General features: G+C 71.2%; 42 protein-coding genes and 1 pseudogene. 17 read left to right on the top strand and 26 right to left on the bottom strand.

The features are described from left to right. Positions 1-208: 208 nt before the first annotated feature. Together ACFXJ8_RS39590 and ACFXJ8_RS39585 are read left to right on the top strand one after the other, a co-directional pair. Entirely contained in the window at positions 209-1150 is a 942-nt protein-coding gene (locus ACFXJ8_RS39590) for an NADP-dependent oxidoreductase (RefSeq protein WP_379650024.1), read from the top strand. A 99-nt stretch (positions 1151-1249) separates the two neighbouring features. Then, positions 1250-1885 (top strand): TetR/AcrR family transcriptional regulator, encoded by a 636-nt coding sequence (locus ACFXJ8_RS39585; protein WP_379650022.1) that lies wholly within the window; start codon positions 1250-1252, stop codon positions 1883-1885. Here the strand turns inward: ACFXJ8_RS39585 and ACFXJ8_RS39580 are convergent. After that, positions 1878-2816 carry a TIGR03885 family FMN-dependent LLM class oxidoreductase gene (locus tag ACFXJ8_RS39580; protein ID WP_379650020.1) on the bottom strand — a complete coding sequence of 313 codons (939 nt, stop codon included), beginning with the start codon at positions 2814-2816 and terminating at the stop codon, positions 1878-1880. The genes ACFXJ8_RS39585 and ACFXJ8_RS39580 overlap by 8 nt on opposite strands. Positions 2817-2953: 137 nt before the next feature. On the opposite strand from ACFXJ8_RS39580, the gene ACFXJ8_RS39575 reads away from it, so the two are divergent. Continuing rightward, positions 2954-3220: a DUF1876 domain-containing protein gene (locus ACFXJ8_RS39575; protein ID WP_379650018.1), complete on the top strand. Its 267-nt coding sequence runs from the start codon at positions 2954-2956 to the stop codon at positions 3218-3220. Between the two features lie 68 nt (positions 3221-3288). Here ACFXJ8_RS39575 and ACFXJ8_RS39570 read toward each other — a convergent pair whose 3' ends face one another. From ACFXJ8_RS39570 to ACFXJ8_RS39550, 5 genes are all read right to left on the bottom strand, one after another. Next, positions 3289-4308 (bottom strand): fatty acid desaturase family protein, encoded by a 1020-nt coding sequence (locus ACFXJ8_RS39570; protein ID WP_379650016.1) that lies wholly within the window; start codon positions 4306-4308, stop codon positions 3289-3291. Between the two features lie 70 nt (positions 4309-4378). Further along, positions 4379-4771, bottom strand: coding sequence for a hypothetical protein (locus ACFXJ8_RS39565; protein ID WP_379650014.1), 393 nt, complete (start codon positions 4769-4771; stop codon positions 4379-4381). Continuing rightward, a complete protein-coding gene (locus tag ACFXJ8_RS39560; RefSeq protein WP_379650013.1) occupies positions 4768-5838 on the bottom strand; it encodes a molybdopterin-dependent oxidoreductase in 1071 nt (356 codons plus the stop codon). Before ACFXJ8_RS39560 ends, ACFXJ8_RS39565 begins: the two co-directional genes overlap by 4 nt. Beyond that, positions 5835-6473: a TIGR04282 family arsenosugar biosynthesis glycosyltransferase gene (locus tag ACFXJ8_RS39555; RefSeq protein WP_379650011.1), complete on the bottom strand. Its 639-nt coding sequence runs from the start codon at positions 6471-6473 to the stop codon at positions 5835-5837. Before ACFXJ8_RS39555 ends, ACFXJ8_RS39560 begins: the two co-directional genes overlap by 4 nt. Further along, positions 6470-7135 (bottom strand): glycosyltransferase family 2 protein, encoded by a 666-nt coding sequence (locus ACFXJ8_RS39550; RefSeq protein ID WP_379650009.1) that lies wholly within the window; start codon positions 7133-7135, stop codon positions 6470-6472. Before ACFXJ8_RS39550 ends, ACFXJ8_RS39555 begins: the two co-directional genes overlap by 4 nt. A gap of 77 nt (positions 7136-7212) precedes the next feature. On the opposite strand from ACFXJ8_RS39550, the gene ACFXJ8_RS39545 reads away from it, so the two are divergent. Further along, complete coding sequence (locus ACFXJ8_RS39545; protein ID WP_379650007.1) at positions 7213-8457, top strand: hypothetical protein; 1245 nt, start codon at positions 7213-7215, stop codon at positions 8455-8457. Between the two features lie 66 nt (positions 8458-8523). Here ACFXJ8_RS39545 and ACFXJ8_RS39540 read toward each other — a convergent pair whose 3' ends face one another. From ACFXJ8_RS39540 to ACFXJ8_RS39530, 3 genes are all read right to left on the bottom strand, one after another. Beyond that, positions 8524-9525 (bottom strand): NAD-dependent epimerase/dehydratase family protein, encoded by a 1002-nt coding sequence (locus tag ACFXJ8_RS39540; RefSeq protein ID WP_379650006.1) that lies wholly within the window; start codon positions 9523-9525, stop codon positions 8524-8526. A 45-nt stretch (positions 9526-9570) separates the two neighbouring features. Then, positions 9571-11010 (bottom strand): N-acetylmuramoyl-L-alanine amidase, encoded by a 1440-nt coding sequence (locus ACFXJ8_RS39535; protein WP_379650004.1) that lies wholly within the window; start codon positions 11008-11010, stop codon positions 9571-9573. A 71-nt stretch (positions 11011-11081) separates the two neighbouring features. Then, positions 11082-12143: a M23 family metallopeptidase gene (locus tag ACFXJ8_RS39530; RefSeq protein WP_379650002.1), complete on the bottom strand. Its 1062-nt coding sequence runs from the start codon at positions 12141-12143 to the stop codon at positions 11082-11084. A gap of 832 nt (positions 12144-12975) precedes the next feature. Between ACFXJ8_RS39530 and ACFXJ8_RS39525 the strand changes: the two genes are divergently transcribed. Next, a complete protein-coding gene (locus tag ACFXJ8_RS39525; RefSeq protein ID WP_379650000.1) occupies positions 12976-13566 on the top strand; it encodes an RNA polymerase sigma factor in 591 nt (196 codons plus the stop codon). Next, positions 13563-14525, top strand: coding sequence for a CU044_5270 family protein (locus tag ACFXJ8_RS39520; protein WP_379649998.1), 963 nt, complete (start codon positions 13563-13565; stop codon positions 14523-14525). The genes ACFXJ8_RS39525 and ACFXJ8_RS39520 overlap by 4 nt, the downstream gene beginning before the upstream one ends. Before the next feature lie 75 nt (positions 14526-14600). Here the strand turns inward: ACFXJ8_RS39520 and ACFXJ8_RS39515 are convergent, their stop codons facing one another. The 6 genes and pseudogenes from ACFXJ8_RS39515 to ACFXJ8_RS39490 form a co-directional block, all read right to left on the bottom strand. Further along, positions 14601-15149: a GNAT family N-acetyltransferase gene (locus ACFXJ8_RS39515; protein WP_379649996.1), complete on the bottom strand. Its 549-nt coding sequence runs from the start codon at positions 15147-15149 to the stop codon at positions 14601-14603. A 118-nt stretch (positions 15150-15267) separates the two neighbouring features. Beyond that, entirely contained in the window at positions 15268-19221 is a 3954-nt protein-coding gene (locus tag ACFXJ8_RS39510) for a S8 family serine peptidase (RefSeq protein ID WP_379649995.1), read from the bottom strand. 62 nt (positions 19222-19283) lie between these two features. Continuing rightward, a complete protein-coding gene (locus ACFXJ8_RS39505) occupies positions 19284-19406 on the bottom strand; it encodes a hypothetical protein (RefSeq protein WP_379649993.1) in 123 nt (40 codons plus the stop codon). A 71-nt stretch (positions 19407-19477) separates the two neighbouring features. Beyond that, entirely contained in the window at positions 19478-20005 is a 528-nt protein-coding gene (locus ACFXJ8_RS39500) for a LuxR C-terminal-related transcriptional regulator (protein WP_379650029.1), read from the bottom strand. Between the two features lie 1830 nt (positions 20006-21835). Further along, positions 21836-22330: pseudogene (locus tag ACFXJ8_RS39495) on the bottom strand (AAA family ATPase); the annotation flags it as partial. A 149-nt stretch (positions 22331-22479) separates the two neighbouring features. Continuing rightward, positions 22480-23034, bottom strand: coding sequence for a TetR/AcrR family transcriptional regulator (locus ACFXJ8_RS39490; RefSeq protein WP_379649991.1), 555 nt, complete (start codon positions 23032-23034; stop codon positions 22480-22482). A gap of 52 nt (positions 23035-23086) precedes the next feature. On the opposite strand from ACFXJ8_RS39490, the gene ACFXJ8_RS39485 reads away from it, so the two are divergent. Continuing rightward, positions 23087-26197 (top strand): bifunctional cytochrome P450/NADPH--P450 reductase, encoded by a 3111-nt coding sequence (locus ACFXJ8_RS39485; protein ID WP_379649989.1) that lies wholly within the window; start codon positions 23087-23089, stop codon positions 26195-26197. 13 nt (positions 26198-26210) lie between these two features. Here the strand turns inward: ACFXJ8_RS39485 and ACFXJ8_RS39480 are convergent, their stop codons facing one another. After that, positions 26211-27512: an MFS transporter gene (locus tag ACFXJ8_RS39480; protein ID WP_379649987.1), complete on the bottom strand. Its 1302-nt coding sequence runs from the start codon at positions 27510-27512 to the stop codon at positions 26211-26213. Here ACFXJ8_RS39480 and ACFXJ8_RS39475 point away from each other — a divergent pair. Further along, complete coding sequence (locus ACFXJ8_RS39475; RefSeq protein ID WP_379649985.1) at positions 27511-28917, top strand: PLP-dependent aminotransferase family protein; 1407 nt, start codon at positions 27511-27513, stop codon at positions 28915-28917. The two genes, ACFXJ8_RS39480 and ACFXJ8_RS39475, sit on opposite strands and share 2 nt — an antisense overlap. A gap of 105 nt (positions 28918-29022) precedes the next feature. On the opposite strand, the gene vanY-N is transcribed toward ACFXJ8_RS39475, so the two are convergent. Then, entirely contained in the window at positions 29023-29571 is a 549-nt protein-coding gene (gene vanY-N / locus ACFXJ8_RS39470; protein ID WP_379649983.1) for a D,D-peptidase/D,D-carboxypeptidase VanY-N, read from the bottom strand. 188 nt (positions 29572-29759) lie between these two features. Here vanY-N and ACFXJ8_RS39465 point away from each other — a divergent pair, with 188 nt between their 5' ends. Genes ACFXJ8_RS39465 through ACFXJ8_RS39455 form a run of 3 tightly spaced genes read left to right on the top strand, consistent with a single transcriptional unit; the run spans position 29760 to position 32414 of the window. After that, a complete protein-coding gene (locus ACFXJ8_RS39465; RefSeq protein ID WP_379650028.1) occupies positions 29760-30434 on the top strand; it encodes a response regulator in 675 nt (224 codons plus the stop codon). Between the two features lie 7 nt (positions 30435-30441). After that, positions 30442-31926, top strand: coding sequence for an ATP-binding protein (locus ACFXJ8_RS39460; RefSeq protein WP_379649981.1), 1485 nt, complete (start codon positions 30442-30444; stop codon positions 31924-31926). Continuing rightward, positions 31923-32414, top strand: a complete 492-nt coding sequence (locus ACFXJ8_RS39455; protein WP_379649979.1) for a GerMN domain-containing protein — start codon at positions 31923-31925, stop codon at positions 32412-32414. The genes ACFXJ8_RS39460 and ACFXJ8_RS39455 overlap by 4 nt, the downstream gene beginning before the upstream one ends. A 216-nt stretch (positions 32415-32630) precedes the next feature. Here ACFXJ8_RS39455 and ACFXJ8_RS39450 read toward each other — a convergent pair whose 3' ends face one another. Together ACFXJ8_RS39450 and ACFXJ8_RS39445 are read right to left on the bottom strand one after the other, a co-directional pair. After that, on the bottom strand, positions 32631-34145 hold the full coding sequence (locus ACFXJ8_RS39450; RefSeq protein WP_379649977.1) for a hypothetical protein: 1515 nt from the start codon (positions 34143-34145) through the stop codon (positions 32631-32633). Positions 34146-34225: 80 nt separating this feature from the next. After that, positions 34226-35251 (bottom strand): DUF4328 domain-containing protein, encoded by a 1026-nt coding sequence (locus tag ACFXJ8_RS39445; RefSeq protein WP_379649976.1) that lies wholly within the window; start codon positions 35249-35251, stop codon positions 34226-34228. A 399-nt stretch (positions 35252-35650) separates the two neighbouring features. Here ACFXJ8_RS39445 and ACFXJ8_RS39440 point away from each other — a divergent pair, with 399 nt between their 5' ends. The 3 genes from ACFXJ8_RS39440 (at position 35651) to ACFXJ8_RS39430 (ending at position 37353) form a co-directional block, all read left to right on the top strand. Beyond that, on the top strand, positions 35651-35992 hold the full coding sequence (locus ACFXJ8_RS39440; protein ID WP_379649974.1) for an ArsR/SmtB family transcription factor: 342 nt from the start codon (positions 35651-35653) through the stop codon (positions 35990-35992). Between the two features lie 3 nt (positions 35993-35995). Then, positions 35996-36502, top strand: coding sequence for an SRPBCC family protein (locus tag ACFXJ8_RS39435; RefSeq protein WP_379649973.1), 507 nt, complete (start codon positions 35996-35998; stop codon positions 36500-36502). A 236-nt stretch (positions 36503-36738) separates the two neighbouring features. Then, positions 36739-37353 (top strand): dihydrofolate reductase family protein, encoded by a 615-nt coding sequence (locus ACFXJ8_RS39430; RefSeq protein WP_379649971.1) that lies wholly within the window; start codon positions 36739-36741, stop codon positions 37351-37353. A gap of 251 nt (positions 37354-37604) precedes the next feature. Here ACFXJ8_RS39430 and ACFXJ8_RS39425 read toward each other — a convergent pair whose 3' ends face one another. Together ACFXJ8_RS39425 and ACFXJ8_RS39420 are read right to left on the bottom strand one after the other, a co-directional pair. Then, positions 37605-37874 carry a hypothetical protein gene (locus ACFXJ8_RS39425; protein ID WP_379649969.1) on the bottom strand — a complete coding sequence of 90 codons (270 nt, stop codon included), beginning with the start codon at positions 37872-37874 and terminating at the stop codon, positions 37605-37607. Further along, positions 37871-38536: a recombinase family protein gene (locus ACFXJ8_RS39420; protein ID WP_379649968.1), complete on the bottom strand. Its 666-nt coding sequence runs from the start codon at positions 38534-38536 to the stop codon at positions 37871-37873. The genes ACFXJ8_RS39425 and ACFXJ8_RS39420 overlap by 4 nt, the downstream gene beginning before the upstream one ends. A 127-nt stretch (positions 38537-38663) precedes the next feature. Here ACFXJ8_RS39420 and ACFXJ8_RS39415 point away from each other — a divergent pair, with 127 nt between their 5' ends. The 3 genes from ACFXJ8_RS39415 (at position 38664) to ACFXJ8_RS39405 (ending at position 40852) form a co-directional block, all read left to right on the top strand. Next, a complete protein-coding gene (locus tag ACFXJ8_RS39415; RefSeq protein ID WP_379649966.1) occupies positions 38664-39059 on the top strand; it encodes a LuxR C-terminal-related transcriptional regulator in 396 nt (131 codons plus the stop codon). After that, positions 39052-40278 carry a sensor histidine kinase gene (locus ACFXJ8_RS39410; protein ID WP_379649964.1) on the top strand — a complete coding sequence of 409 codons (1227 nt, stop codon included), beginning with the start codon at positions 39052-39054 and terminating at the stop codon, positions 40276-40278. The genes ACFXJ8_RS39415 and ACFXJ8_RS39410 overlap by 8 nt, the downstream gene beginning before the upstream one ends. Before the next feature lie 313 nt (positions 40279-40591). Then, the gene (locus tag ACFXJ8_RS39405; RefSeq protein ID WP_379649963.1) at positions 40592-40852 is read left to right on the top strand and encodes a hypothetical protein; all 261 of its coding nucleotides are present in this window, start codon (positions 40592-40594) and stop codon (positions 40850-40852) included. A gap of 340 nt (positions 40853-41192) precedes the next feature. Here ACFXJ8_RS39405 and ACFXJ8_RS39400 read toward each other — a convergent pair whose 3' ends face one another. From ACFXJ8_RS39400 to ACFXJ8_RS39380, 5 genes are all read right to left on the bottom strand, one after another. After that, complete coding sequence (locus ACFXJ8_RS39400; protein WP_379649961.1) at positions 41193-41591, bottom strand: hypothetical protein; 399 nt, start codon at positions 41589-41591, stop codon at positions 41193-41195. Continuing rightward, a complete protein-coding gene (locus ACFXJ8_RS39395) occupies positions 41588-41863 on the bottom strand; it encodes a hypothetical protein (protein WP_379649960.1) in 276 nt (91 codons plus the stop codon). The genes ACFXJ8_RS39400 and ACFXJ8_RS39395 overlap by 4 nt, the downstream gene beginning before the upstream one ends. Before the next feature lie 141 nt (positions 41864-42004). Next, positions 42005-42736 carry a class I SAM-dependent methyltransferase gene (locus ACFXJ8_RS39390; protein ID WP_379649958.1) on the bottom strand — a complete coding sequence of 244 codons (732 nt, stop codon included), beginning with the start codon at positions 42734-42736 and terminating at the stop codon, positions 42005-42007. Between the two features lie 337 nt (positions 42737-43073). Beyond that, positions 43074-43415, bottom strand: coding sequence for a helix-turn-helix domain-containing protein (locus ACFXJ8_RS39385; RefSeq protein WP_379649956.1), 342 nt, complete (start codon positions 43413-43415; stop codon positions 43074-43076). Further along, the coding region (locus tag ACFXJ8_RS39380; RefSeq protein WP_379650026.1) for a type II toxin-antitoxin system RelE/ParE family toxin at positions 43412-43589 on the bottom strand (178 nt) is incomplete at its 5' end. The genes ACFXJ8_RS39385 and ACFXJ8_RS39380, both read right to left, overlap by 4 nt.

Below are 43589 nucleotides of genomic sequence, written 5' to 3'. Positions count from 1 at the left end.
GGCACCACTTTAGGCAGCGCCTGCGCCTTCAACTCATCCCGATCTAGCTATGTAGTACTAGGCACAGCGGGCAGGCCGGGCACAGCGGGCAGGCCGGGCACATCGGTGTGCGTTGGGCGGGGCAATGTGCCGTCTTCCGTCATCCCGGCATTGTGCAACACACTCTTGGCACGCACAAGAAGTAACCAACGCACAGAAAGTAAGTGATATGCGAGCAGTAGCGTTCCACGACTTCGGCGCCGACCTCCTGACCGTCGAGCTGCCCGTGCCCGAGCCCGCGGCGGGCGAGGTGCTCGTGCGCGTCACGGCCTCGTCCGTCAACGGGTTCGACCTGGCCGCGCTGGGCGGCTATCTCAAGGGCGTCTACGAGTACGAGTTCCCCGTGGTGATCGGCAAGGACTTCGCCGGCACGGTGGCCGCCACGGGCGAAGGGGTGACGGGGCTGGCCGAAGGCGACGAGGTGTTCGGCGTCGTGTTGCGGCCCACGCTCGGGCAGGGCGGTTTCGCCGAGTACGTGGCGGTGAGCGCGGACCACGGCATCGCCCCCATCCCCGAGGGTCTCGACCACGCACGGGCGGGCGTCCTCGGCCTGGCGGGCACCGCCGCGCTGAACGCGGTCGACTCGGTCGCGCCGCTGGCCGGGGAGACGGTGCTCATCTCGGGCGCGACCGGCGGCGTCGGCGCGTTCGCGATCCAGCTCGCCGTCGCGCGCGGCGCCACCGTCATCGCCACCGCCGCCCCTGGCGTCCAGACGGCGTTCGTCACCGGTCTCGGCGCCCGCCACGCCGTCGACCCGGCCGGCCTGGCCGCGGGGGTGCGCGCGCTCGCCCCCGGCGGCGTGGCCGCCGCCCTGCACCTGGCGGGAGACGGCGATGCCGTGGCGGCGCTGCTGGCCCCCGGCGGGCGGTTCGTCTCCACCATGCACCATGTCCCCGATACCGCGGGCGTCCCCGGTACGGCCGAGCGCGGCATCACGGCGAGCACGGTCATGGCCGACCCGAGCCGGGCGACGCTCACCAGGCTCGCCGCCGACGTGGTCGCGGGCCGGTTGCGCGTTCCCGTCGCCAAGGTCTACCCGCTGGAGGAGAGCGGACAGGCTCTGGCCGATTTCACCGGCGGGACGACGGGCAAGCTTGCCATAGCGATCTGAGAGGGGATCAAGGCGGAAACGCCGCCCGAGGGGCGATTTGACCGGTATTTGTCGATCACGTGATTCGCCGATCAGATCCAGGATTCTAATGTCTCGTGTATGACGTCAGGAAAAGGGGGTGAACGGGAGCGCATCCTCCAGGCGGCGATCAGACTGTTCGCCGCCCTCGGCTACGACGCGACCGAGATCGGGCAGATCGCGGAGGCGGCGGGGCTGAGCACGAAGGCGGTGAGCTCCCAGTTCGGCGCCAAGCGGGACCTGTATCTCGCGGTCATGGAGCGCGCCCACACGACGCACGCGGCCGTCGTGGAGGCGAAGGTCAGGGACCTGCAGGCCGCCCCGCCCGCCGAGAAGGTGGCGGCGGTGCACCGGTTCATCGACGCCTACATCGACTTCGCCGCCGAGCATCCCGAGGTGCCCGCCCTGTGGATGCACCGCTGGCTGTCGGACGCCCGTGACGTCAGCAACCTCGAGGCGGAGTACGTGCAGCCGCTGGCCGAGTTCGCCATCGAGAACATCATCCCCGCGACGGAGGCGGAGGACGCCGACGTCCACTACACGATCAACACGCTGGTGTGGTGCGTGCACGGGTTCGTCCTCAGCGGGGTGTTCGACGCGGCGGGGCGGCGGCGCGGGCCCGACGACCCGCGCGCCCTGCGGCGCTTCCGCGCCCACATGCACCAGATGATCCACCGCACTCTGGGCCTGCCGGGGTCCCCGCCGGAGGTCACTTGACGACTTCGGCGAAGGCCTCGATGAACGGGCCCTGCTCCTTCCCGACGTGGTGCAGGTAGATCTCGTCGAAGCCCTGCTCGCCGTACGAGTGCAGCAGTTCGGCGTGCCGGCCCACGTCGGCCGAGACGTGCACGACCTCGGCCACCTTCTCGGGCGGCACGTCCGCGGAGATGCTGTCGAACAGCTCCACGCTGTCGAGGTCCCAGCACACCGGCGGCTCGAAGACGTTGGAGCGCCACTGGTCGTGGGCCAGCCGTAGCGCCTCCTCCTCGGTGGGCGCCCAGCTCAGGTGCACCTGCACGCGCAGCGGGCCGCGCCCGCCCGCCTCCCGGTAGGCCCGCGCCATGCTCGCCGCCCGCGGCCCGCCCACGGTGATCAGCCCGTCGGCCCACTCGGCGCACCAGCGCGCGGTCTCCTGGCTCACCGCCGCGCCGACGAGCGCGGGCGGCTCGGCGGGCAGCGTCCACAGCCTGGCCCTGTCCACGGTGACGAGCCCCTCGTGGGTGACCTCCTCCCCCGCCAGCAGCGCCCTGATCACCTCCACGCACTCGCGAAGCCGCGCGTTGCGCACCTGCTTGCGCGGCCACGGGTCGCCGGTGATGTGCTCGTTGGACGCCTCGCCGCTGCCGAGGGCGGCCCAGAACCTGCCGGGATACATGGCGGCCAGGGTGGCGACGGCCTGCGCGATGATCGCCGGGTGGTAGCGCTGACCCGGCGCGTTGACGACGCCGAACGGCAGCGACGTGCGCTCCAGCGCGGCGCCGAGCCAGGACCAGGCGAAGCCCGACTCGCCCTGCCGCACGCTCCACGGCGAGAAGTGGTCCGACGACATGGCCGCGCCGAAGCCGGCCTGCTCCGCCGCGGCGACCGCGTCGAGGAGCGCCCGGGGTGACACCTGCTCGTGAGAGGCGTGGAATCCGTACATAGGCATGGCGCCGCAGCTACCCGATCACGACCTCGACGAACCTGGGCCGAACCTGGATGGCCTGTTGGCCTCGCGCTCGCCGCCCTTCAAGGGGGATGCTGGGTGTATGACCGCATCGTCCCGTTCGTGACATGGGAGGCGTCATGAATACCAAGGAATGGACCGTCAAGATCGTCATCACCGAGGACGACGAGGACAAGCGCACCTCCGCCACCGCCACACTGTTCGCGCTCGACAACCGGCGGCACGAGAGCGTCGGCTACGCCCGACGTAACCCCGACGACCGTCCCGTCCCCGAGATCGGCGACGAACTGGCGGCGGGGCGCGCGCTGATGGACCTTGCCGACAAGCTGCTCGGCGACGGCGCCGAGGACATCGCCGAGCTGTCCGGTCCCGCCCGCGCCGTCTGAGTTTCGCGGCCCGGCCGCGACGGCGGGCGGCGCCTGGCGCCGCCCGCCCTGATCGGCCTGCGCCTGCGTCATGCCCGGATGGGCGCGCCCACCGCGTGCAGGTGCCTGAGCATCTCCCTGTACGACTCGATCAGCCCCGTCTCGTAGTACGGCACGCCGATCTCGGCGCAGTGCCGCCGCACGATCGACTGCGCCAGACGCAGGTGCGGAGTCGGCATGTTCGGGAACAGGTGGTGCTCGATCTGGTAGTTCAGCCCGCCCATCGCGACGTCGACGAACCGGCCGCCGCGCACCCCGCGGGTGGTCAGCACCTGGCGGCGCAGGTAGTCGAGCTTCTCGCCCGGCTTCAGCGTCGGCATGCCCTTGTGCCCAGGCGCGAAGACCGAGCCCATGTAGACGCCCCACAACCCCTGGTGCACGGCGAGGAAGACCAGCGCCTTGACCGGTGAGAGCACCAGGAACAGCGCGCCGAGATAGCCCACGGCATGCAGGCCGAGCAGCGCGCCCTCGACGAGCCGGTGCTTGGTTCTCGGCCTGAACAGCGCGCGGAAGCCGGAGACGTGCAGGTTCAGGCCTTCGAGCAGGAGCAGCGGGTAGAACAGGAACGCCTGGCGGCGGCCGACGAACCTGGCGACCCCCTTGCTCACCCTGGCCTGGTCGGTGGACCAGACCAGGATGTCGGGAGCGACGTCGGGGTCCAGTTCCTCGTGGTTGGGGTTGGCGTGGTGGCGGGTGTGCTTGTCCATCCACCAGCCGTAGCCCATGCCCACGAGGAGGTTGCCGGCGATCCACCCGGCCAGGCGGCTCGGGCGTTCGGTGCGGAAGATCTGGCGGTGGGCGATGTCGTGCCCGAGCAGCGCCACCTGGGCGAACATGATCGCGAAGAACGCGGCCACGAGGAGCTGCCACCAGGAGTCGCCGAGGGCGAAGAAGGCGGCCAGTCCCCCGGCGTACAGGCCGCCGACCGTGACCATCCTGGCCGTGTAGTACCCGGGCCGCCGCCGCAGCAGCCCCGCCGCCGTCACGCGCTGGAGGAGCCGGGCGTAGTCGCTGCCGGTCGCGGGCCTGGCGGTCTGGTCGATCGTCATGAGCCGAGTCTGTAGAAGATCTTTCCCTCGGGTAATGCCGCTGTCCCCCACGTCGGCAGGGGTGCCAGCCCTACCTCCGGGGAACATCGCGCGGGCGTGAGCACACGTCGGCGACGAGCGCCAGGACGACGAGGGTGAGCAGCACGACAGCGAGGTTGACCGGGTAGTCCAGCGGCAGCTGCGACGGGTTGTCGGCCCTGCGCCCGAATCCCAGCACCATCGGCAGCGCGACGATCGTGACCAGCCCGCCGACCAGCGCCGCCACCCGGTACGGCAGGCGCAGGCGGCGCAGGGCCAGCCCGGCGGCCAGGACCAGCGGCACGATCACCAGGTCGTGCGCGACGACCACGCCGCCGAACCACAACGCCCAGCTCAGCAGGTCGCTCCGGTCGGCGTCGAGGATCAGGCCGCCGAAGCCGAGGAGGATGAGCGCGCCCCCGAGGGCGTATCCCGCCGTCTTCATGCGATCACGATCCTGCGCACCCACTTGGTCTGGTGGACGCCGGGCCGGTTGGGTGCGATCAGGCGGACCGGGTAGCCGTGGTCCAGATGCAGCCGTTCCCCGTTGACGCGCAGGGCCAGCAGCGTGAGCGGGTCGTTCCAGTGCGGCGGCCTGATCTCGCTGGTGCGGTAGCCGCCCCTCTTCTCCATCGATTCGACGGTGAGGACGGCGTCCGGAGCGGCGCCCGCGTCACGCGCCAGGTCGGCGAGTCTGACGCCGGTCCAGCGGGCGGAGGCGCTCCAGCCTTCGACGCACGCGATCGGCAGTTCGACGGTGTGCTGCGGCAGCCGTTCCAGGTCGGCGTAGGTCAGCGAGAGATCGCCGATGTCCAGCCGGTAGTCCGCGCCCGCCGCGCTCACGCCCGCGGCGAGGGCGCTCCTGTTGACGGGCAGGCCCTGCGGCCCGATCGAGGGAGCGCGCGGGGCCAGCACGGCCACCTGTCGCAGCGGGGTGAAGCTCTCGCCCACGGTGAGCAGCGCGGTGACCCCTGAGGCGGCGGCCACGGTGAGCAGGAAGCCGCGCCGGTCGCGGTCGAGCGGCTCCGGGATCGAGCGTCTGACCTTGGCCCACTCGTTGATCGCGTGGATCACCAGCGCGCCGTACACGATGAAGGCCGTCCAGTAGTGCGCGACGGGGAAGAAGAACGACCACGGGTAGGTGTAGGCGATGTTGAGCAGGCCGGACACGAGCTGGAACAGCGAACCGGCGACCAGCAGCAGGACCAGCCCGCGCTCGACGGCGTGCGCCGCCGAGCGGAACGGCGGCCACTGCCACAGTTTCGGGTAGACCGTCCAGAGCTTGGCCAGCAGCAGCGGGATCGTGGCCAGCCCCGCGATGACGTGCACGCCCTGGGTCAGCTGATACAGCCAGACAGGTCGCGAGGGCCAGTCCAGCCACGCGGGCGGCTGCTGCAGGAAGTGGCTGAACAGACCGGTCGCGAAGGCGACCGTGAAGCTGACACCGAGGGCGAGGCCGAGCCTGGCGGCCACCCCCTCGGAGCGCAGCGCGCTGGTGAAACCGATTATCATCGCGGTGCTCCCATCGACGTCAGGGCGGCGGCGAACCTGGAGCCGGGCGCCTGCGCGGCCACCGTGAACGCGTCCCGCGCCGTGTCCACGTCGGTCAGCTCGGGGACGGTGGCCACGCTCAGCCCGGCCCCGCGCAGGCGGCGCAGCTGGGCGGCTCCCGTCGTGGGCCGCGACATCGGCACGCCGAGCAGCAGCGCGGGGTCGGGGCGGCGCAGGCCGAGCAGCCAGAAGCCGCCGTCGGCGGCCGGGCCGTAGACCGCGTCGTGCTCGCCCAGCGCCCGGCAGGCCAGCCCCATCAGGTACGGCGTGGCCTGCGGCGTGTCCATGCCGATGAGCACGACCGGCGCCCCGTGCAGCAGGTAGGCGTCGCAGAAGGCGGCGGCCAGCCGCTCGTCGAGCCCCCGCCCCCGCTGCGGGATGACGGTGAACCCCGAGGGCAGCCAGGCGCCCGGCAGCCCGTCGAGCGCCAGGACGCGGTGCGCCACCCGCGCGGCGGCCACCGCGTGCAGGGTGTCCTCCAGCGCCGCCGCGGCCAGCCGGGCGGCCTCCTCGGCGGTGAACGGCGGCGTCAGCCTGGTCTTCACCCGTCCCGCCACCGGTTCCTTGGCGATGACGACGATCTGCGCGCACATCATCGGCGCTCACCCTGCTCGGCCCAGACCCGCCGCATGTCGGCGATCGCGCGCAACGTGCCGCGTACGGTCCCCGTCACCTTGGACCGCCCCTGTCTGGGCAGGTAGGAGATCTCGACCTCGACGATGTGCCAGCCGGCCGCCGCGGCGCGCAGCACCGTCTCCAGCGGATAGCCGAACCGCCGGTCGGCGACCCGGAGGGCGAGCAGACCGGCACGCGGGGCCGCGCGCATGGGGCCGAGATCGCGCAGCCGTACCCCGGTCCGGCCGCGCAGCGCCCTGGCGAGCACGGCGTTGCCGAGCCTGGCGTGCGCAGGCCACGCGCCGCCCTGCCTGACGACGCGCCGTCCCAGCACCAGATCCCTCGACCCCGGCCGCACCCTGCCGGTGACGTGCGGCAGCTCCATCGGGTCGAGGGAGGCGTCGGCGTCCATGAAGCAGACGATGTCGGCGGTGGCGGCCAGCAGCCCCGCGTGGCAGGCCGCGCCGAATCCGCGCCTGGGCTCGCTGACCACCTGCGCGCCGAGCTCGGCGGCCACCGCGGCCGACCGGTCGGTGGAGCCGTTGTCCACGACGATGGGGTGGTAGCCGGCCGGCATCCGCCCGAGCACCCACGGCAGGGCCGCCGCCTCGTCCAGGCACGGCAGGACGACGTCGATCTTCATAGTTCCGACGCTAGACCCGGGCTGACCAGGCAACTCTTACGAAGTGGTGACGTACGGTGGGCGGTGTGGTGACCCGGATGCGGCCACAGGTCATGACCGGCGCTCCGGTGATCGTCTGGGTGACGCTGATCGCCGTGGCTTTCGCCGTGGGGGCGGACCTGCGCGAGCTCGGCGCGCTGCCCATCGACCGCTTCCCTCCGCTGCACGGGCGGCTCAGGGTGCTGACGGTCACGCTGCTGCCCGCCGTGCTGGTGGCGGTCGTCGCGGTGTGGGTGCTGCCCGGCCTCGTGCTGCGCGCGGGGTTCCGGCGGGCCCTGTGGGCCGCCTTCGCGTTCGCGCTGGCCTGGACGGTGGCGCTGGCGATCTCGGATGACGGGCTGGCGGCGCCGTTCACCCACAAGGAGGAGTACCTGGCGGTGCTGCCCGTGGTGGGCGACGATCCGCTCGGCTGGCTGCGCTCCTTCACCGAGGAACTGCCCGCCTACCCGACCCATGTGCGCGGCCATCCACCGCTGCCCGTGCTCGTGGTGTGGCTGCTGGCCGCCGTGGGGCTGCCGGGGCCGCTGCCCGCCGCCGTGCTGGCCGTCGCGGTGGGCTGCTCGGCGTCGGTGGCGATCGCGCTGACCGTGCGGCGGGTGTCGGGTGAGGAGGCGGCCAGGCGGGCGCTGCCGTACCTGGCCCTGACGCCCGCCTCGGTCTGGCTGGCCACGACCATGGACGCGCTGTTCGCGGGGGTGGCTGCCTGGGGGGTGGCGATGCTGGTGCTCGGGCGCTCCCCCGTGGTCCGTACGGCGTGCGCCGTCACGGCCGGCGTGCTGCTGGGGGCGCTGCCGTACCTGAGCTACGGGCTGGTCCCCTTCCTGCTCGTGCCGGTGGCGGTCGGTTTCGTCGTACGGCTGCCGCGGCAGGTCGTGCTGCCCGCGCTCGGCGGGGCGGCGGGGGTGAGCGCGGCGTTCGCGATGGGCGGGTTCTGGTGGCCGGCCGGCGTGCTGGCCACGTACGCCGAATGGGCCGCCGACCCGGGGGCGGCCAGGCCCTACCTGTACTTCCTCGTCGCCAATCTCGCCGTGCTGGCGCTGCTGACCGGGCCCGCCACCGCCGTCGGCCTGGCCAGGGGACCGGGGCCGATCGTGGGCGCGGCCCTGGTGGCGGTGCTCGCGCTGGACGTCAGCGGCGTGACGCGCGGCGAGGTCGAACGCATCTGGCTGCCCTACGCGCTGTGGATCGGCGCGGCGGCGGGCCTGGCGCCCGGCCGCGGCTGGCTCGCCGCCCAGGCGGTCACCGGCCTGCTGCTCCAGGGCCTGGTGGCCTCACCCTGGTGAGCGGGTTCCGACGCGGCCGGAATCCCAGAGACTCCGGCCAGCTGGGCTCCAGACGACGGGCTTCGATCAGCCGGGCTCCGGTGCGCCCAGCGGCGCCCAGGCGAACTCGCGCATGCCCTCGGCGAACCCGATCGCGGCGATGAACCCCAGTTCCCTGCGCGCCCGGGACGAAGAGGCCACGATGTGGCGCACGTCACCGAGCCGGTACTCCCTCGTCGTGACCGGCGCGGGGCCGCCCCGCTCGGCGGCCAGCGCGGCGGCCAGCTCGCCCACGGTGTGCGGCTCGCCGCTGGCGACGTTGTAGGCGGCCAGCATGCCGGGGCTGCCCGCCACCAGGGCGGCCAGGTTCGCCCGCGCCACGTCGCGCACGTGCACGAAGTCGCGGCGCTGCCCGCCGTCCTCGAAGACCCTCGGCGGCCGGCCCGCCTCCAGGGCGGAGCGGAACACGGCCGCCACCCCCGAGTACGGTGTGTCCCTGGGCATGCGCGGGCCGTACACGTTGTGGTAGCGCAGCGCGACCGCCACGCCACCGGTCTCCCTGGCCCAGTTGGCGGCCAGGTGCTCCTGGGCGAGCTTGGTCGTGGCGTAGGCGTTGCGCGGGTCCATCGGCGCGTCCTCGCCGATCGGCGCGGGGCTCAGCCTGGCGCCGCATCGGGGGCAGCGCGGCTCGAATCGGCCCCGCGCGAGATCCTCCTCGGCACGGGCGGCGGGACGGACCGGGCCGTGCTCGGCGCAGTCGTAGGCGCCCTCGCCGTACACCACCATCGACGAGGCCAGCACCAGCCTGCCGACGCCGTGCCTGGCCATCGCGGCCAGGAGGACGGCGGTGCCGTACACGTTGACGGAGGCGTAGGCGGGCAGGTCGGCCACGTCGACGCCCAGCCCGACCTTGGCCGCCTGGTGCACGACGGCCGCCACGCCTGGCAGCAGCCGGTCCACGGCGGCGCCGTCCCTGACGTCGGCGCCCGACCGCAGATCGAGGCCCACCACCTCGTGTCCGGCCTCGGCCAGGACCTCGGCGACGTGACTTCCGATGAACCCGGCCGAGCCGGTGAGCAGCACCTTCACGCCGCCGAGCCTAGGCCGACGCCCTCGCCAGTGGCACGTAAGCAGCTATCCGCAGTGCTCGAACGGACTGTTGTAGACGGCCGAGCCGGCCTTGCCGCCCCACTTGACGCACTTGTCGGCCGCGCTCGCGCGCACGGGACCCGCGTAGTAGGCGAAACTGCCCGAGTCGGTCGCGCGGGGCTTGCCCTGCACCTCCAGGTAGGCGGTGGTGGCCGTGGGCGTGCCCAGCGAGGTCTTCTTGAGCGTGGCCACGCAGTTGTTGCCGTTGGCCGTGTTGTACAGCAGGTACACCGTGCCGGCCGTGCCGAGCGCCGCCGAGTCGATCACCTTGTAGCCGCTGCCGCACACCGACTCGGGGGTGTGCGGGTTGCCGCCGCTGCCGCCGGTGACGTAGCTCATGTACCTGGCCCAGTCCCAGTGCGGTCCTGGGTCGGTGTGGTCGGCCTGGGGCACCTGGTTGTGCCCGACGATGTGGGTGCGGTCCTTGGGGATGCCGTACCGGTCGGCGATGTTGCGGGTCAGCGCCGCCGAGGCCCGGTACATCGCGTCGGTGAACCAGGAGGCGTTGTCGACGAAGCCCTCGTGTTCGATGCCGACCGAACGCCGGTTGTAGGTGCCCGCGTGGAAGGCCCTGTCCTTCTCCCTGACCATCTGGGTGATATCACCGTCGGAGGAGCGCACCACGTAGTGCGCCGAGCTGGGGTTCGGCCTCGGCCCGGTCTGGAACCAGGAGATCGTCCCGGCGTAGGAGCCCTGCGCCACGTGGATGACGATCCGGTCGATCACGTCACCGGTGGGCCGGTTGGAGACGGCGTAGTTGCTGCTGTGGGCGGGCACCCAATGGGCCGACGGGTAGTCCACGGCCGCGGCCGCGAGGCTCCTGTTCAGGTCCCGTGCCTTGCCGTACGCGCCGCGGTCGGGCTGGATGGAGCGCGCCTGCACGGTGACGTTCTCGCCGTCGGGGGTGGCGGCCTCGACGCCGTCGGCCAGCAGCTCGTAGACGGTGTCGGCGTACAGCCTGGCCACCTCGGGCGAGGCGGCGTTGCCGTACCTGGCCACCGCCGGATACCACTTCGCCGGGTCCCTACGGGCCGCCGCGTCCAGGCCGAGCTCGTCGGCGTAGCCGCGCAGGACGGCCGCGCCGCCCGCGATGTTGGCCGCGTCGTCGGTCTTCAGCGTGGCGACGGGCTGGTCGGTGAGCGTGGCCGCGCGCTCCAGCGTGTCCGCGGTGGGGTTGCTGACCAGGTGCATCACGCCGTAGCCGCCGCTGGCGCTGGGCCGGCCGTCGTGCCCGTCCAGGTGCGTCTCGGCGTAGGCGAGGGTGACCAGCAGGTCGCGCGGGACCTCGTAGGTGGTGGCCGCGCGGGCGAACGCGTCGGTCATGGGATCGGCGGCGACGGCGTTCGCCGGCTGTCCCAGCAGGAGGGAGAGGGGGATGAGGGAGCCGGTCAGCAGGGCGGCCGAGCGGCGGAGTCGAGCCTTCACAGGTTCTCCTCGGAGGAAGGGGGGGTTGATCGAAGAAACCGCCTCCCGCGCGGGGAGGCGGTGCTCACGCGTCAGCCGCAGTGCTCGAAGGGGCTGTTGTAGACGGCCGAGCCGGCCCTGCCGCCCCACTTGACGCACTTGCCCGGCGCGCTGCCGCGCACGGGGCCGGCGAAGTAGGCGAAGTTGCCGTCGTCGGTGACACGGGCCTTGCCCTGCACTTCCAGGTACGCGCCGGTGGCGCTTGCCTTGCCCAGCGAGGTCTTCTTGATCGTGGCGACGCAGTTGTTACCGTTGCCGGCGTTGTAGAGCAGGTAGACGGTGCCGGCGGTGCCCAGGGCCGCCGAGTCGACCACCTTGTAACCGCTGCCGCAGACGGACTGCGCGGTGTGCGGGTTGGTGCCGCCGCCGCCACCTCCGCCGCCGCACGTGTTCTTCGACGTGAGGGTCTGCACTCCGCTCCTGTAGTCGAAGGTGACCCCGTTGAAGACGGCCTGGCGGATGTTGTCCGGGTAGCCGGAGCCCTGGCGCACCTCGTAGTGCAGGTGCGGCGAGATGTTGTTGCCGGGCCTGCTGGTGTTGCCGACGGTGCCGATCTTCTGGCCCTGGGCGACGCGGGCGCCCGCGCTGACGGAGCGGTTGGTCAGGTGCGCGTAGAAGGTTTGCCAGCCGCCCCCGTGGTCGATCTTGACCAGGTTGCCGAAACCGTTGAGCGAACCCTGGTGGGAGGAGATGACGACGGTGCCCGCGGCGGCGGCGGCGACGGTGTCACCGCGGTCGGCGTCGGCCGTGCCACCCCTGTTGAAGTCGATCTCGTAGGCCCTGTGGGCGCTGCTGCCGATGTTCTTGCCGGTCCAGGACTGGCCGCAGGGGAAGGGGAGCTGGAAGTTGGTCGACGCCATGAGAGTCGCCGACCGCTCGGCCACGCCGGCCTCGTTCGGCGGGTCGTTGTTCTCGCCGGGCGTGGCGGTCGGGACGGGCGCGGGGGTCTGCGTGGACCCGGGGGCCGGAGTCGACGTGCGGGTCGGCGTGGGGATGACCGGTGGGTTCGCGGCGGCCGCGGCCGTCGCGCCGGTGAGTCCGAGGACCCCGGGTAACAGGACACATCCAGCAGTGATCATCAGCTTGAGTCTCACGTTGATCCTTTCTGGATGCCGGTGGGCGTGCGGCCCCGCCGGCATGGAAGAGGTTGGCCGTCGCACCGTGCATGAGGTGCGGATTCGCGGCCATTCACCCGCCGATGCACGTGGCACATCGTGCGGAGGAGCCCGTCACGGGTGTCTACCGTTCAGGGTGCGTTGGCTCCGGAGCTGAAGTGGTGATCAGCTTGCCACGCGATCACCTGAAAAGTGGAGATATCAGGCCAACTTGCGTACCAAACACCCGAATACGAGCATTCAGACCCGCTTCTACCTGCGAAAACGCAAGATTTTTCGTCCGAAGGGCAGCCCCTGTCCGCGGGCATGCCGACTCGGGCCTCCGCGCCGGTCGTGAGCGCGCGGCGCGAAGGCCCGGATACGGCGGGCCTCAGCCCGCGAGCAGCCTGCCCGCCGGGATGATCTGGCGCGGAATGCCGCAGAAATTCATCGTGATGTCGTGCACCGCCGCGCTTAATGTGCGCCGAGCCAGTGCGCTCCTCCTTCTCCTGCCAGAAATGTCCACAAGATGCCGAGGAGAATGACATAGGAGGATGATCAGGGAGCTACATGTGAAAGATTTCCTTTCCGCCGTGAACCGTTCCACGCCCCGGAGCGTCGGCATGGAGGCCGTCATCCCCGCGCCTCGACTGGAAGCTGGACTGGCCGGAGGACGAGCACGGCCGTACCGAGACCCCGTGGATCCGCCACCGCTCCTCGCGCGCCGACGCCGCGGAGCACCTCACGAGCGTTTCCTCCCGCCCTGATGGACGGTCCTCCAGCTGTAGGTGTTCGGTGAGAACCCGATCCGATCCATCGGGAGACAGCAGGCATGACACGAACACAACCGGCGGAGATGGTCGAGGCGGACGACGCCGAACTCATCCGCCGGTCTCATGACGATCCCGAACAGTTCGCGGTGCTGTTCGACCGCTACATCAAACAGATTCACCGCTACGTCGCCAGGCGGCTCGGCGCACAGGCCGCCGACGACATAGCGGCGGAGACGTTTTTGACCGCCTTCCGCCGGCGCGCGTCCTACGACATCACGCAGCCGCTGGCCAGGCCATGGCTGTACGGCATCGCGACCACCCTCATGGCCAGGCACCGGCGGGACGAGGAGCGCTACCTTCGCGCGCTGAGCCGTACAGGGGTGGACCCGTTACCCGAGCCGATGGCAGACACGGTCGTCGGCCGGGTCGCCGCGCAGGTAGAGGACCGTCGGCTAGCGGGGGCGCTGGCGAGCCTGTCCCAAGGCGACCGTGACGTGCTGCTGCTAGTGGCCTGGGAGGACCTGGCCTACGAGGAGGTGTCGCAGGCGCTGGGCGTGCCGATCGGCACCGTTCGCTCCCGCCTGCACCGGGCGCGCAAGAAGACCAGGGTCGCCCTCGGCGGCGACGATCCGACGAGAGAGGTCGCATGATGGACGAGATCAGGCAGTTCCGAGGATCGACCCCGGTGATCACCCGTGAGGCCGAGGAGGCGGCCCGCGCCCGGCTGCTCCGGGCGATGCGGGAGCCGGCCATGGCTCCGGCTCCTGTCAAGCGGCGGCGCGTGCCCCGCCTGGCGTGGCGACTCGCGATCGCCGCGACGGCCGCGGTCGCGATCGGCGGCGGCATGGTCGTCGTGCGGGGGGCCGACCAGCCCGCCACGGTCGCCGTCGCGAGCGTCGAGGAGCTCGGCGAACGGGCCGCCGAGTCCGTCCTCGGCGAGGTCGTCCCTTCGCCAGGCCAATGGCTGTATGTGAAGACGGTGCTGGGAGCGCAGATCTCGCCACCCAGGCCCGAGGTGGATCCCGTCAAGCGCGAGACCATCGACCGCTGGTTCAGCCTGGACGGCAAGCAGGTGGCCGAGACGACCGAGACAGGCAAGCTCGTGTTCGCGGATCTCACCAGCGAGTTCGAGGAGCCCGGCCCCGTCATCACCGGCCGCGACCTGGCTCAGGCCCCCGTTACTCCTGAGGGAGTGCTCGCGAAGGTGACGGAGGTCGTCGAGAAGACCCCCGCGTCGCCGTTCGACGACGGCGCGTCCAAGCAGCAGCTGGTGTTCGTGAGGATCCTGGAGCTGATGGCAGGCGAGCCGCTCACGCCCGAGGTGCGGGCCGCGCTGTTCCGCGCGCTGCCCATGATCGAGGGCGTGACGCTCAAGCAGGACGCCGTCGACGCGGCCGGCCGCAAGGGGGTCGCCTTCGCCTTCCCCGGGCGATGGGAGCTCCTTGAGATCATCCTGAACGCGGAGGACTTCGCATTCCTCGGCACGTACGTCGAGGCGATCGCCGACCGGACCTTCCCCGGTGGCGGGCTGGTCAAGGCCGGCTCCGTCACGGGCTGGTCGGCCCAGCTCGAGACCGTGGTCGTCGACGAGCCGGGCAAGCGCCAGTAGGGAGAGCGCCGGGGCCTCCGGCGAGTCAGCGCTCGGGGAGGCCCCCACATGTTCACGAAGTCCCGGACGCGAAGATCAGAGGTTGTCCTTCGAGGTCGGCTTCCAGTCCTGGGCGAGGAGCCCGAGCAGCACATCGTCCAGGAACTCGCCCATCACCCAGGCCGAGGAGCGCAGCACGCCCTCGCGGACGAAACCGTTGCGCTCGGCGGAGCGCAACATCGCGGCGTTGTCCGACAGCGTCTCGATCTGCAGTCGCTGCAGGCCGCGCACGACGAAACCGTAGTGGCACAGCACCGCGACCACGTCGGTGCCGTAGCCCTTGCCGCGGGCCGACGGCAGCAGCCCCAGCCCGATGTGCGCGGACCGGTTGTGGTTGTCGATGCCCCACAGCGTCGCGGTGCCGACCAGCGTGCCGCCGTCCAGCTCCACGACCGAGAACGGGACGTGCCCTTGCTCGTTGTCGTCCACCACGAGCCGCGGATCCTTCGAGCCGGGTGTGATCGGCCGCCACGGCCGGCTTTCGGCCCGCGAGGCGCCGACCACGTCGTCGTAGAGCTCGGCCAGCAGGATCGGAATGTCGTCCTCGTGCCGGGCCCTGAGCCCGACCTTGTTACCTCTCAGCATGCGAGCTTCCTACCCGACCGGGCTGTCCGGCGGCAAACCAGGATCTCGCCCAGGGATCTCCTGTGTCATGCGAGACCGGCCCGCCCTCCGGGTGGAGGGCGGGCCGGTCGGCGGACCGCTACCGCAGCGGGAAGACCCGGGTGCTGGTCTGCTTGACCCGGTTGCCCGCCTCGTCCCACGCCTCGGCCCTGAGGCTGACCGCGCCGGTGGTGGCGCGCAAGGCGGGGTACCGGACAGTGGCCGTGTACAGACCGCCTGAGCCGCGCTTGAGCGTGACGGGCTGCCAGGTGGCGCCGTCGTCGGTGCTGGCCCACAGCTTCAGCCCGGCGATCTTCGGCATCGTCGCCGTCGACCGCGAGTGGTAGGCCTCCACCTGGAAGGTGTGCTTGCGCCCCGCCGCCACCGCGTTGCCGGAGTCACCGCCCAGCGCGTAGCTGACGAACACCGCCGGAGTCGGCCGGCAATGCTCGCCCCACCCCTCGATGAACCAGGAGTTGCAGGCGACGCCCGGCTGCACCGCGTCCGCGGCGGGCGGCCCGGTGAAGGTCCACTCGACGTCGTTCACGGCGTTCTTGGCCGTCAGCCGGTAGACGCCTTCGGAACTGGGAAGCGTGTAGCGCGGCGCGTTACCGGCCAGCGGCTCGACGCCCTCGCGAGCGATCTCCTTCCCGTCGCGGTACAGGTGTGTCTCGTACAGCGGGGTGAACGGCTGCTGGGTCGACCAGTAGTCGTCGCCGTCGACGCGGGTGCCGCCGACGCCCGAGACCTCGGAGAAGTCGGCCCACAGCTTGTCGCCCTGCACGCAGATCGCGCACGTGGCCGACAGCGGCTGCTCCTTGAGCACCCCGGCCTTCGGGTCGTACAGCGCGGCGGCCTCGTCCTCGACCGTCGCGGCGCCCGGGGTGCCGGGCGCGAACCACACCTGCCGCGTACGGCCCGGCTTCGCGTAGACCTCCGTCAGGTACCGGGCATGCACGCCGGTGGTGCCCGTGGGATCGGGCGCCATGCCGCGCATGTGCAGCACCGAGGGGTCGGTCGGCCAGACGTATTCCGTACGGCCCTGCGGCGCGAGGCCGACGAGGTCGGACTCGGCGGGCGAGATGCTCCAGCGGGAGGCGTCGTCCACCTTGTAGGCCACGGTCCACTCCCAGTAGCCGATCGGCTTGGGCGCCCGGATGTCCAGGTCGACGCGGGCGACGTCCCGCTCGCGCACCGTGTAGTGCATCGACGAGGGGATGCGCCCCTCCTCGTACGGCGTGAGTGCGTAGGTGTAGGGCGAGTACTGCGTGCCCGTCACCCGGATGCTCAGCGGGCCGCGCTTGACCTGCTCGCGCAGGGCGAGCCCCTCCTTGGTGGAGACGTATGCGTTGGCGATGCCGATCGGCTTGTGCGGACCGGTGAACGGCTTCTGCCACATCGGCAGCGGGATGGCGCAGGCGGTCTCGGCCGTGGGGTAGATCAGCAGACCGGCGGCGCCGGCGTCCCTGACGGCGCCGATGCGCTCGATCTGCGCGCCGCAGGACGGGTTGCCGAAGACGTCGGTGACGCCCTCGGCCCCCATCAGGGCGAGCTTGCCCCGCAGGTCGAGTCCGGCGAGCTCCTCGTCACTGCCCAGGCCAACGTCGGCCACCGGGAGCTCCGAGGTGCCGGTGAACGGCTTCCAGTCGGGGTGGCTGTCGACCTGTCCCTGCCAGCGCAGGTTCACGGCCGGGTTCAGCTCGATCCCGCCACCTCGGCGGCCGACCACGCTCATGTCGAGCTGGGAGTGCCCGAGCGTCCACTGCGTGGAGAAGCGGAAGTCGCCCTTGGTGACCTTCTTGGTCGGCAGGGCCCACAGCTTGCCCCAGGAGCCGGTCGGCACCCCGCTCACCACGGCCCCGGCGAAGAGCTCGCCCTTGGCGTTCGTGCGCTGGTAGAAGGTGTTGTACCCGTTGTTCAGCGGTTCGGCCGGCTTGGGCGTGCTGAAGCGGACCTGGGTGGTCTTCCTGGCATCGAGCGTGATCTCGGTGTCACCGGTGATGGTGAGCTCGGGCTCGAACAGCCACGCCCGGTTCTTCTTGCTGTCCGCGTCGACCCACTCGATCACCTGCAGCACGCTGACCGTCCCGGCCGGGACCCTGGTGACCACGACGCCGTTATCGATGATCATGTGCGGGCCGAGCTGGCCCTTGCGCCCGTCGAGGTCGACGACGTCCTGGGCGAAGGGGGTGCGCGGCTTGCCGTCGCGGCCCAGGGTGCGGATGGTCAGCTCGTAGGTCGGGGCGTCCCGCACCGCGCCCACCGGGGTGGTCAGGCTCACGCCGTCGGCCACGGCCGTGACCGCACCGCCGTACTGGCCGATCTCCAGACCCTCGGTGGCGAGCGTGACGGTCGTGGTGGCCGTGCCCTTGGCGGGGACGGTCAGCGTGGCGTCCGCCGTGCTCAGCCGGTCGCCCTGCAGGGCGGCCTTGAGCGTGAGGGTGACCGGCTGGTCGCCGAGGTTGGTGTAGGCGAGCTCGCGGGTCATCGGCGTGCCCGACTGGTCCAGCAGGCCGAAGTCGAGGTTCGGCGTGGCGGCGAACACGGTCTGCGAGGCCGCGCGGGCCACGTCGACCCGGCCGGCGCCACGCTGGTAGACGGTCCCGCCGACGTCCTTGGACGTGGACATGAGCGCGGCCTTGAGCTGCTGCGGCGTCCAGTCCGGGTGCACCTGCGCGACGATCGCCGCGGCCCCGGCCACGTGCGGCGTGGCCATCGAGGTGCCGGACGCCTTCGTGTAGTGGTCGTCGACCGGGCCGCCCATCGCGGTGCCCGCGGCGCGCGCGGCGGCGATGTCGACGCCCGGCGCTGTGATGTCGGGCTTCAGCGCGGCGTCACCGACGCGCGGCCCCTGGCTGGCGAAGTCGGCCTGCTTGTCCGCCTTGTCCACCGCGCCCACGGTCAGCGCGGCGTCCGCGGTGCCGGGCGTGGAGACGCTCTCCGGCGTGCCGACGTTGCCCGCGGCGATGACGAACAGCGCGCCGGTGGCGGCGGTCAGGTCGTTGACCGCCTGGCTCATCGGGTCGGTGCCGTCGGTCGCATTCGCGCCGAGGCTCATGCTGACCACCTTGGCGCCGCTCGCCGTGGCCCACTCCATCGCGTCGATGATCCCCGACTCGTCGCCGGAGCCGGTGTCACCCAGCACCTTGCCGACCAGCAGCCGCGCGCCGGGCGCGACGCCCTTGTTCGCGCCACCCGAGGCGGCTCCGCTGCCCGCGATGGTGGACGCGACGTGGGTGCCGTGGCCGTGCCCGTCCTTCGCGGTCTCGTCCGGCACGAACGAACGCGCCTCGACGATCTTCCCGGCCAGGTCGGGGTGGGTGGCGTCGACGCCGGTGTCGAGGACGGCGACGGTCACGCCCGTGCCGTCGTGCCCTGCCTTCCACGCCTCGGGCGCCCCGATCTGCGGGACGCTCTCCGACAGGTCGGCCTTGACCTTGCGGTCCAGCCAGACCTTGGCGACGCCGCCCTGCAGCCTGGCGACGCCCTTGGCGTCCGGCGCGGCGTGCAGCGCGGCCCAGAAGGAACCGGCCTCGCCCTTGGCGACGTCGAGCGCGGTGCCGTTGATGCTCTCCAGCGTCTTGGTGGGCGCGCTGGCCGGGATCGCGTCGGCCGAACTCCTCGCGGCGGCGAACCCCTTCGGGTACTGCACGATGACCGGCAGCCGCTGCGTCTGGGCGTCGGCGTAGCCGTTCTCGGCCAGGTACTTGACGTTGAACAACTCGCGGTCAAGCAGACCCGACTGGATCGCGGGGAAGGCGTCGTCGGGCAGGACGTAAACGCCGTCCGGGCCCGAGCGCACGAACAGCGACGCGACGCGGCCGTCCGGCCTGACCCCGCCCTGCTGCTCGATCGCGTAGCGCCCGCCGCCGGTGTCGGTCAGCGTGACCTTGTCGCCGGTGATCAGGGTGACGGTGTGCGGGCCCTTGCCCGCACCCTTGAGGGGGATCGGCTGGTACGGCTGCGCCTGCGCGGGAGGCTGGGCCGCCAGGGTGGCGGTGACCAGCGCGAGAACCGAGGTGAGCGCGAGCGAGCCGCGCCGCAGCCGGCTCACGCCACTCCTCCAGGTAAGGGGTTCATGCTCATGGGGGGATGCTTCGCCTTTCAGAGGGTGGGTCAGAGCGGCTCGAAGCCGTCCGGTGGCTGGGGCTCCTCCGTGCTCCCCGGCTCGTCCGGCTGGAGCTCGGGCCGCTGTGGATCGGGCACGCGGTCGGTGCGGGCGGGCGTGTCTTCGGGCATGGGGAAAGACTCGCGCGCACCCCGAGAACGGAGATATGGGGCGGGCATGGGGTGAACACCCCAATTCCGGATCAGGAACCTGGGGTGCCACCCAGGTGACGCCCCAGTTCGGTGCGTGAGCGTGCGCCCAGCTTGCGCATGGCCGCGCCCAGGTGCTTGTCGACCGTCTTCGGCGACAGGAACATCTGCCGGGCGATCTCCTGGTTGGTCAGCCCGCTCGCGGCGAGCCTGGCGACCTGCGACTGCCGGGCGGACAGGCCCTCCGCCTCGCCGCCCTGGCCCGGCCGTATCCGGCTGGTGGGGCGCAGGCCCCAGCGGCGGCCGAGCTGGGTGGCCCGGTCGAGGTCCCAGCGGGCCTCCAGCCGGGTGTAGGCCTCGATGGCCCGCGTCAGCACGGGTTCGGCCCCCGGATCGCCGAGTTCGAACAGGCAGGCGGCCTGCTGCTCGACGGCCTGGGCCGCGTCGTAGGCGGCGGGCAGCTCCGCGTAGGCCGCGGCCGCCTCCCCGTACCGCTCGGCGGCCCGCGCCCACCGCCCGGCGTGCGCGTCCAGATGCCCGTGTGCCTGCGCCAGAGCCGGTACGGCAAGCGGCGCGTCCATGCCACGCAACCGGGTCTCATAGCGGCGGGCCAGTTCGGCGGCCTCCTGCGGCCTGCCGGCGGACAGCAGCGCTTCCGTCAGCGCGGCGACGGCCCGCACGCCCACCGGCCACAGGTCCCTGGCCTCCCACCCGGCGACCACGTCGGCCGTCTCCACGACCGCCGTCCCGGCCTCGTCACCGACGGAGGCGAGCCGCAGCAGCATGGTCACCGGAGCGCCCAGCATGTCGAGGTCGCCCCGCACCCGCAGGTCGCGGATCAGCTCGGCGAGCATGGCCCACGCCGCGTCGAGCCGGCTGGGCGCCGGAGCCAGGCAGGCCGCGATGAGGTCGGCCAGCAGGCGTTCCTGCGGGCGGTTGCTGCACTGTTCGCGCAGCTCGGCGACCTCCTCGCGCAGCCCGTCCCACGCGCCGCCGTGGTAGCGCGCCAGGGCAAGGCAGGCCCGGAGCGCGAGATCGTCCCGGGCGGAGACGCTCGCCCCGCGACCGGCGTCCAGGGCCGACTCCAGCAGCCGCACGGCCACCCGGTGGTGTCCTGCCTCGACGGCGGAACCGGCGACCGACTTGTAGGCGCCGACCTCCCGGCGGCTGACGGGACGGCCGCCGGTCTCGGCCAGGATCCGCTCGGTCAGCGCCCACCAGCGCGGATCGCCCGAGATCACGAAGACCATGGCGACCTTGCCGAGCACGAACACCCGCGGCCCCGGCTCGCCGTCGTCGGGCACGGTCTCCAGGGCACGCTCCAGCCACGGCAGGCGCTCGGCGAACGGCACGTCCGTCGTGGTCGGCAGGCCCACGCCGACCATGGCCCAGGCGGCCAGCTCCGGCAGCTCCGTCAGGTCGGGCACCGCGTCCGCGAACGCCTGCCGTACCCGCAGGGTGTCGACCCTGGTGGTGTCGAGATACAGGGCGAGCAGGATGCGCAGCTCTCCGCGCAGGCGCCGGGGCAGGTCGTGGCTCAACGCCTCCTCGATCAGCTCACCGATGGCGGGGACGCGCAGCGTGTAGATGGCCGCCCAGCCGAGGCGGATGGTCAGCTCGGCTCGCCGTACCGGATCGAGGCCGGCGTGCCGTAGCACCTCCTCCAGCAGGCGCGCGGCCTCGGCGTCGTTGCCCAGCCCCGCCGCGTGCTCGGCCGCCGCGACCGCCGCCGCCACCCATTCGTCCGAACGGCCCGCGTGGCGCAGGTGGTGGGCGACCTGGCCGAGCGGGGTCGGCCGCAGGGTGCGGGTCGCCACGGCCGCGGCGGCGTGCAGCGCCTGACGGCGTCCGAGCGTGACGCCCTCGTAGACGGCTTCGGCGGCCAGCACGTGGCGGAAGGCCACGAGGCCGCCCTGCTCGGTGAGCAGCCCGGAGTCGAGCGCCTCGTCCAGCGCCTCGGTGCCGGTCACCCCGGCCACCTCGACGAGCACCGCGGCGGGCACGGCCAGCCGCAGCACGGCGGCTGCCTCCGTGACCGCCCGTGCGCCGGCCGGCATCCTGGCCACGCGTTCCCGCACCGGGGCACGCACGCCCGCCGGCACGTCCAGCTCGTCCAGAGTACGGCGGGCCCATCCGCCCTTCCACCGGATCAGCTTCCCCTGCGTGCGCAGCATCGCGAGCAGTTCCTGGATCGCGAGCGGCAGACCGGAGGAGCGGGCGCACAGGTGCTCGGCGAACTCGGCCGACACCTCCTGGGTCTGCAGGATCGCCGCCGCGAGCGCGCGAGTGCCGGCCACGTCCAGCGGCCGTAACGCGATGTGCTCGCTGGTGATCGTGTCAGCCGGGCGCGCGGTCGCCGCCCGCAGCGCCGGATCGGCCTCCTCCCCCCGGTAGGTCAGCACCACCGACAGGCCGGCGGGCAGCGCCCGTACCAGATAGGCGAGAAACTCGACCGTCTGCTGGTCGGCCCAGTGCAGATCCTCCAGCACCAGCACCGCCGGGCCCAGCGCCGCCAGCACCTCCACCAGCCCGCGCAAGACCCGATGCAGCTCCGCCGCCCGGTCCTCCAGCGACGGCGGCGCCTCCGGCAGCACCTCCTGCAACTCCGGCAGCAGAGCGCGTAACGCGCCCGCCACCGGCGACAAGGCGGCCCCGCTCAACTCGGCGGCCCGCTCGCGCAGCGCCTCCACCACCGGACCCAGCGGGAACGGCTCCCTGACCTGGCCGCAGCCGCCCTTCAACCACCGCAGCCCCGCGACTTCCGGCCGGATGGCCAGCTCCGCCACCAGCCGCGTCTTGCCGATCCCGGCCTCACCCTCCAGCACGACCACTGACGGCACCGCCACCACTGCCGCGACCAGCCGGTCCAGCTCGGTCTCACGCGCCACCAGAACCGGTGACACCATCCGACCTGCACCTGTGATCACGGCACGACCTTACACACCACTCGAAGCGTGCGAACAGGACTCTCAGCAGGATGTGCGTCGTTCAGGCGACAAACGGAGACATGCCCTGCCGCGCGTCCGAGGTGCGGGCCCCAGGGGCCTCCGGCGGGTCAGTGCTCGGGGAGGCCCCTGGTGATCAGGTCGATGGCGATCTCGAAGTTCGCCTCCGCCTGGTCGCCGCCGATGTGGCCGAGCGACTCGGCCAACAGCAGGCCCCACACGAAGCCGTGCAGCACGTCCGCGGTCCCCAGCCGCTTGTCCTCCGGCACCCCCGCGGCGGGCAGGATCCTGAGCAGCACCTCCCACAGCCCGCCCTCCTTCAGCTCGATGACGTCGGGATGGTTGTGCACGTACGTCCACAGCGCCGGGTGGGTGCGGGCCAGCCTGCGATAGGCGTAGGCGAGCGCCCTGAGCTGGTCCTGCCACGGCGCGCCGTCGGCGGGCGGCAGGTGAAGCAGCGGAACGACGGTCTCGAGGCAGATGCCCTTGATGAGCTCCGTCTTGTTCGCCACGTGGTGGTAGAGCGACATCGGGTTCACGTCGAGCTCGGCGGCGAGCTTGCGCATCGACAGCGACTCCACGCCACCGGCGTCGATCAGCCGCAGCGCCGTGGCTCTGATCTCCTCGACCGTCAGGGGCGTACCCCTCCGCGCGCTCACTCCCATACACCGTATGGTAGCTTCATCCATACGGTGTATGGCAACGCATGGAGCACTCATGAAGGCGATTCCCGCCCCGCAAGGACTTCCGCTGCTCGGCAACACCCTGCAGATCCCGAGCGACACCCCCAGCCTGTACCTCGGAGACCTGGCGAGCAGGTACGGCGAGGGCATCTTCCAGCTCGACCTGCTCGGCCGCAGGGTCGTGTTCGTCCACGACCCCGATCTGGTCGCCGAGGTGTGCGACGAGACCCGCTTCTACAAGGGCATCAACCCACCACTGTCGATCGTGCGCGACTTCGCCGGTGACGGGCTGTTCACCGCCAGGCACGACGAGCCGGTGTGGGGTCACGCCCACCGCATCCTGATGCCCGCCTTCAGCCAGCGTTCGATGAAGGCCTACTACCCGCAGATGCTGGAAGTGGCCGAGCAGCTCATCGCCTCGTGGGGCGCGCGTCAGGGCGAGGACCTGCCGGTGTCCGACGACATGACCAGGCTCACGCTGGACGTCATCTCGCTGACCGGGTTCGGCTACCGGTTCAACTCCTTCGACTCGCCCGAGCTGCACCCGTTCCTGCGGGCGATGGGCGGTGCGCTGACCGAGGCCATGCACCGCAACCGGCAACTCCCCTTCGTCACCAAGCTCAAGCGGAAGAACGAAGAGGCCTACCAGCGCGACATCACGGTCATGCGCGACCTCGTGGACGACGTGATCAGGCAGCGCCGCGCCGAAGGAGGGAACGGCGGGAAGGACCTGCTCGGCCTCATGCTGGACGCCTCCGACCCGAAGACCGGCGAGCGGCTGTCGGACGAGAACATCCGCAACCAGGTGCTCACCTTCCTCATCGCGGGACACGAGACGACCAGCGGCCTGCTGTCCTTCGCCATGTACAACCTGCTGCGCGACCCACACGCGCTGGCCCTGGCCTACGACGAGGTGGACCGGCTGCTGCCGGGCGACGAGCCGCCCACCTACGAGACGATCATGAAGCTGGACGTGATCCCGCGCATCCTGGAGGAGACGCTGCGGATCTGGTCCCCCATCCCCGCCTTCAGCGTGAGCCCCTTCGCCGACGACAGCATCGGCGGCTACCCGGTGGCCAAGGACCAGCCGGTCGTCGTGCTGCTGCCGCCGCTGCACAGGAACGCCAAGGCCTGGGACCGGCCGGAGGAGTTCGACATCGACCGCTGGCTGCCGGAGCAGAAGGCGCAGCACCACCCGGGCGGCTACAAGCCGTTCGGCAACGGCGAGCGCGCCTGCATCGGCCGCCAGTTCGCGCTGACCGAGGCCCGGCTCGCGCTGGCGATGATCCTGCGCCGCTTCGCCATCTCCGACCCCGCCGTCTACCGGATGCAGATCAAGCAGACGCTCACCCTCAAGCCCGACAACTTCACGATCAGGGTCCGCGAGCGCAGGGCGCACGAGCGCGCCGCCGTCGTCGCGCCAACTGTGGAGCAGGCCGAGCAGCAGGACGTCGCGGTCACCGGCGTGCCGCTCACCGTGGCGTACGGCTCGAACCTCGGCACCTGCCAGGACCTGGCCGAACGGTTGGCCGAGCGGGCCGGCCGCTCCGGTTTCGCCACCACGCTGACCACGCTGGACGACCTCCAACCGCCCGGCGAGGGGCTGCTGCTGGTGATCGCCTCCTCCTACAACGGCAAGGCGCCCGACAACGCCCAGCGCTTCGACGCGCTGGAGGAGCTGCCCGGCCTTTCAGGGGTACGGCTGGCCGTGCTCGGCTGCGGCAACACCCAGTGGCCCACCTACCAGGACTTCCCCCGCCGTGCCTTCGACAAGCTGACCGCGGCGGGCGCCGTACCGCTGGTCGAGCGAGGCGAGGCGGACGCCGACGGCGACTTCGACGGCGACGTGTCGGCCTGGACGGCCAAGCTGTGGGCGGCGGTGGCCGAGGAGTACAGCGCGTCGGCCGCCGACGCGGGGCCGCGCTACGAGCTGGACGTGCTCACCGAGGCCGAGGTACGGCCCGCGGTCGTGTCGGCCAGGGCCGTACCGCTGACAGTGATCACCAACGAGGAGCTGACCGGCGACCCCGCGGGGCTGTGGGACTTCTCGATCGAGCAGCCGCGCCCGGGGGTCCGCTCGATCGTCGCCGAGCTGCCCGAGGGCGTCGAGTACGAGGCGGGCGACCACCTGGCGGTCTTCGCCAAGAACGACCCCGAGCTGGTGGAGTGGGCGCTGCGCACCCTGCGGGTGCCGAGGGATCGGGTCGTACGGCTGCGCGCCCAGGGCCCCACGCACCTGCCGGTCGACACGCCGGTGACGGCCGGGCTGCTGCTCACCGAGTTCGCCGAACTGCAGGAGGTGGCCACCCGCGCCGACCTGGACGCGCTGGCCGCCCACACCGGCTGCCCGTGGACCACGCGGCAGCTGGCCGAGCTGTCGGCCACCTACGCCGACGAGGTGCTCGCCAAGCGGCTGTCGGTGCTCACCCTGCTGGAGCGCTTCCCCGCGGTGGAGCTGCCGCTGTCGGTGTTCCTCGAGCTCGCGGGGCCGATCAGGCCGCGCTACTACTCGATCTCCTCCTCCCCGCTGGCCGAGCCGGGCCGGGTGCGGATCACCGTCGGCCTGGTGGAGGGGCCCGCGTGGTCGGGTACCGGCGCCTACCGCGGCATGTGCTCGGCCTACCTGGCGGGGCTGACCGAGGGCGAGGTCTTCTACGGCTACATCCGGGTGCCCGCGCCGCCGTTCCGGCTGCCCGACGACCCGAGCACGCCGGTCATCCTGGTCGGTCCCGGCACCGGATTCGCGCCGCTGCGCGGGTTCATGGAGCACCGGGCGCTGACCGGGACCACCGGCAGGGCCGAGGTATTCACCGGCTGCCGCCACCCCGAGCACGACCTGCTGTACCGGCGGGAGGTCGAGGAGTGGGCGGCGGCCGAGGGGGTGCGCCTGCACACCGCGTTCTCCGCCGTGCCAGGGCACCCCTACCGGTTCGTCCAGGACGCCGTCGCGGCGCAGGCCGAGGCGGTGTGGGAGCTGCTGGAGCAGGGCGCGCACGTCTACGTCTGCGGTGACGGGCTGCGCATGGCGCCTGCCGTACGGCGGGCACTGCTGGAGATCCACCGCGACCAGACGGGCACGGACGGCGAGGCGTGGCTGGCCGGGCTCGAAGAGCGGGGCCGCTACCAGCAGGACGTGTTCGCCTGACAACAGCCCTGGATCAGCCCACCGGCTCCTCCTTCGGCGCGGTCGGCAGGGTGCGCAGCCTGCTGACCGGGGAGGCGACGAGTCCTGCGATGACGGCGACGGAGCCGATCGCGGCCAGGGTCAGCGCGCCCCTGGCCCCGATCTGCCCGGCGAGCAGCCCGGCCGTCAGGCCGCCGAGCGCGCCGCCGCCGAACAGCAGCGTCCTGAACACCGCCGTCATCCGGCCCATCATCGACTGCGGGGTGAGGGCCTGGCGCAGGCTGACGATGATGACGCCCGCGACGCCGAGCCCCAGGTAGGTGGTGAAGAACGACAGGACGAACATCGCGATCATCACCGGCCTGGGCCCCATGGCCAGCACGATCAGCGTCGGGCCGAGGAGCAGGGCCGACTGGGCGATCAGGTAGACGCGGCCGGTGCGGAACCTGGCGATGACCCTGCCCGAGATCATCGCGCCGATGAGGCCGCCGACCGAGGCCGTGGCGAAGATGCCGCCCAGGGTCGTCGAGGACAGCTGCAGGTCGCGCGTGCCGTACAGGAGGAACATGGTCCACACGGTGACCATCGAGAAGTTGCAGCAGAACCCGATGAGCGCCAGCGCCCGCAGCACCCGGTCGCCGAACACCCAGCGCAACCCGTCGCGCAGCTCGGTCAGCGCGTGTCGTTTCGCCGCCGGCCGCGGGCGCGGCTCGGTGGTGCGGATCAGCAGGAGCGAGACCACGGACAGGGCGTAGGAGAAGGCGTCCACGATCAGCGCCACCGGCGCGGTCAGCGCCGAGACCAGCACGCCCGCGATGCCCGGCCCCGCCACGTCCGCCGTGGAGGAGCTGATGCTCATCTTCGCTCCGGCCTCCACGTAGCGTGCCGGGCTCTTGACCAGGGCGGGCACGTAGGACATCCAGCTCACGTCGAACACGACCGACGCGACGCCGATCGCGCACGCGATGGCCAGCAGCGTGACCAGGTTCAGCGCCTGAAACCAGTACAGGAGGACGACGAGGGCGAGCAGCGTCATCCTGGCCAGGTTGGCGCCGAGCATGAGCGGTTTGCGCTTGACCCTGTCGGTCCACACGCCGATCAGCAGGGCGAGCCCGAGATAGGGCGCGAGCTGCAGGAACCTCAGGAGCCCCACCTGCTCGTCGGTGGCGTCGAAGGCGAGGATCGCCGTCAGCGGTAACGCCAGGTTCGTCACCTGCGCGCCGAGCAGCGACAGGCTCTCGCCGATCCAGAAGGTGAGGAAGTCGCGGTCCCGCCAGAGGCTGCGCTCCAGCAGCGGTTCCGGCCTGTCGATAGAAGCGCTACCATGTGATTTCATGTCAGACGGTAGCACTTCCGCCGATTTGGTGACCAGCCTGCGCGCGCTGCTGGCCGGGCTGTCGCCCGGCGACCGCCTGCCGACCAGCAGGGAGCTGACCCAGCGCTTCAGGGTCGGTCCCGGCACCGTGTCCAGGGCGATCGCGACACTGGCCGCGGAGGGGGCCGTGGTCACCCGCCCTGGCAGCGGCACGTACGTGGCCCACCGCTCCACCAGGGCCGGAGCCGAACCGCCTGACCTGTCGTGGCAGGCGGTGGCGCTGGCCGGGCGCGATTTCGACACGGCCAACGCCGCCGAGGCCGTCCAGCCCCTCCCCGAGGGCGGAATCGCGATGGCGGGCGGCTACCTGCACGAGTCGCTGCAGCCGACCAGGGCGCTGGGCGCCGCGCTGGCGCGCGCGGCCCGCCGTCCCGACGCCTGGCATCGGGCGCCCACGGCCGGGCTGGCGCCCCTGCGCGCGATCTTCGCCAGGCTCGCGGGAGGCGGGGTGACCCCCGACGACGTGCTGGTCACCGGCGGCGGGCAGAGCGCGCTGTCGATGCTGTTCAGGGCGGTCGCCGCGCCCGGCAGCCCCGTCCTCATGGAGTCGCCCACCTATCCGGGAGCCCTGGCCGCGGCCAGGGCGGCGGGGCTGCGCCCCGTGCCCGTCCCCATGGACGACGAGGGCATCCGCCCCGACCTGCTGGCCGACGCGTTCGCCATGACGGGGGCCCGCCTGCTGTACTGCCAGCCGACCTTCCACAACCCGACCGGCACGGTGCTCGCGCCCGCCAGGCGCGGCCAGGTCGTCGACGTGGCCAGAGCTGCGGGCGCCTTCCTCATCGAGGACGACTTCGCCAGGCACCTCGGCCACAGCAGGCAGGTGCCGCGCGCGCTGGTCGCCGACGACCGCGACGGCACGGTGGTCCACGTGACGTCGCTGACCAAGCCCGCGTCGCCGAGCCTGCGGATCGGCGCGGTGATCGCCAGGGGTCCGGTCATGCGGCGGTTGCAGGGCATGCGGTTCGTCGACGACTTCTTCGTCACCCGCCCCCTGCAGGAGGCGGCCGTCGAACTCGTCAGCACCCCCGCGTGGGACCGGCACCTGCGGGAGCTGTCGGCGGCGCTGCGCGAGCGCTGCGCGGTGCTCTCCGACGCCCTGGCTCGCGAGGTCCCCGAGTGGAGGCTGACGCGCTTCCCCACCGGCGGGCTGCACCTGTGGGTCGAGCTCCCGCCGGGCGTCCAGGACTCCGCCATGGCGGACGCCGCCCGCGCGTACGGCGTCGCGGTCAACGCGGGCGGCCGCTACTTCCCGGCCGAGCCGTCGGGGGCCTGTCTGCGGCTCGGCTTCGCGGCCGCCGCGGACACCGCCGAACTGGTCGAGGGTGCCCGCCGCCTCGGCGCCGCCGTACGCGACGGGTCCTGAGGGAGGTTGTGCCGGGCTCGTCGCTGCAGGCGGTGACGGGTTGTCGTTCGTGCTGGCTCGCTGTGGTTCATGCCTCCAGTCAGCGCAGCGCGGTGTTGCCAGCACCTACGTGGCCCACGCCGGGTGGGGTCGTCGTCGTGGTGGCGTGCCGCCTCTGTCTGGGCGGTGCTCGAAGTGCCACCACTCGTTGTCGTAGATGCGGTAGAGGTCGTAGCGGGCGCCGTGTTCCTCGAGCCAGCGAGCGCCTTCGTGCGGGCGCACGTCCAGCGCGATGCCCTTGACATGGCAGGATTCCGCCGGTGGTAGCACGAGCATTCGTGCCAAGGCCGGGGAGCCGCAGCGGCGTACCTCCTCGTCGAACATCCGTTGCTGGACAACGGGATCGCGGTATCCCGAGGTGAGGCCGATGAGCTGGCCGTAACGCCAGAGCGCCTCGGTGCGCGCCGCGGTGAACGCCGCCATGGCGCCGTCAGTGAGCCCAGTGAGGTCCTCGGCGGGGAATCGCATCCGGAGCGCCCAGCGGCAGGCCAGTTCGCGGGCGCGACCGGGATGGCGGATGAACGCCGCGGGCAGCAAGAGTACGGCCAGCACCAGCGTGACCACGGCGAACAACCGGTCACGAGGCCGAGGTGGGAGGGTATGTGGTTCGTCCATGGCGACTACGATTGGCGCCGAATGTGCGTGCATTGTCCGCCGTATGTCACCGTTTCTCGACGGCGCGACCGAGGGCGCGACTGTGACACAACCATGACACGGCGCGGACGAGGCGGGGACACGGCCGGCCGACAGTGGACGGGTTGACCGGCGGGCGAGGTACGGAGCGTGTTGTGAAACTCGGCGGCGTGTCGCGAGTGTTGTTGATCGAGGATGACCCGGCTGTGCGGGAGGGCCTTGACCTGGCCCTGACCCGGCATGGGCATCGGGTACGCGCGGTGGAGTCCGGCGAGCAGGGGCTGGACCGGCTGCGTATGGACCTTCCCGACGTCGTCGTGCTCGATCTGATGTTGCCTGGCATGGACGGGTTCGAGGTCTGCCGCCGCATCCGGGCCGTCGGGGAGGTACCGATCATCATGCTGACCGCGCGCGGCGACGACATCGACGTCGTGGCCGGGTTGGAGGCGGGCGCCGACGACTACGTGGTCAAGCCGGTGCAGCCCAGGGTGCTCGAGGCACGCATTCGCGCGGTGCTCCGGCGGATCGGCCGGGACCAGGCGGAGCTGGAGCGGCACGGGGGCCTGACCATCGATCGGGCCGGGCTGGTGGTCGCCAACCGCGGCGAGCCGGTCAGCCTCGCCCCGACCGAGCTGCGCCTGCTGCTCGAGCTCTCCAGTACGCCGGGCCGGGTGCACAGCCGCCAACAGCTGCTGGAGTCGGTGTGGGAGCACGGGTATTTCGGTGACTCGCGTCTCGTGGACGCGTGCGTGCAGCGGTTGCGCGCGAAGATCGAGGACGACTCGGCGGCGCCCGTCTACGTGCAGACGGTGCGTGGGTTCGGGTACCGGTTCGGGCCGGTGTGAGCCGCCGGTGACACCTCGGCTGAGCCTGGGGCTGCGTGCCCGGCTGTTGCTCGCGTTCGCACTGCTGTGTGTGGTCACCGCGGCGGCGGTGGCCGGCGGGCTCTACGTCCAGGCCCGCAACGACATCCTGCAACGGACCCAGGATGCCGCAGTGCAGGCGATGACAAGCCGCCTGCAGGCGCACTACCCGTTGCCGAGTGCGGCGCCGGGCCCGGCCGAGCTCGACGAGATCGCCGCCGTCGCGACCGACCAGAACAGCTTTGCGGTCGCCGTCTACCGCGAGATGCACTCGCCGCTCGCCCCGTCGCTCGCCCCGCCGCGGGGGCGCTGGAGGCCGGGCGGGAGAGCGCCGGTCTCGGATCTCGGGATGATTTCACCGGAGTTGCGGCAGATGGTGGCCGGCGGCCGTACCGCGTGGCAACGTGTGGTGCGGCAGGGTGAGCCCTTCCTGATCATCGGCACGTCGTTGCTGATCACCGAGCCGAATCGGACGACGCGGGTGTCCGGCATCGAGGTCTACGGCATGCGCAGCCTGCTTGCCGAACAGCGCAGCATCGACGAGCTCGCCGCATCCGCCTGGCTCACGGGCGGGGCGGCCCTGGCGTTCGCGGTCGTCCTGGCGTTGCTGGCCACCCGTGGTGTGCTGCGCCCGGTGCGGGAGCTCGGTCGGGCGGCACGCCTGCTGGGCGAGGGCGAGATGCGGGCCAGGATCGCGGTCAACGGCTCCGACGAGCTGGCCGACGTGGCACGCACGTTCAACAACACCGCCGCGGAGCTGGAACGGCACGTCAAGCAGCTCCGCGAGATGGAGGCCGACGCCCGCCGGTTCGTGGCCGACGTGTCCCACGAGCTGCGCACCCCGCTGGCCGCGCTCGCCGCGGTCGCCGACATCCTCGATGAGGAGGCGGCCCAGCTGCCCGAGCCCGCCGGCAGGGCCGCCAGACTGGTCAGCCAGGAGACGCTCAACCTCACCGCTCTGGTGAACGACCTCATCGAGATCAGCAGGTTCGACTCCGGCGTCGCGGCCCTCGCGCTGAACGAGATAGACATGGCCGAGCTGGTGCGCGCGACCCTGCGGGCCCGGGGCTGGTCGGAGCCGGTGCACACCGAGCTTCCACCCGCGGTGACGGCACGGCTGGACCCGCGCCGAGTGGACGTCATCCTCGCCAACCTGGTCGGCAACGCCCTGCGGCACGGCGAGCCACCGGTGTCGGTACGGCTGTCCGCCGACCCGCACTGGATCGCTCTCGAGGTCCGCGACCACGGACCGGGGCTGGACGAAGCGGTGCTGCCGCACGTGTTCGACCGGTTCTACAAGGCCAGCGCGGCCAGGGCCAGGTCCGAGGGCAGCGGCCTCGGACTCGCCATCGCGCGGGAGAACGCGCGCCTGCACCGAGGCGACCTCACCGTCACCAACGCCCCGGACGGCGGCGCCATGTTCACGCTGCGCCTGCCACGCCGGGCGCCCGATCCGGACGGAGGCCCCGAGTGAGGACCGGACTCGCCCGCCGCGTGCTCGCCGCGGGCCTCGTATCGCTCGTCGCCGTGGCCGGCTGCGGCGTGCGACCCAGCGACGTCATCGAGGCCGGCGACCCGCCGAGCGGAGCCGTCGTACCAACCACGACGATCACCCTCTACCTGGTGAAGAACGGCCGGCTCAGCGTGGTAACGCGGCCCAGTGGTGGTCGGCCACTGTTCCGAGCGGACACGCTCGCGCTGCTGGCAGCCGGACCCACCACGATGGAAAAGGCGGACGGATTCACCACAGACGTCCCACCCGATGCCAGCCCGTTCTCGGTGACCGTCAAGACGGCCGGCCACTTGGTGGTGACCCTGTCCACTCCGGCCGGCGAACTGTCCACACTGGCCGTCGATCAGATCGTGTGCACGGCCGCCGCCGCCACGGTGCCGAAAAGCCCCCCCAAGGTCACCGTCGTCGATGCCGGGCAAAGCGTCGACCCACGCAACTGCCCGGGGTAACGGTAGCGACCTCTCCTCTACCTCGGAGAGATTCGCCGTGGTCTTGGGCGGATTGAGTGGAACGTACGGCTGGCGGTGGTGGCGACGTCGATGACCGCGGCGGCGAGGTCGGACAGCCGCGGCGTGGCCGGCCGACCTCATCGACAGCGGCCGCTACGTCGAGGACGTCTGGTCCGGGCCGGACGCCCTCGACTGATGTTCGTCAAAGGAGCCGGGTCACGACTTCTTGGGAGGGCAGCTGACGGTATAGGAGATCTCCTTCACCGGCATGTTGTGGTTGAGCACCTCGAAGCGGACGGTGCCACTCGCGGTGGTGGAATGCGCGCCGCCCGAGATACTGGTCGTCCCTGCGCGCAGCGCGTTCTCGTACACGTAGGTACGGCCGGCCACCGTCCAGCGGTACTTCACCTCGCCGGCGCGGTCCAAGGTCAACGTCACCCCCAGCCCGATACGCGGCGGCTCGTCGCACGTGGGGTCCGGATAGGTGACGTTGTGGCTGATCCTGTCGATGGACACGGTCACGTCGTGCGGCTCGGTCAGGCACTTGAGCACGAACGTCCGCTCGACCGGCTCCGACGGCCCGCCTTCGGCCATGAGACCGAGGGTGTGGGTGCCTGACTGCTGATCGTTCAGCGGGAACGTGCCGAGCACGTACTGAGAGCGGGGGCCGGCTCCGGCCGGGATGTCGATCTGCTGCTTCTTCCACGGCGAGCCGTCCAGGATCCACCAGTAGGTGACGGTGGTGGCCGGCCCCGGAGGCAGCCCGATGGTCCCCCAGGCGTCGTACACCACGGGAGCTGTGCAGGAGCCCTCATAGTCGCCGGGAGACAGGTAGGGGATGGCGACCACGGGCTTCGGCGCCGACGGATCCGTCTGACTCGGCGAAGGAGTCGGCCGTGTGGGACCGGGGCTCGGGCTCTGGCTGGGCGTGGGGCTGGAGCTCGGACTGGGGCTGTGGCTCGGGCTGGGATTCGGTCCAGGGCGAGGGGGCGTGCCCGTACAAGTCACCTGATAGGCGGCACGACCCGAGTCGTACCCCTGCGCCACGTGGATGGCCTTCCACCCCCTGGCGGCCCCGCCCACGCTGAGTGGCAGGCTGACCTGCTTGAGACGTGGCCCACCGGCCGGGAAGTCCAGGTACTCCACGGGCCCTTCGCCCTGCGCGCTGTCGACCCACCGGTAGGCCACCCGGGCGGGCACCCTCGACACCTGGACCGTGCCGGTGAACCGCACGGTCGCGGGACACGTTCCGTTGTACGCCGGGGGCGTGACGTCCACGTGCGCCGCGGCGACGAGCTGCTCGGTGCTGTCGGCGGGGAGCAAGTGATCGACGTCGTACACCCTGACCGGACCGGCGCAGCGGACACGGAAGTAGGCCTTGCGCGACAACCCCCTCACGCCGAGGATCTCGACGGCCTGCCAGCCCCTCGCCGACGTCTCGAACGTCTGCCGGTCGCGGACGGTGAACTTCCTGGCCCCGCTGACCGCGAAACTCCTGATCGCCCCCTTGGAGCCGTCACCACGCACCCAGCGGTACCGGACGGTGCCCTTCCCCCTGGCCGAGACGGTGGCGGAGAAGCCGACCGTGGTGGGGCAGGCGCCGGAACGGTTCGCGGAAGAGGCCTTGACCTTGGCGACCACCACCTTGACGGCGGGCGCGGCGGCGGCCGGGGGAGCGGCCAGCAGGCCGCCGAGCATGAGGGCGCCCAGCAGCAACGCTGTCCTCTTCATGAAACTGTGCCTTTCTCGCGAGAAGCCCACAAGATACGCAGCGTCACTGCAGTCCCACTGGTATCTGGCTTGGAGCGATCTCACCCAAACCCCTGGGCCCCCGCAACGCCGGCGAGGCGCTCGTCCTGGAACCGCGTCAGCCGCTGTACGACGAGGACGGCGAGGACGGCGGATGCCACGGTCAGGACCCCACCGACCAGCACGAACGCCTCGATGGCCAGGGCCGACGCCGCGTCCGGCGCCTGGTCCCAGGTGAGCCAGGACCTGGACAGGTAGAGCATGGCGAGCTGGGTCGCCCAGACCGCCCACCAGGCGTGCAGCACCGCCCGCGACGGGCCTGGCCGCCGCCTCGCACCCCGGCCGCGGCTGAGGCGTGCGGGGGACGTGCCGGCGTCGTCGGCGGGCAGGCTGGCGAACCAGATGTCGTCGATGATCTGCTTCGGGATCCACAGGTGCGCCACCGGCACGAACCAGGAACCGAGGGCGGCACCCCGGCCGCCAGGGCCCGTGCCAAGAGCCCCGGCGCCCGGCACACCGACGCCGGCCTGCGGCAGCTCCGCGTCGAGCAGGCGGGCGGCCTGCTGGCCGAGGCGGGCGGTGAGGGCGGCCGGCAGCCAGGTGCCGGTGTCGTCCATGAACGGGCGGGTGGCGTCGGCGAGTTCGGCCAGTTCCGGGCGGCGGGCCGGGTCCTTGTCCAGGCAACGGGTGATGAGCTGCCGCAGCGGCCCCTCGGGGATGCCGGCGAGGTCCGGTTCACCAGTGATGATCCGATACATGATGGCGTACGCCCCGCTGTCCGCGTTGCCGAACGGCATCCGCCCGGTGGCCGCGAAGGCGAGAACCGCGCCCAGGCAGAAGACGTCACCGGCCGGGGTGACGCGTTGACCGTGCACCTGCTCCGACGCCATGAATCCGGGCGAGCCCATGACCGCCCCGGTGTGCGTGAGCTGTCCGTCCACCACCGTGTCCAGGGCGCGGGCGATGCCGAAGTCGATGACGCGCGGGCCGTCCAGGGTGACCAGGATGTTCGACGGTTTGAAGTCACGGTGCACCAGCCCCGCGCCGTGCACGTCCTGGAGTGCCCGGACCAGGCCGCCGGCCAGCACCCACAGGGAGCATTCAGGGAGCGGCCGTGCAGGCCCTCGACCACCTCGCGCAGGGAGGGTCCGGGTACGTACCCGGTGGCGACCCAGGGCTGCGGCGCCTCGGTGTCGGCGTCCAGGACCGGTGCCGTCCACCGGTCGCCGACCCGGCGGGCGGCCTCGACCTCGTGATGGAAGCGGCGGCGGAACTCGGGGTGCCGGTAAGAAACGCGTCATGAGCCCCAAACGAGCGGGATTGGGTGTCTCGGCTGCTGTGACGCGGGCGGCGTACACGTGGTGGGCCTTGCGGGCGGCCGGCTTAGTGGTGTCGGTGGCGGGGGGGGGGTGGCGATCGTCATCTGCCAAGGCCCGCCTGATTCCCTCCGGCTTTACGCATGCTGATATGAGCATATGATGGCGGCCATGGCACGGGCAGCGACGACGTCGGACGTCTTCAACGCGATCGCCGAGCCGCAGCGCCGGGAGATCCTGGTGCTGCTGCGGGCGGGTGAGCGGCCGGTGACCGAGTTGGCCCTGGAGCTGGGGATGACCCAGCCGGGGGCGTCCAAACACCTGCGGGTGCTCCGGGAGGTCGGGCTGGTGCGGGACCGCAAGGCAGGCAAGCAGCGCCTCTACGGCCTGGACGCCCGCGGGCTGCGAGCGGTCCATGAGTGGACCGGCGGGTTCGAGCGGTTCTGGAACGAGAGCTTCGACCGGCTGGACGCCTACGTGCAGGACCTGAAGCAAGCAAGGCAGGGGGAGTAGCTGATGAGCGAGATGGGGCGAGGAGCGCCGGCGCAGTCCGCGACGGCCGACCGCGAGGTTGTGATCTCCCGGGTCATCGACGCCCCACGGGAGCTGGTGTTCGAGGCGTTCACCGAGGTGCGGCATCTGTCGCGGTGGTGGGGGCCGGAGGGGTTCACCACCACCACGCGGGCGTTCGAGTTCCGCGTCGGCGGAGAGTGGGACTTCGTGATGCATGGACCGGACGGGACGGACTACCAGGAGTGGATCACCTGGACCGAGCTCGCCCCGCCGGAACGGATCGCGATGCTGCACGGTGAGTCCCGCGACGACCCGAACGCCTTCGAGTCGGTCCTGACGTTCGAGCCCGACGGCACGGCGACCCGGATCGAGATGCACACGGTGTTCCCCACCAAGGAACTGCGCGACGAGGCGGTCGAGAAGTACCACGCGATCGAGGGCGGCCGGCAGACCCTGAGCAACCTGGCTGCCTACGTCACCGAGATCGTTCGGAAGGGAGCGGAGGGCTGATGGCCGGAAAGGAAGGTGTAAGAAATACCCTCGCAGTTCCGCGTCCACCGGCCGGTCGGACTGCACCCCTTCTGGCCTGTGACCTGGTCTCTTTCTCCGCTCCACGATGCGGGCGCACGGGATGAGGAGACTTCAGGAGGCGTGAAGGTCCCTCTTCTTCGTCGAAGTTTTCGCCGAAGTGGTGATCGAATCTGACTAGCGTCCGCACGACCGGTTTACCAGTCGCAACCACCAAGATGGAGTTCATGATGTCGGATACCACCTGCCATATGTCGATCTCACTGGACGGCTTCGTCGCCGGACCTGACCAGAGCCGTGAGGCCCCCATGGGAAAGCGGGGGCAGGAGTTGCACGGCTGGCACATCGGCGACCCGCGGGCCAACGATGCGGACAAGATCGCGAACGAGTGGCTGATGCGCCCGAGGGGCGCATACGTCATGGGCCGCAACATGTTCGGCCCGATCCGCGGGGACTGGGATGAGGACTGGTCGGGCTGGTGGGGCCCCGAACCGCCCTATCACGCGCCGGTGTTTGTACTGACCCACCACCCCCATGATCCGGTCCCGATGGACGGGGGGACGACGTTCTACTTTGTCACCGACGGCTTCGACGCGGCATACTCCGCGGCGTGCCAGGCCGCAGGCGACAAGGGCGTGGACATCGTCGGCGGTGCCTCGACCGTCCGGCAGGCACTGGCAGCCGGGGTGATCGACGAACTCACCCTCGACATCGCGCCCGTTCTGCTCGGTTCGGGCGAGCGGATCTTCGACGGGGTTGACTTCGACTTCGAGCCCGCCGAGGTGCTTCACTCCCCGCTGACCACCCACATCCGCTACCGCCGTAACAGCTGACCCTCGGGCCCGCCGCCGCGCTGCGCAGCAGCCCTGTCGTTCCTCAGACCAGGGCTGCTGCGCGTCGCAAGCGGGGGTTGTTGACACTGTTCGGTTGCCCGATCGACGGTGTACCGCGCAGTTCAACGCGCTGGCGATGACAAGTCACCAGCGACGCGGCACGGGTGAACGGCCACCTCTTTGTCGAAGAGGGCCAAAGGCAGTGCTCGTGGGCACGTCCTGATGGTGGGGACGGATGTGGGGTGTGCTGGTCAGTTGCCTGGTGGTGGCTGTTGTTCGGCGGTGGTGATGCAGGTGGCGTACACCCGGTGGGCCTTGCGTTCGGCCGGCCCGGCGTCTGGGGCGGCCAGGGTGGCGCTCTGGTGCAGCGCGGCGCGGTGGAGGGTGAGCGGGGCGGTGAGGCGCACCGAGTGACCTTGGCCGCGGCGGATGGTCCGCCCGGCGGCGAGGGCCTGGCGGACGGCGTCGTCGCCGACGGCGTTCAGGTGGTCGGCGAGCAGACCCGGCAGATCGAGCGTCACTTCCAGGTCCGGCCGCGCGGGATCGTGGGCCGGTTCGCCCGTGGGCGCGAGCGTGTCGAGTTGGTCGGGCAGTTCGCGGGCGCGGGCGCTGTCCAGGATCCGGCGGATGGTCTTGGGGGCGACGTGGTGCTGTCGGGCGAGGGCTTGATCGCGGTTCCGCTGCGGTAGGCCTCCACGACGTCGGCGGCCCGGCCGGTGTCCAGGGCGGTGGGTCGGCCGAGGGTCTTTCCAAAGGCCTCGGCGGCGGCGACGCCTTCGCGGGTGTTCTCGCTGATCATGTCGCGCTGGAACTCCAGCACGGCCGCCAGGACCGAAACCATCATCTTGGTGCCGGGGTCGTCGCTGGCCAGGTCGATCCCCGACAGGAGCCCGGATTCGACCCGCAGGTGCAGGCCCCGGCGGGCCAGGACCGGGCGCAGGGCGAGGATGTCGGCGACCGAGCGGAACAGGCGGGCGGCGTCGGCGATGCGGATGGTGTCGCCGACGGCGGCCTCGTGCAGCAGGCGGGTGAATCCCGCGCGGTCCAGCGAGAGCTGGCGGCTGGAGGTGGCGGGGTCCTCATAGGCGGGGGCGCCGGCGGCGAGCAGTGCAGCCAGGGCGTGCCGCTGGCGGGCGTCGGTCTGCTTGTCGGTGGAGTACCGCAGGTAGACCCGGTCAGTCACGCCCGCCGTCCCCGGCACGGGTGAAGGCTCGGGCGATTAGCAGGGCCCGGCGCGTGTTGGTGGGGACGTAGCCGTCCCGCTCCTGGGTGTCGTCCCTCCATTCCAGCTCAACCGCGCCGTCGGCCTCGTGGACGAGGCGGTCAAGGCCGGCGCCTCGGGTTTCCTGCTCAAGGACGCCCGCCACGAGGACCTGATCGCCGCCGTGCGCGCCGTGCACCGGGGCGATGCCGTGCTCGCCCCCGCGGTCACCCGCCGCGTCCTCGCCCTGGCGAATGCCGCCGTGCCCACCGCCCGCGGCGGCAGTGGCGCGGCCGACCGCCTGGCGGGCCTCGGCGAGCAGGAACGCGAAGTGCTGCTGCTGGTCGGCACCGGGCTGTCCAACGCGGCCATCGCCGAGCGGCTTTCCGTCAGCGAGGCCGGCGTCAAGCGCCGGGTGAGTCAGCTGCTGACCAGGCTGGGCTGCGAGAACCGGGTCCAGCTCGCCATCGCCGCCATCGACGGGGGCCTGGTGCCGCGTGCTTGACCAGCCCATGCTGGCCGCCGGCCCGCCCGCGGGCGCGCCGAAGGGCGGCGGGCCGCTGTGGTGGAGGTCCTGGCGTTCGGCGGTGTTCGACGTACTGCTGACGCTGTGCCTCGTGGCGGCGACGCTGGTCGACTTCGCCAGCACCTACCCCGGCCTGCCCCCGTGGCTGCGGGCCCTGCAACTGCTCGCGGTGGCCGCCGGGACGCTCTGCTTCGTCCTGCGCCGCGTCCGGCCGGTCCTGGTCACCGTCGTGGCGCTGGCGATGCTGCCGCTGGGCAGCGACCTGCTGACCCCGTTCGCCGTCTACGCGCTGGCCCGCTACCGCCAGGCCGACCGGACGATGCTCGGGCTGATCGGCCTGACCTTCGTGGCCGACCTGGTCATGCTGTGGTTCGGACTGCCTGATGACCTGCACGCCCCCGGCTCCGACTGGTGGCTCGACGCAGCCATCGTCGTTTCGCTCATCATCGTCCCGGCCCTGTTCGCCGCGCACCGCCGTACCCGCCTCACGCTCGTCGAGCAGCTACGGGAACGCGCCGAGCAGCTGGAACGCGAAAGGCACCTGGTCGCCACCCAGGCCCTGGCACAGGAACGCGCGCGCATGGCACGCGAGATGCACGACGTGGTGGCCCACCAGATCGGCCTGGTCGTGGTCTACAGCAACGTGCTCCAGACCGCGGCGGCCGACGACCCGGCACAACTGCGCGAGATCGGGCAGCGGATGGGCGACAGCGGCCGCGCCGCCCTGCAGGAACTCCGCGCCGTGATCACCATGCTCCGCGGCACCGGCACCGGCACCGGCACCGCGACCACCGCCGCCCCCGGGCTGCCCGCCCTGCGCGCCCTGGTGGAGGAGTCCGCGCAGGCGGGCATGCCGGTCACCCTCCACGTGGCAGGCACCGAGCGCGCGCTGCCCGAGCCCGTCACGCACACCGTCTTCCGGCTCACCCAGGAGGCGCTGACCAACGTCCGCAAGCACGCGGGCGGCGCGCCCACCGAGGTGTCGCTCTGCTACGACCCCGCCTCCGTACGGCTCGTCGTCCGCAACGCCCGCCCCGGCGAGGCGGCCCCCGGCTTCGAGGCGCTGCCCAGCAGCGGGCACGGGCTGGTCGGCATGCGCGAACGGGTCGCCGCCTGCGACGGCACCTTCGCGGCGGGCCCGACCCCGGACGGCGGCTTCGAGGTGCGGGTCGAGCTGCCGGCAGTGGCCGCGCACTGAACGGGGCCACCGCGCCGTTCCGAGGACCTGCTGAGCGTTCAACGTGGATGATCTTTCTGAGGGCTGAGATCGTCACGGTTGCGGCCTGAGCCACGACAGTAGATCTCCTCTCAAAGACGCCCAGCTGTCCGATTTCGGAACCGGCCCGCCCTCTTCGGAGAGTGGGGGGCTTCTTCGCGTTTGGGCAGGTCTGTGATGGTTGAAGATTTACCTTTTGGGGCGTTGGCGCGGGTGTTGCCCTGGCTTGCGGCGGCCCTAGTATCTGGCGCAGTAATCCGCACCGTGACCTGGGGGAACGATGGTCGATCTTGACGTGCCCGAAGACGTTATCGAAGCCCAGAAGGCATACGACGCCGCTGACGCTCGCGTGCAGGAGTTGGCTGCTGCGCTGCCGTCGTCGGTCGACATGATTGAGGGCAGGGCCACGTGGGATGAGGAGGCGATGGCCGACCTCCTGGAGGCACGATCGGAACGGCTACGCCTGCTGGGTGTCCTCCGCGAACTGCCATGGTGGGGGACGGTGCCATCCAAGCTGGACGCCGAGAAGCAGCTACGGCTGGCCGCGCGAGGCTGAGGCGGTGTGGCCATCCGAATGCCTATCTGGACAGGCAGTCGCATACGGGACTGTAATCAAGGTATGCGGGGAACGCGAGGGATCTTCGCGGCTTGGCTTATGGTCATCCTGCTATGGGTAGCGGGCCTGGTCATGATCGCCACCGTCGTGAGCCACGGCGGATGAAAGTCATGCCGGCCCTCGGCGCCGCCATTCGGCGAACCCCGCCAGCGCCCGCTCGCGTACGGCGTCAGGCCGGGGCCAGCGGGCCCACCAGCTCGTCGCTTTGCCCCTCTGGTGCTTGGCCCGGACCTGGCCGGGGTCCCGCGCGCTTCCCACCTCCACGTTGGCCAGGTAGGCGTCAGACCGGGAGGAGCTCCAGATGGTGATAACCGCCCCAGCCCGCAGCGTCGCCCGTCAGGACCGGCCAGCCGCGTTCCATCGCGAGATAGGCGGTATGTGCCTGGTGGAGCGGCACGTCGTAAGGGCGCGGTGCGTGCCGGGCCTGGCGGGACACCCGGAACGTCTCCTGGCTGGTCAGGTCCGCGACTTCGCAGGCCCTGAACCCGTACAGCCACATCAGATGCTCGGGGTCTGGATCGGCGACGATCGTGGCCTGCACGAGGGCGGTGACCGGCACCAACATGGTGTCGCCGTCCTCGGTGAGCAACGACAACGCCGTGCGGACGTCCTTTCCACGGTCATCGTCAGTGAGGACGCGGAGGATCGCGGTCAGATCCGCGACGTATCCCGAGATCACGTGGCGTTGGACTTCTTCGCCGCGGCGGCCTGCTTGGCGGCATGCATTCGCTCGCGCATCGCGTCCCTGCGCTGGTCATAACCCTCCGGGTCGACCGCGCGATCCTTCTCTACCAGCCGGGCCAGCCGTTCCCGGGAGGCCCGATCGGCGTCGAGGCGCTGTTGCGCGAGCTCGGCGAAGAAACCGGATACGGTGCCACCGGTCTTTTCCGCCCAGGTCCTGAGCTCTTCGTGCAGGGTTTCGGGAATGCTGATCGAAATCTTCACCGCCATACCGACACCATACCCAGTACACCCATCAGTGTCCTCAGGACCATCGAATGACTTGGGGCGCCCGCGCGAACCACGCCTCCGCTGCGCTGCGCGTGCGACCTGACCACGCCTACCATCTCCCACCAGTTCAGTCCTGTTGGTTCAGGTCGTGCGCTCGGAGATGAACACCAACTCGCGGCCTGGACGATCAGGAGCTTCCCGTACATCCAGCACTCGATAGCCGTGGGCGATCAGACTCGATTCCACCTCGTCGCGGCTGCGGAACCGGAGCGTCGAGTCGGAGGTGACCACCACGCCGTCAGACAGGAACCTGTAGGTGTAACGGAAGGAGACGAACGGAAGGCTTACGTCGGTGACCTCACGACGCTGCTCCACTAATCCGCTCCCCGGGATATCGAGGATGACCTGAGCAGCGTCAGCAGCAGCCCATTCCTCCCAGGCCCGGCGTTCGGGACGCCTGGTCTCGAACACGAGGTAGCCACTTGGACGAAGCGCGCCGTGGATGCCCTGGAGAGTCCGCATCCAGTCGTCATCAGTGAGGAAGACCTGCGCCACATTTCCCGTCATCACCGCAAGGTCAGCACCGAGCGCCGACACCGTCGTGGCATCGCCATGGACCCAGGTGATACTTTCGGTTCGATCTTTCGACTTCGCAACTTCAAGTGATGCCTCGGCCGGATCGACACCCACGACAGTGCGGCCGCTCTCAGCAAGCAGGACGGCCAGGCACCCTGTCCCGCAGCCAACGTCGAGTACACGGTCCACGCCCAACTCGTCGGCGATGTTGAGGTAGGCGGTCAGGTCATCGCGGTCTCCATCAAAGGCATCGTAGACGGGTGCGAGGCGGGGGTGGGAAAAGATCGCATCGGGCACAGGGCGACGATAGTCATGTTCGAGCGTGCGGTCGCTGTTGACCTCTTCGATGAGCGAGACCAGCCGACGGTGCGCCTCACAGGCAAGTGATGGACGCGTATGAATCACGCGCCGCCCTGCGCGGCCGTCGGTCTCGCCTCGCTACTGCTGCCGACCAGTTCGGCCATGCTGCCGGTCACTGCGTCGGCTCCGGCCTGAGTGAGGCTGTCGGCCTTTCCCGGTTCGCTGGCGTAAGCGATCGCGATTGAGTGCACAGGTAGTGCCGAGGCTCAAGGTGTCGGTGAGATTCGCCGCCAGCGTGAAAGCGCGAAGGGCCCCTCTGTGGAAGTCCTTGCCCTTAGACAGCAATCCGGCCGTTCAGGTCCTGCTCGGGTCCACGCAACCGGTAGGAGTGGTCACCGATGACGGCCGAGACCTCCAGATGCCCGCCCAGTGCCTCCACGTAGGCGGCAATGGCGGAGACTGTGGACACTTCGCCGCGTTCGATCTGCGAGACCCGGCCACGTGTCACGCCCATCGTCTTGGCAAGCTCGGCCTGCGACAGCCCCGCCGCGCTGCGGCGCTCGGCAAGCTGATGTCCGTCGATGTACGCCTGGGTACGCCGCCGGGCCTCGCCCGTCCGCTCGGGTCCGGCTGCCTCGGCATGTGCCTTGTGGTCGAATTTACTGAAGCCGGTCATCGGCCCTCCTCTTCCTCGCGGGCCTTCAAGTACAAACCAAACAGGTGCTCGGCGCGTGGGATGGCCTCGCGGTACCAGCCTCGCCAGTTCTTGGACTTGTCCCCGGCCACCAGGAGAATCGCGCTGCGCCACGGATCGAAGGCGAAGATGATGCGAACCTCACTGGAACCCGAC

Origin of the sequence: Nonomuraea sp. NPDC059194, assembly GCF_042754765.1 — a bacterium.
Lineage (GTDB): Bacteria > Actinomycetota > Actinomycetes > Streptosporangiales > Streptosporangiaceae > Nonomuraea.
This window is presented reverse-complemented; position numbering and strand designations above follow the sequence as displayed.

Bases quoted from the DNA above. Each gene is read 5' to 3' on its own strand.
- ACFXJ8_RS39475 (WP_379649985.1), top strand. From the start codon at position 27,511: ATGTCAGACGGTAGCACTTCCGCCGATTTGGTGACCAGCCTGCGCGCG.
- ACFXJ8_RS39515 (WP_379649996.1), bottom strand. From the start codon at position 15,149: ATGCTGAGAGGTAACAAGGTCGGGCTCAGGGCCCGGCACGAGGACGAC.
- ACFXJ8_RS39485 (WP_379649989.1), top strand. From the start codon at position 23,087: ATGAAGGCGATTCCCGCCCCGCAAGGACTTCCGCTGCTCGGCAACACC.
- ACFXJ8_RS39570 (WP_379650016.1), bottom strand. From the start codon at position 4,308: ATGACGATCGACCAGACCGCCAGGCCCGCGACCGGCAGCGACTACGCC.
- ACFXJ8_RS39450 (WP_379649977.1), bottom strand. From the start codon at position 34,145: ATGAAGAGGACAGCGTTGCTGCTGGGCGCCCTCATGCTCGGCGGCCTG.
- ACFXJ8_RS39440 (WP_379649974.1), top strand. From the start codon at position 35,651: ATGGCACGGGCAGCGACGACGTCGGACGTCTTCAACGCGATCGCCGAG.
- ACFXJ8_RS39490 (WP_379649991.1), bottom strand. From the start codon at position 23,034: ATGGGAGTGAGCGCGCGGAGGGGTACGCCCCTGACGGTCGAGGAGATC.
- ACFXJ8_RS39505 (WP_379649993.1), bottom strand. From the start codon at position 19,406: ATGCCCGAAGACACGCCCGCCCGCACCGACCGCGTGCCCGATCCACAG.
- ACFXJ8_RS39395 (WP_379649960.1), bottom strand. From the start codon at position 41,863: ATGGCGGTGAAGATTTCGATCAGCATTCCCGAAACCCTGCACGAAGAG.
- ACFXJ8_RS39555 (WP_379650011.1), bottom strand. From the start codon at position 6,473: ATGATGTGCGCGCAGATCGTCGTCATCGCCAAGGAACCGGTGGCGGGA.
- ACFXJ8_RS39560 (WP_379650013.1), bottom strand. From the start codon at position 5,838: ATGATAATCGGTTTCACCAGCGCGCTGCGCTCCGAGGGGGTGGCCGCC.
- ACFXJ8_RS39480 (WP_379649987.1), bottom strand. From the start codon at position 27,512: ATGAAATCACATGGTAGCGCTTCTATCGACAGGCCGGAACCGCTGCTG.
- vanY-N (WP_379649983.1), bottom strand. From the start codon at position 29,571: ATGGACGAACCACATACCCTCCCACCTCGGCCTCGTGACCGGTTGTTC.
- ACFXJ8_RS39590 (WP_379650024.1), top strand. From the start codon at position 209: ATGCGAGCAGTAGCGTTCCACGACTTCGGCGCCGACCTCCTGACCGTC.
- ACFXJ8_RS39550 (WP_379650009.1), bottom strand. From the start codon at position 7,135: ATGAAGATCGACGTCGTCCTGCCGTGCCTGGACGAGGCGGCGGCCCTG.
- ACFXJ8_RS39565 (WP_379650014.1), bottom strand. From the start codon at position 4,771: ATGAAGACGGCGGGATACGCCCTCGGGGGCGCGCTCATCCTCCTCGGC.
- ACFXJ8_RS39520 (WP_379649998.1), top strand. From the start codon at position 13,563: ATGATGGACGAGATCAGGCAGTTCCGAGGATCGACCCCGGTGATCACC.
- ACFXJ8_RS39585 (WP_379650022.1), top strand. From the start codon at position 1,250: ATGACGTCAGGAAAAGGGGGTGAACGGGAGCGCATCCTCCAGGCGGCG.
- ACFXJ8_RS39580 (WP_379650020.1), bottom strand. From the start codon at position 2,816: ATGCCTATGTACGGATTCCACGCCTCTCACGAGCAGGTGTCACCCCGG.
- ACFXJ8_RS39575 (WP_379650018.1), top strand. From the start codon at position 2,954: ATGAATACCAAGGAATGGACCGTCAAGATCGTCATCACCGAGGACGAC.
- ACFXJ8_RS39500 (WP_379650029.1), bottom strand. From the start codon at position 20,005: ATGGACGCGCCGCTTGCCGTACCGGCTCTGGCGCAGGCACACGGGCAT.
- ACFXJ8_RS39430 (WP_379649971.1), top strand. From the start codon at position 36,739: ATGGAGTTCATGATGTCGGATACCACCTGCCATATGTCGATCTCACTG.
- ACFXJ8_RS39435 (WP_379649973.1), top strand. From the start codon at position 35,996: ATGAGCGAGATGGGGCGAGGAGCGCCGGCGCAGTCCGCGACGGCCGAC.
- ACFXJ8_RS39385 (WP_379649956.1), bottom strand. From the start codon at position 43,415: ATGACCGGCTTCAGTAAATTCGACCACAAGGCACATGCCGAGGCAGCC.
- ACFXJ8_RS39525 (WP_379650000.1), top strand. From the start codon at position 12,976: ATGACACGAACACAACCGGCGGAGATGGTCGAGGCGGACGACGCCGAA.
- ACFXJ8_RS39545 (WP_379650007.1), top strand. From the start codon at position 7,213: ATGCGGCCACAGGTCATGACCGGCGCTCCGGTGATCGTCTGGGTGACG.